This is a genomic window from Pseudoxanthomonas sp. CF125 (genome assembly GCF_900104085.1).
In the GTDB taxonomy this organism is placed as follows: Bacteria; Pseudomonadota; Gammaproteobacteria; order Xanthomonadales; family Xanthomonadaceae; genus Pseudoxanthomonas_A.
Map to the genome: position 1 here is coordinate 115,343 of NZ_FNLD01000003.1, position 57,158 is coordinate 172,500.

53 protein-coding genes (2 of these 53 running past the window's edge) are annotated in these 57,158 nt (G+C 62.1%); 20 read left to right on the top strand and 33 right to left on the bottom strand.

From position 1 onward, the window contains the following. Together BLR66_RS14040 and BLR66_RS19440 are read right to left on the bottom strand one after the other, a co-directional pair. Positions 1–646, bottom strand: partial view of a response regulator transcription factor gene (locus tag BLR66_RS14040; RefSeq protein WP_093288280.1) — the 5' portion only. The gene continues 20 nt to the left of window position 1, outside the view; only the first 646 of its 666 coding nucleotides appear in the window; its start codon is at positions 644–646; the stop codon falls past the left edge of the window. 143 nt (positions 647–789) lie between these two features. After that, on the bottom strand, positions 790–1,089 hold the full coding sequence (locus BLR66_RS19440) for a hypothetical protein (protein WP_255402617.1): 300 nt from the start codon (positions 1,087–1,089) through the stop codon (positions 790–792). Here BLR66_RS19440 and BLR66_RS14045 point away from each other — a divergent pair. The 7 genes from BLR66_RS14045 (at position 1,088) to BLR66_RS14075 (ending at position 9,045) form a co-directional block, all read left to right on the top strand. Next, positions 1,088–1,969, top strand: coding sequence for an SDR family oxidoreductase (locus BLR66_RS14045; protein ID WP_255402618.1), 882 nt, complete (start codon positions 1,088–1,090; stop codon positions 1,967–1,969). The two genes, BLR66_RS19440 and BLR66_RS14045, sit on opposite strands and share 2 nt — an antisense overlap. 102 nt (positions 1,970–2,071) lie before the next feature. After that, on the top strand, positions 2,072–3,439 hold the full coding sequence (locus BLR66_RS14050) for an NTP/NDP exchange transporter (RefSeq protein ID WP_218119653.1): 1,368 nt from the start codon (positions 2,072–2,074) through the stop codon (positions 3,437–3,439). A 111-nt stretch (positions 3,440–3,550) separates the two neighbouring features. Next, complete coding sequence (locus tag BLR66_RS14055; RefSeq protein ID WP_093289865.1) at positions 3,551–4,639, top strand: SDR family oxidoreductase; 1,089 nt, start codon at positions 3,551–3,553, stop codon at positions 4,637–4,639. A gap of 217 nt (positions 4,640–4,856) precedes the next feature. Next, positions 4,857–6,290 carry an NTP/NDP exchange transporter gene (locus BLR66_RS14060; protein ID WP_093288285.1) on the top strand — a complete coding sequence of 478 codons (1,434 nt, stop codon included), beginning with the start codon at positions 4,857–4,859 and terminating at the stop codon, positions 6,288–6,290. 259 nt (positions 6,291–6,549) lie between these two features. Beyond that, a complete protein-coding gene (locus BLR66_RS14065; protein WP_093289866.1) occupies positions 6,550–7,521 on the top strand; it encodes an AraC family transcriptional regulator in 972 nt (323 codons plus the stop codon). Positions 7,522–7,670: 149 nt separating this feature from the next. Continuing rightward, positions 7,671–8,648, top strand: coding sequence for an SDR family oxidoreductase (locus BLR66_RS14070; protein WP_093288287.1), 978 nt, complete (start codon positions 7,671–7,673; stop codon positions 8,646–8,648). Positions 8,649–8,685: 37 nt separating this feature from the next. Continuing rightward, positions 8,686–9,045, top strand: a complete 360-nt coding sequence (locus BLR66_RS14075) for a hypothetical protein (RefSeq protein ID WP_093288290.1) — start codon at positions 8,686–8,688, stop codon at positions 9,043–9,045. A gap of 72 nt (positions 9,046–9,117) precedes the next feature. On the opposite strand, the gene BLR66_RS14080 is transcribed toward BLR66_RS14075, so the two are convergent. Continuing rightward, positions 9,118–10,095 (bottom strand): AraC family transcriptional regulator, encoded by a 978-nt coding sequence (locus BLR66_RS14080; RefSeq protein WP_093288292.1) that lies wholly within the window; start codon positions 10,093–10,095, stop codon positions 9,118–9,120. A 94-nt stretch (positions 10,096–10,189) separates the two neighbouring features. Between BLR66_RS14080 and BLR66_RS14085 the strand changes: the two genes are divergently transcribed. From BLR66_RS14085 to BLR66_RS14090, 3 genes are all read left to right on the top strand, one after another. Further along, entirely contained in the window at positions 10,190–10,939 is a 750-nt protein-coding gene (locus BLR66_RS14085; RefSeq protein WP_093288295.1) for an SDR family oxidoreductase, read from the top strand. A gap of 427 nt (positions 10,940–11,366) precedes the next feature. Beyond that, positions 11,367–11,690 (top strand): hypothetical protein, encoded by a 324-nt coding sequence (locus tag BLR66_RS18990; RefSeq protein WP_143014652.1) that lies wholly within the window; start codon positions 11,367–11,369, stop codon positions 11,688–11,690. Positions 11,691–11,914: 224 nt separating this feature from the next. Continuing rightward, complete coding sequence (locus tag BLR66_RS14090) at positions 11,915–12,415, top strand: lipocalin-like domain-containing protein (RefSeq protein WP_093288298.1); 501 nt, start codon at positions 11,915–11,917, stop codon at positions 12,413–12,415. 448 nt (positions 12,416–12,863) lie between these two features. Here BLR66_RS14090 and BLR66_RS14095 read toward each other — a convergent pair whose 3' ends face one another. Further along, positions 12,864–13,634 (bottom strand): alpha/beta fold hydrolase, encoded by a 771-nt coding sequence (locus BLR66_RS14095; RefSeq protein WP_093288301.1) that lies wholly within the window; start codon positions 13,632–13,634, stop codon positions 12,864–12,866. 121 nt (positions 13,635–13,755) lie between these two features. Here BLR66_RS14095 and BLR66_RS14100 point away from each other — a divergent pair, with 121 nt between their 5' ends. Then, a complete protein-coding gene (locus BLR66_RS14100; RefSeq protein ID WP_093288304.1) occupies positions 13,756–14,613 on the top strand; it encodes an AraC family transcriptional regulator in 858 nt (285 codons plus the stop codon). A gap of 280 nt (positions 14,614–14,893) precedes the next feature. Here the strand turns inward: BLR66_RS14100 and BLR66_RS19245 are convergent, their stop codons facing one another. Both BLR66_RS19245 and BLR66_RS14110 read right to left on the bottom strand, forming a co-directional pair. After that, the gene (locus BLR66_RS19245; protein ID WP_093288306.1) at positions 14,894–15,604 is read right to left on the bottom strand and encodes a hypothetical protein; all 711 of its coding nucleotides are present in this window, start codon (positions 15,602–15,604) and stop codon (positions 14,894–14,896) included. A gap of 180 nt (positions 15,605–15,784) precedes the next feature. Continuing rightward, the gene (locus BLR66_RS14110) at positions 15,785–16,330 is read right to left on the bottom strand and encodes a DUF4189 domain-containing protein (RefSeq protein WP_093288309.1); all 546 of its coding nucleotides are present in this window, start codon (positions 16,328–16,330) and stop codon (positions 15,785–15,787) included. A gap of 680 nt (positions 16,331–17,010) precedes the next feature. Here BLR66_RS14110 and BLR66_RS14115 point away from each other — a divergent pair. The 4 genes from BLR66_RS14115 to BLR66_RS14130 all read left to right on the top strand — a co-directional run bounded on the left by BLR66_RS14115 (position 17,011) and on the right by BLR66_RS14130 (position 19,837). After that, entirely contained in the window at positions 17,011–17,466 is a 456-nt protein-coding gene (locus tag BLR66_RS14115) for a DoxX family protein (protein WP_176943890.1), read from the top strand. Between the two features lie 32 nt (positions 17,467–17,498). After that, a complete protein-coding gene (locus BLR66_RS14120; protein WP_093288314.1) occupies positions 17,499–18,602 on the top strand; it encodes a sensor histidine kinase in 1,104 nt (367 codons plus the stop codon). Then, a complete protein-coding gene (locus BLR66_RS14125) occupies positions 18,599–19,336 on the top strand; it encodes a LytR/AlgR family response regulator transcription factor (RefSeq protein WP_093288317.1) in 738 nt (245 codons plus the stop codon). Before BLR66_RS14120 ends, BLR66_RS14125 begins: the two co-directional genes overlap by 4 nt. Positions 19,337–19,465: 129 nt before the next feature. Beyond that, positions 19,466–19,837 carry a hypothetical protein gene (locus tag BLR66_RS14130; RefSeq protein ID WP_093288320.1) on the top strand — a complete coding sequence of 124 codons (372 nt, stop codon included), beginning with the start codon at positions 19,466–19,468 and terminating at the stop codon, positions 19,835–19,837. A gap of 384 nt (positions 19,838–20,221) precedes the next feature. On the opposite strand, the gene BLR66_RS14135 is transcribed toward BLR66_RS14130, so the two are convergent. The 13 genes from BLR66_RS14135 to BLR66_RS14195 all read right to left on the bottom strand — a co-directional run bounded on the left by BLR66_RS14135 (position 20,222) and on the right by BLR66_RS14195 (position 40,915). Further along, on the bottom strand, positions 20,222–22,582 hold the full coding sequence (locus BLR66_RS14135) for a glycoside hydrolase family 127 protein (RefSeq protein ID WP_093288323.1): 2,361 nt from the start codon (positions 22,580–22,582) through the stop codon (positions 20,222–20,224). A 99-nt stretch (positions 22,583–22,681) separates the two neighbouring features. Further along, the gene (locus tag BLR66_RS14140) at positions 22,682–25,612 is read right to left on the bottom strand and encodes a TonB-dependent receptor (RefSeq protein ID WP_255402622.1); all 2,931 of its coding nucleotides are present in this window, start codon (positions 25,610–25,612) and stop codon (positions 22,682–22,684) included. Between the two features lie 589 nt (positions 25,613–26,201). Next, positions 26,202–28,559 (bottom strand): Tat pathway signal protein, encoded by a 2,358-nt coding sequence (locus BLR66_RS14145; protein ID WP_093289868.1) that lies wholly within the window; start codon positions 28,557–28,559, stop codon positions 26,202–26,204. A 120-nt stretch (positions 28,560–28,679) separates the two neighbouring features. After that, positions 28,680–30,218 (bottom strand): DUF5597 domain-containing protein, encoded by a 1,539-nt coding sequence (locus BLR66_RS14150; protein ID WP_093289869.1) that lies wholly within the window; start codon positions 30,216–30,218, stop codon positions 28,680–28,682. Positions 30,219–30,268: 50 nt separating this feature from the next. Next, positions 30,269–31,684, bottom strand: a complete 1,416-nt coding sequence (locus tag BLR66_RS14155) for an amino acid permease (protein ID WP_093288326.1) — start codon at positions 31,682–31,684, stop codon at positions 30,269–30,271. 55 nt (positions 31,685–31,739) lie between these two features. After that, on the bottom strand, positions 31,740–33,470 hold the full coding sequence (locus BLR66_RS14160; protein WP_255402756.1) for a DUF885 domain-containing protein: 1,731 nt from the start codon (positions 33,468–33,470) through the stop codon (positions 31,740–31,742). A 133-nt stretch (positions 33,471–33,603) separates the two neighbouring features. Then, positions 33,604–34,812, bottom strand: coding sequence for a M24 family metallopeptidase (locus BLR66_RS14165; RefSeq protein ID WP_093288329.1), 1,209 nt, complete (start codon positions 34,810–34,812; stop codon positions 33,604–33,606). Further along, positions 34,809–36,407: an aldehyde dehydrogenase family protein gene (locus BLR66_RS14170; RefSeq protein WP_093288332.1), complete on the bottom strand. Its 1,599-nt coding sequence runs from the start codon at positions 36,405–36,407 to the stop codon at positions 34,809–34,811. Before BLR66_RS14170 ends, BLR66_RS14165 begins: the two co-directional genes overlap by 4 nt. A gap of 1 nt (position 36,408) precedes the next feature. Beyond that, positions 36,409–37,314 carry a dihydrodipicolinate synthase family protein gene (locus tag BLR66_RS14175; RefSeq protein WP_093288334.1) on the bottom strand — a complete coding sequence of 302 codons (906 nt, stop codon included), beginning with the start codon at positions 37,312–37,314 and terminating at the stop codon, positions 36,409–36,411. After that, the gene (locus tag BLR66_RS14180; RefSeq protein ID WP_093288337.1) at positions 37,311–38,621 is read right to left on the bottom strand and encodes an FAD-dependent oxidoreductase; all 1,311 of its coding nucleotides are present in this window, start codon (positions 38,619–38,621) and stop codon (positions 37,311–37,313) included. The genes BLR66_RS14175 and BLR66_RS14180 overlap by 4 nt, the downstream gene beginning before the upstream one ends. Continuing rightward, on the bottom strand, positions 38,614–38,865 hold the full coding sequence (locus tag BLR66_RS14185) for a (2Fe-2S)-binding protein (protein ID WP_093288340.1): 252 nt from the start codon (positions 38,863–38,865) through the stop codon (positions 38,614–38,616). Before BLR66_RS14185 ends, BLR66_RS14180 begins: the two co-directional genes overlap by 8 nt. Further along, on the bottom strand, positions 38,862–39,962 hold the full coding sequence (locus BLR66_RS14190) for an NAD(P)/FAD-dependent oxidoreductase (protein ID WP_093288343.1): 1,101 nt from the start codon (positions 39,960–39,962) through the stop codon (positions 38,862–38,864). Before BLR66_RS14190 ends, BLR66_RS14185 begins: the two co-directional genes overlap by 4 nt. Continuing rightward, the gene (locus BLR66_RS14195) at positions 39,959–40,915 is read right to left on the bottom strand and encodes a 4-hydroxyproline epimerase (RefSeq protein WP_093288346.1); all 957 of its coding nucleotides are present in this window, start codon (positions 40,913–40,915) and stop codon (positions 39,959–39,961) included. The genes BLR66_RS14190 and BLR66_RS14195 overlap by 4 nt, the downstream gene beginning before the upstream one ends. Positions 40,916–41,480: 565 nt before the next feature. Between BLR66_RS14195 and BLR66_RS14200 the strand changes: the two genes are divergently transcribed. Further along, positions 41,481–42,188 carry an AraC family transcriptional regulator gene (locus tag BLR66_RS14200; protein WP_093288349.1) on the top strand — a complete coding sequence of 236 codons (708 nt, stop codon included), beginning with the start codon at positions 41,481–41,483 and terminating at the stop codon, positions 42,186–42,188. Positions 42,189–42,696: 508 nt separating this feature from the next. On the opposite strand, the gene BLR66_RS14205 is transcribed toward BLR66_RS14200, so the two are convergent. The 11 genes from BLR66_RS14205 to BLR66_RS14255 all read right to left on the bottom strand — a co-directional run bounded on the left by BLR66_RS14205 (position 42,697) and on the right by BLR66_RS14255 (position 52,822). Then, positions 42,697–43,128 (bottom strand): ester cyclase, encoded by a 432-nt coding sequence (locus BLR66_RS14205; protein ID WP_176943891.1) that lies wholly within the window; start codon positions 43,126–43,128, stop codon positions 42,697–42,699. A 71-nt stretch (positions 43,129–43,199) separates the two neighbouring features. Further along, positions 43,200–44,153: a zinc-binding dehydrogenase gene (locus BLR66_RS14210; RefSeq protein WP_093288355.1), complete on the bottom strand. Its 954-nt coding sequence runs from the start codon at positions 44,151–44,153 to the stop codon at positions 43,200–43,202. 117 nt (positions 44,154–44,270) lie between these two features. After that, on the bottom strand, positions 44,271–44,726 hold the full coding sequence (locus BLR66_RS14215; RefSeq protein WP_093288358.1) for a DoxX family protein: 456 nt from the start codon (positions 44,724–44,726) through the stop codon (positions 44,271–44,273). A 53-nt stretch (positions 44,727–44,779) separates the two neighbouring features. Continuing rightward, positions 44,780–45,550 (bottom strand): SDR family NAD(P)-dependent oxidoreductase, encoded by a 771-nt coding sequence (locus tag BLR66_RS14220; RefSeq protein ID WP_093288361.1) that lies wholly within the window; start codon positions 45,548–45,550, stop codon positions 44,780–44,782. Further along, a complete protein-coding gene (locus BLR66_RS14225; RefSeq protein WP_093288363.1) occupies positions 45,547–46,101 on the bottom strand; it encodes an ester cyclase in 555 nt (184 codons plus the stop codon). The genes BLR66_RS14220 and BLR66_RS14225 overlap by 4 nt, the downstream gene beginning before the upstream one ends. 37 nt (positions 46,102–46,138) lie before the next feature. Next, positions 46,139–46,573 (bottom strand): ester cyclase, encoded by a 435-nt coding sequence (locus BLR66_RS14230; protein WP_093288366.1) that lies wholly within the window; start codon positions 46,571–46,573, stop codon positions 46,139–46,141. 75 nt (positions 46,574–46,648) lie between these two features. After that, on the bottom strand, positions 46,649–47,248 hold the full coding sequence (gene wrbA, locus BLR66_RS14235; protein WP_093288368.1) for an NAD(P)H:quinone oxidoreductase: 600 nt from the start codon (positions 47,246–47,248) through the stop codon (positions 46,649–46,651). Between the two features lie 80 nt (positions 47,249–47,328). After that, positions 47,329–47,991 carry a hydrolase gene (locus BLR66_RS14240; protein ID WP_093288371.1) on the bottom strand — a complete coding sequence of 221 codons (663 nt, stop codon included), beginning with the start codon at positions 47,989–47,991 and terminating at the stop codon, positions 47,329–47,331. A 149-nt stretch (positions 47,992–48,140) separates the two neighbouring features. Continuing rightward, on the bottom strand, positions 48,141–48,806 hold the full coding sequence (locus BLR66_RS14245) for a response regulator (RefSeq protein WP_093288374.1): 666 nt from the start codon (positions 48,804–48,806) through the stop codon (positions 48,141–48,143). Between the two features lie 40 nt (positions 48,807–48,846). Further along, positions 48,847–51,831: a sensor histidine kinase gene (locus BLR66_RS14250; protein ID WP_218119655.1), complete on the bottom strand. Its 2,985-nt coding sequence runs from the start codon at positions 51,829–51,831 to the stop codon at positions 48,847–48,849. Between the two features lie 103 nt (positions 51,832–51,934). After that, positions 51,935–52,822 carry a LysR family transcriptional regulator gene (locus BLR66_RS14255; protein WP_093288379.1) on the bottom strand — a complete coding sequence of 296 codons (888 nt, stop codon included), beginning with the start codon at positions 52,820–52,822 and terminating at the stop codon, positions 51,935–51,937. A gap of 95 nt (positions 52,823–52,917) precedes the next feature. Between BLR66_RS14255 and BLR66_RS14260 the strand changes: the two genes are divergently transcribed. Then, positions 52,918–53,778, top strand: a complete 861-nt coding sequence (locus BLR66_RS14260) for a pirin family protein (protein WP_218119656.1) — start codon at positions 52,918–52,920, stop codon at positions 53,776–53,778. Between the two features lie 67 nt (positions 53,779–53,845). Beyond that, on the top strand, positions 53,846–54,265 hold the full coding sequence (locus BLR66_RS14265; RefSeq protein WP_093288381.1) for a DoxX family protein: 420 nt from the start codon (positions 53,846–53,848) through the stop codon (positions 54,263–54,265). 123 nt (positions 54,266–54,388) lie between these two features. On the opposite strand, the gene BLR66_RS14270 is transcribed toward BLR66_RS14265, so the two are convergent. From BLR66_RS14270 to BLR66_RS14280, 3 genes are all read right to left on the bottom strand, one after another. Beyond that, positions 54,389–54,682, bottom strand: coding sequence for a DUF1330 domain-containing protein (locus tag BLR66_RS14270; RefSeq protein WP_093288384.1), 294 nt, complete (start codon positions 54,680–54,682; stop codon positions 54,389–54,391). Positions 54,683–54,703: 21 nt separating this feature from the next. Further along, the gene (locus tag BLR66_RS14275) at positions 54,704–55,042 is read right to left on the bottom strand and encodes an Atu4866 domain-containing protein (protein ID WP_093289872.1); all 339 of its coding nucleotides are present in this window, start codon (positions 55,040–55,042) and stop codon (positions 54,704–54,706) included. A gap of 80 nt (positions 55,043–55,122) precedes the next feature. Next, the gene (locus BLR66_RS14280) at positions 55,123–55,866 is read right to left on the bottom strand and encodes an SDR family oxidoreductase (RefSeq protein WP_093288387.1); all 744 of its coding nucleotides are present in this window, start codon (positions 55,864–55,866) and stop codon (positions 55,123–55,125) included. A 176-nt stretch (positions 55,867–56,042) separates the two neighbouring features. Here BLR66_RS14280 and BLR66_RS14285 point away from each other — a divergent pair, with 176 nt between their 5' ends. After that, positions 56,043–56,990: an AraC family transcriptional regulator gene (locus BLR66_RS14285; RefSeq protein ID WP_093288390.1), complete on the top strand. Its 948-nt coding sequence runs from the start codon at positions 56,043–56,045 to the stop codon at positions 56,988–56,990. A 29-nt stretch (positions 56,991–57,019) separates the two neighbouring features. After that, a protein-coding gene (locus tag BLR66_RS14290) for a helix-turn-helix domain-containing protein (protein WP_093288393.1) crosses the window boundary here: on the top strand, positions 57,020–57,158 show its 5' portion. 770 nt of this gene lie beyond the right edge of the window; 139 of the gene's 909 nt are visible here — the first part of the coding sequence; the start codon lies at positions 57,020–57,022; its stop codon lies beyond the right edge, outside the window.

The following is a 57,158-nucleotide window of genomic DNA, read 5'->3' on the forward strand; positions in this document are numbered from 1 at the left end:
GGTAGCCATAGCCAACCTCGGTTATTACCACTCCTTCTCCAAGCTTGCGCCTCAATTGATGTACATACACGGCAATCGTGTTACTGCCGATCTCCGCATCGTCGCCGTAGAGGCGATCCTGCAACTGGTCTCGGGTGAGCACCCGAGTGCGTGATTCGAACAGCGCTAGCAAGATGCGGAACTCGCTCACACTCAGACTCACGCGTCTGCCGCCGCGGGTCACCGTTTTCGCCGCAGGATCGATCTCGACGTCACGCCAATGAAGCAAACCCGTAACTCCGCCACGGCTGCGCCGCAGAACTGCGCGCAACCGAGCCAGCATCTCATCGCGCTGGAAGGGCTTGACGATGTAATCATCCGCCCCCGCATCCAAGCCGCGGACGCGGTCGCTCAGTTGGTCGCGCGCTGTGATGATCAGCACGGGTGTCGGGTCATAGCGGCCGCGCATCGTAGCCAGCACGTCCAAACCCGAGCCATGTGGTAGTCCGAGATCGAGCAACACTGCGACAAAGGCATGATCAACCAAGGCCGCTCGTGCAGATCCAACGTCTTCGCAATGGACCACGCGCCAGCCCTCTTGGCCAAGCGCTGCTTTGAGCGCCCGGCCGAGCATGAGGTCGTCTTCAACGAGGAGGATCGCGTCCATTGTGTGCGCTAGTGAGTTGGCCGGTGATTGTCAACCAGTGCCATTAATAACGGATTAAACCGGCTCTTGAAAAGCCAAGCGGTTCATCTGGCGTCGTAATCGTGGCCTGCGTGCGCCCTGATCAGACATCGGTGCCGAGTGTCTTAAACGCAAATTAATCCCTTCCGATAGAAAGTGCCGCACCGCCGCTCATTGCTCAGCGCGTGGGCCTTCCACCCAGTGAGGAAAACCATGGTCAGTTCAATAGCTTCTGCGACACTCTCTCGGCGCGCTCCAGCCTTGATTGCAATGGGAACTTCGGCCACGGGCTCAAACATGCGCCCAAAGCATTCGCGTTGGCGAGCCAGCATCGCGGTCTTTGGCTTGCTCTTGCTCACGGCATGCGCCTCGGGAAAATCGGTCGCGCAAGGCCAGCCTAAACCTGATTGGAGCTTGGCGGACATGCCTCCTCAGAACGGGCGGATTTTCCTCGTAACCGGTGGAACCAGCGGTATCGGATACGAAACCGCCAAAGCACTGGCGGGCGCAGGGGCGGTGGTAATCATCGCCGCGCGCCATCCCGAGCGTGGCCAGGAGGCGATCGCAAGCATCCGACAAGCGACGCCCAATGCCAATGTCCAGTTTGAAACTTTGGACTTGTCCGATCTCTCTTCGGTCCATGCACTGAGCACTCGCCTGACTGCATCACTGCCCCATCTCGACGGCCTGATCAACAACGCCGGCATCATGGAACCACCCGAGCGAGGCGTATCTAAAAACGGGTTAGAAATGCAGTTCGCCGTCAATTACCTAGGCCACTTTGCCCTGACCGCAGACCTGCTGCCACTTTTGCGAAAGGCAGATGAGCCACGGGTCGTCACCTTGTCCAGCATTGCCGCAGCGCGTGGCGCCCTGCACTTCGAAGACCTGCAATTTGAGCAGGCGTATAGTCCGGCCGACGCTTACAGCCAATCCAAGCTGGCTTGCCTCATGTTCGCGCGCGAACTGCAAGCCCGCAGCGACGCTGGTGGCTGGGGCATCAAGAGCATCGCATCCCATCCAGGAGTATCGCGGACTGAATTGCTGGCCAATCGCGACGGTTTTTCCGGCTTCGCCCGTCGCAACTTGTCGTTCCTGTTTCAGCCAGCTGCGCGCGGTGCATTGCCAACTCTCTATGCAGCCACTGCGCCCGATGCCTTGGGAGGGAGCTACTACGGCCCGACGGGCTTCATGGAAGTGCGCGGTCCACTCGGCTTGGCGGACGTGCCTGCCGCCGCAACGGAATCCCAGGCGTCCACCCGTTTATGGGAGATCAGCGAGAAGTTATCTGCTACCGAGTTCTAGACACGAGTTCACTGTTCCAACCGTGATTTACCCTCCACAACTCTGCTCTCCCACTGGGTAGCGGGTTGCACTGAGCCAGAATTTGTATTCACGAGGCGCAACGTGACACCTATCCCCCGCAAAACTGGTCCGCTACAAACATTGTTCAATCTTCGCCGCGAGGAACTCGGGCCTGTAGCGATCTCCGCGCTGTTCTTTTTCTGCGTGCTGACCGCACTGATGTTGCTGCGACCCGTTCGCGACGCGTTGGGCATGGAGCGCGGCATCGAAAGTATCCGGTGGTTGTTCATCGGGACCGCGGTAGTAACGCTGGCAGTCAACCCACTGTTTGGCTGGCTGGTTAGCCGCCTTCGGCGGCTGCAGTTCATCGGCGCGACCTATGGTTTCTTTGTGCTGAGCTTGGTGGGTTTTTGGGCCTTGTTGATGTTTGCCCCCGGCGCCGTGGGGCAACGCAGCGGACAAGTTTTCTTCGTCTGGTTCAGCGTGTTCAACCTCTTCGTCACCATGGTCTTTTGGGCTTTGCTGGCCGACCGCTTCACCAGCGATCAAGGCAAGCGATTTTTTGCCCTGATTTCCGTCGGTGGCACCCTCGGCGCAATCTTCGGCCCGTGGCTCACCTCTCAGCTGGCCGAGCCGCTGGGCACGCCCAGCCTGCTTTTGGTCGCAGGAGGATTTCTACTGCTGGCCCTGGCTGCCGCTTGGCTGCTCGTGCGCGTGGCACCGGATCGTGCCAATACCGATGCGCCCATCCCCGCCGCCCGATTTGCCAGTGAGGCCGAACGCATAGGCGGTAGTGCATGGGCAGGCCTGCGTGCAGTGCTCCGCTCGCGCTATTTGACCGGGATTGCGGGCTACATCCTGCTGATGACCGTGCTTGCGACCTTCATCTACTTCACTCGCCTGCAAATGGTCGCCGCCGTTTCCGACAGCATGGACACGCGCGCAGCGCTATTGGGTAGCATCGATATGTGGACGCAAGTGGCCGTGTTGGTGCTACAGCTCACGCTGACCGGAAAAATAATCAAGCGCTTTGGCCTGGGCATTGCGCTGGCCATTCTGCCGCTTGCTACCGCGATCGGCTTCATAGGGTTGGCGATCTACGGCTCATTCGTGGTGCTGGTCCTGTTGGAGGCAACCAACCGAGCCGTGCAGCGCGGCATCACCCGGCCCGCGCGAGAGGCGCTATTCACGGTGGTGAGCCGCGAGGATAAATACAAGGCAAAAGCCTTCGTGGATACCTTCATTTACCGCGTTGGCGATGTTGCCGGTGCGCAAACCGAAGGCCTGCTCGGACGGCTGGGGCTGGCAATGGGCGGGCTGGCCAGTGTGGTGCTGCCGCTGGCCTTGGTCTGGGCAACCTTGGGCCTTTGGCTGGGACGCACACAGGGTAAGCATGTCACAGCATTGCCAGCCGGCATCACCCACCGCGCAGGCAACAAAGCGGGCTACGAACCCGGCAATCGTCCGTAGCCAAGGCCTCCGTCTTTCTACACCCAACAGGCACGTCTGCAAAACCGACCGAATGCCATCCATCCAAGTGTTGTTGCAATCCCAGTCCCTTCCCCCACAAAGGTAAAGATGATGACTAACCCCACGGCTCCAAATATCCCTTCCCCGCGCATCCACGAATCCCACAAGGTGCGACCCGCTCATCCCGGATGGGGCAAGCGCTTAGCTGCCGTTGGCCTGCTCGCGAGTTGCGCATTTTACGTGGGCAGTGCCTTGGCGCAGAGCCAACCCAAGCCAGATTGGAGTTTGTCCGACATGCCCTCTCAGAAAGACCGCGTTTTCGTGATCACCGGCGGCACCAGCGGCATGGGCTATGAAGACGCCAAGGCGTTGGCTGCCGTGGGCGCCCAAGTTGTCATCGCCGCACGCAACCCCGAGCGTGGTCAAGAAGCGATTGATCGCATAAAGCAAGAAGTGCCCAAGGCCAAAGTGCAGTTTGAATCCGTAGACTTGTCCGACTTGTCTTCCGTGCGGGAACTAGGCCAACGTCTGCGCACGACGTTGCCGCGGGTGGATGGTCTGATCAACAACGCAGCCATCATGGCGCCACCCGAACGCGGCACTTCTCCGGATGGCTTGGAGATGCAGTTCGCCACCAACTATGCAGGGCACTTTGTTCTAACTGCCGAACTTTTGCCTTTGTTGCGTAAGAGTGAGTCCCCGCGCGTTGTAACACTTTCGAGCATTGCCGTTCACCAGGGCAGCCTTCATTTCGATGACCTGCAGTTCACCCAAAAATACGTGCCGATGGCCGCCTATGCTCAGTCCAAGCTGTCTTGCTTGATGTTTGCGTTTGAGCTGCAACGGCGCAGCGATGCGGCAGGCTGGGGAATCCGTAGTGTGGCCGCCCACCCCGGCGTGGCGGTAACTGAACTTGTTGCGCGAGGTCCCGGCTTGGACAGTGAACAGGGACGTCAGTGGTCCAGCAACCGCGAACACTTCCAGACCGCGGCCCAGGGAGCAATTCCTACGCTCTACGCTGCCACCGCTCAGGACGTGCAGGGCGGTGCCTACTACGGTCCGAAGGGCCCTCGTGAGATTGCCGGGCCGCTTGGGCTGGCGACGGTGCCTGCTGCCGCCCGTGATACTGCAGCGGCGGCCCGTCTCTGGACACTCACTGAAGAGACCACCAACACGCGTTTCCCGGCCTCTACCCGTTGATCGCGACACGCCTCTAACGTTTATCGGGTCGTCGATGCGGCCCTAGCCTCTAGGCGTTACGAAACCCGCACAGAAGCCACACGAGTCGCCGTTTGGCTCCTGTGCGGCTCCCCGGCCGCTCGTTTCTAGCCCTCGTGACTTGGGGCCATTGATGTGCGCACGCCTTCCAGCCGACTGAACGCCTCTGTGCTAGCGCGGGTGTGCCCAGGAATTACCCATGAGTCGCATCGAACTATCCACCTCGAGCCGCCGAGGCATCTGGGAGACCATGTTCGACCTTCGCCGCGACGAAGTTGGACCGGTTCTCATCGCGGCGCTTTTCTTCTTCTGTGTGCTGACGGCCCTGATGGTGCTCAGACCTGCACGGGACGCCTTGGGCATGGAGCGTGGAATAGAGAGCGTGCGTTGGTTGATTGGCATAACCGCTGTAGTAACGCTCGCAGCAAATCCGGTGTTCGGTTGGCTGGTCAGTCGTCTCAAGCGGTTGCAGGTGATTGCCGCGACTTACGGCTTCTTCGTGCTGAGTTTGATGGGATTCTGGGTACTAATTGAGTTTGCGCCTGGCACCCTCAGTCAAACCAGCAGCCTGGTGTTCTATGTTTGGTTCAACGTATTCAACCTGTTCGCCACCATGGTGTTCTGGGCGCTGCTGACCGACCGCTTCACCAGCGAGCAGGGCAGGCGCTTCTTCGCCCTGATCTCCATCGGCGGCACGCTAGGCGCCATCTTCGGGCCCTTGCTTACCTCCCAGCTCGCCCAGCCGCTGGGGACGCCTAGCCTGTTGTTGGTCGCCGCCGGCTTCCTGCTGTTGGCTTTATTGAGTGCATGTTGGCTGCTATGGGCCACGCCCGATCGCACAATCGACACCGTTGCCGCATGGTCGTTCTCAGAGGACTCCGATACGCGTATTGGCGGCAGCGCTTGGAGCGGTATTCGCTCGGTGTTCCGCTCTCCCTATCTCAGTGGCGTGGCCGGGTATGTGATGCTGATGGCCGTGATGGTGACCTTCGTTTACTTCACGCGCTTGCAGATGGTGGCGACCATGGCTGACGACACCGACGCGCGTGCGGCGATCATGGGCAATATCGACATGTGGACCCATGTCGCGGTGCTGGTATTGCAACTCACCCTGGCAGGACCAATCATCAAGCGGTTCGGCTTGAGCATCACACTGATGATCTTGCCCGTAACCACAGCGATTGGCTTTATTGGACTAGGCCTCTATGGCTCGATCGGCGTCCTGGTGCTGCTAGAGGCCGCTACCCGCGCAGTGCAGCGGGGCATTACCCAGCCCGCGCGCGAAGCGCTATTCACCGTGGTTAATCGCGAGGACAAATACAAGGCCAAGGCTTTCATCGACACTTTCGTATATCGCACGGGCGATGTCGTAGGCGCGCAGACCGAAGGTGCGTTGGGTCGGATTGGCTTGGCGATGGGCAGTTTGGTCAGCGTGGTTTTGCCGTTGGCGCTGGTCTGGACGGCTTTGGCGGTATGGCTGGGGCAGGCTCAAGCGCGTCGCGCGTCGCAATGGTCAAACCACTCTTCACCCAAAGTATCAAAAGTTGCGAATGACAAGAGCAATCCACTTACAGCGGACAAAGATGCGACTTTAACTGAGAACGGCGGGCTACCTTTACGAAAAGCCAGCTAGCTCAAGCCAGACATTGCATCAAGGACGTCGGATCCTCACTCATGCGAAGCCGTCCTGCCTATAAGCCAAGATGCTTCATACAGAAGGGCACTAACTGGTCGATAGATCCTATTATCTCGTCTATTGAACATCTGCATATTTGCCGGATCTACTCGGCTGATTTCATACCCCTCAAGCCATCAAGGATAGTCAGATGATAAATATTCCGGGTACAACAAGAATCTTGCCTTCTCCTACAGCCTTGGGCAGGATGGAGTCGATGAAAAACTCCCTATCCAAGTCCAAGTCTGGCGACGAACCTAGGCACGGCACCCCCGCCGCGCTGCTCGCGGCCGTAACGGATTTTGTCGAGTCTCAGGGCGGCGGCGAAGGGCACTTCCTCACGCCCATGGAAGGCGTTCACATCCTGCGCGCACTCCAAGAAATTATGCCCGTGCGTCACATCTACCGGCCTTCGCTTTGCGTGGTGGTCCAAGGCGCAAAGCAGATCTTCTTTGGCGATAGGGTCCTGGACTATCGCGAGATGGAATGCCTCATAGTGAGCATTGAATTGCCGGCAACCGGACGCATGATTGGAGCAACACCCGGCACTCCGTTTTTGGGCATTACGATCGAGTTCGATATAGCCATGCTGCGGGAAGTCATGCAGCAGTTGGCGGCCCCGCCCACACCGAATCCCGCGTCTAGTCCGTGCGTGTTCGTGGGCCAGGTTGACACGCCACTGGCAGATTGCATCGTGCGCCTGGCTAAGATGGCGCAAACGCCCGAAGCGGCTCCGATTCTCTATCCGTCCGTTATGCGAGAAATCTGCTACTGGCTTCTGACTGGCCCTTTTGGCAGCGAGATCGCCAAGCTTGCCTTGCCAGAAACGCATACCGAGCGCGTTGCTCAGGCCATTCGTCTTCTTCACGAGAACTTCAACCAGAATTTAAGCGTGAAGCAGCTTGCCGAAGCCGCGAGGATGAGCCCCTCTTCCTTTCACCAGCACTTTAGGGCCATCACAGCAATGACACCGGTGCAGTACCAGAAACAGCTGCGCTTGCTTGAGGCACGGCGCTTGATGGTTTTTGACGCGGCGAATGTTTCGGAAGCCGCTTACAAAGTCGGCTATGAAAGTGCATCCCAGTTCAGCCGGGAGTACGCGCGATCCTTTGGCGCGGCGCCAAAGCGAGACGTGACCAACTTCAAAGCCCTCCTCGCTTTCGGATCCAGGCAAGTCAGCGTCGCTTGAAGGTGTGTGGGCCGCCAGGCTGGGACGCATGTCAATCTGGCGCATTGGAGGATTAGGCAGATTTTCTCCGGTATCCGGCATGGAGCTTGGCCGCGCGATGGGTGATCGTCATGACAGCGCCGATTTCGGCTTCTCGAAAGGCAACTGCCATGACCCGCTGGACCACGGAAGACATCCCTCCCCAGTACGGTCGCACAGCCGTGGTCACCGGCACAGGCGGCCTTGGATACGAGGATGCGCTCGCCCTGACGCGTGCTGGCTGCGAGGTCATTATTGCCGGGCGCGATCCACGAAAAGGCGCCGATGCTGTCCGACGCATCCGCAGTGAAGTATCGCCGGCGAAGATTTCCTTCGAGCAACTTGATCTTGCCAGTCTTGCATCGGTTTCCGCCTTCGCTGAGCGCGTGGGTAAGCAGCAGAGCAAGCTCGACCTTCTCATCAACAACGCGGGCGTGATGGTGCCTCCGCAGCGGCAATTGACGTCCGATGGCTTTGAGCTGCAGTTGGGCACCAACTACCTCGGCCATTTCGCACTCACTTGTCATTTGCTGCCGTTACTTCGCAAGGGTGACGATCCACGCGTGATCTCCCTATCCAGTGTCGCCGCGCGCGACGGGGCGATCGACTTTGACGACCTGAATTCAGAACATGGCTATAAGGCCATGCCGGTCTATAGCCAGTCCAAGCTGGCTTGCTTGATGTTTGCCATCGAGCTGCAACGGAGAAGCGACGCTGCTGGCTGGGGCATCTCCAGTATTGCCGCCCATCCAGGCGTTTCCCGCACCGATCTTTTGCACAATGGACCGGGTCGCTGGAGCGCCTTCGGAATAGCTAGGTCCCTGCTTCCCTTTCTCTTTCAGCCTGCGGCCCAGGGTGCATTGCCGACCCTATTCTCCGCTACCTCACCCGAGGCAAAGGGTGGGGCTTACTACGGCCCCGATAAGTTAAGCGAGACGCGCGGCTTTCCCGCATCCGCGAAAATCCCTCCACAAGCGCTGGACAAGATTGCATCTGCTCGTTTGTGGCAGATTTCTCAGGTCCTCACCGATGTGGATTTCGGGTCTGAGGCAATCAAAGCGGCCGATTCTCGTGGGCAAGCAATAGGCCCAAGGTTAGCCGCGATATGAGGACCGGGACCGATCTCCGACTCATGCGAGGCCAGTAATGCACAAGTATCTTGTTTATGCGGCATACGGCTGGCTCACGCTGAGCGGGACACTTCATTTTGTGGTTGACGTCGTATCCCAACACCTGCGCGGGAAACGCACACCAGGCTTGGAGACCACGCTCTACTACGGTCTGAACTCTGCATTCTCATTGGGTCAGGTCGTCTTCGGTCTCTTGGGACTGTTCCTTGCCTGGCGCCATATCGACATCCTCAGCCAGGCACCCGTGCTGGGGTTGTCGTTGGTGGCGGGTATCGGATGGTTGGCGCTTACGTTCCTCTTCATGGGCTACTGGGAGCCCAAGCTCAATGTCAGTGTCTATTGCATCCTGATTCTCGCGGTCATCGTTACACGTTGAACTCGGCCGGTCTTTAAAGTGAAGGCAATAATCGAATCTAAGCGGACGTAAGAGCTGCCGCGAGACTGTTCCCTAGATGGCAAGTGATTGCGGGGCGAATTCCTCATCAGTTTTTGATAGAAGAGCATGACTCTGGCCATCCGCATGCGCCGCTGCAGTCTGTTCGCGAGCGTAGAGGGTTGGAGGTAGTCCGACATGGCGCGTGAAGGCGACGCTGAAGGCGCTCGCCGAGCTGTAACCAACGCGCTGGGCGATCTCGCCGACGCTCGCTTTTCCACGGCGAAGCAGGTCTTTGGCGAGCGCCATGCGCCAAGCTAGCAGATACTCCATCGGCGTTGCGCCTATCGCGCGTTGGAAACGCTCGAAAAACGCCGACCGCGAGAGTGCGGCTTCCTTTGCCAACTCGTCGACTGTCCACGCCCTTGCCGGCTGCGCGTGAATCGCCCGAATCGCAGCTGCGAGGCGCACGTCAGAAAGCCCCCTCACCAATCCTGGCGCCGCTCCCGTCCCGGTCGTGGATCGCAGGGCCTCGATGAGCAACACTTCCAATAGGCGCGAGAGCACGACATCACGCGCGGACCTGTTTTCGCGCGATTCATCGCCCACCAACTGTACAAGGGTCGCCAACCGCTCCTCACCGCGGACATGAATCAGTTGCGGCAACAACGAGACCAGCAATGTCGCGTCCGCTGAGCCGAAGCTGCAGTGCCCTGCCAAAAGTCGCAGATCGGCAGGACCTTCCTGCGCGCCGATCCTGAACATCCCTTGGCCCAAGGCGGTCGGAATCGAGTTCTCCACATCAGCCGGTGACTGAAGGCTGGACATGGCGACGCCGAAGGTCGCGGGAATGAGCACAAAGTCGCCGGTTTGCAGCACGATCGGCTCGCACCCATCGAGTGCGAGCCGACAAGCGCCCTCCAAGACGACGCAATAGAACGGCTGCCCTGCGTCCGAACGGCGTACCTGCCACGGACCCGCGCCGACCACGTACTTGGAGAATCGTGCGGCGGGCTGCAGCAACATGACGACCTCAGCTAGCGGATCAACCATGTCCGGACTCTCGCGAATGAGATATGGACTTCGGATTGTAGCAAGTACGGTTTCGGCTACGTATCGTGAAGCGATCCCCCACTAAGGAAGTCTCATGAAAACCGTCCTCATCACCGGCTGCTCCTCTGGCTTCGGCCTGGAAACCGCACGCTACTTTCTGGAGCGCGACTGGCAAGTGGTTGCCTCGATGCGTACGCCCCGAGAGGACGTGCTTCCGCCGTCCCCTCGGCTGCGGGTGCTGCAGCTTGACGTCACCGATGCGCAGAGCATCAGCAGAGCGATCAAGGCGGCAGGCCCCATTGATGTACTCGTAAACAATGCCGGTTTCGGCGCGCCCGCGCCTTTCGAGCTAACACGCATGGAGACGGTGCGTGAGCTATTCGAGACCAACACCTTTGGCACCATCGCGGTCACCCAAGCGGTGTTACCCCAGATGCGCGAGCGCAAGTCTGGCGTCATTGTGAATGTGACCTCGAGCGTTACTTTCAAGCCGCTGCCGTTGGTCGGGATCTATCGCGCGGCTAAAGCGGCGGTGAACGCGCTCACCGAGTCTCTAGCCGGTGAAGTCGAGGTGTTTGGCGTGCGCGTGCATATCGTGCTTCCGGGTTCCTCGAGCGAGACGAGCTTCCGTGACACTGCGCGGATCAACCTGCGCGGCATTGATGATGAGGTCTATGGCGAGTTCATGAGACAGACCATTGCCCGCATGCTCGAATCCGTGGGGCCGGGAACGCGCTCGAGAGATGTGGCCGAGGCTGTGTGGCTGGCGGCAACCGATGCATCGGCCCCGATGCGTATCCCCGCCGGCGCGGATGCAGAGCAGTGGGCCGCGGAAGCCCGCTGATCTCGCACCCGGCCGGTCTCAATGCTCCGGCCGGTCGACCGCTTCTGGCCGGAAGCGGACACTGGGGTCGCCAGTGGACCGGCCAACAACTTATGGTTCCTCCCACACTGGCCCCACCGAGCAAACGTCGTGCGCGTGCAGCCGATTTCTGGCTATTTCGATTTTTTATCGCTTTTGGAGGGGCATTAATCTTTTTTCTGCAATGCCCTAGCCAACCTGGCTTCTAAGGAACGCCAAGGCTAGCTGTGCCACTGCCGCTGCGTACGCATCGTCTTTCCACCGAAGGCAGCGGTGAGTCTTCGGTGGAGGCCGCTGAAGCTCGATCTAGAAGGGTCGTTAGCACTACTAATACTTTCTTAAACGTCTTTAACTAAGTTGGCCTTGAGCGATGGCACACCGCCAGCACCACAGGTTGAGGAAGAAAGACATGTCTAGCCCATTGCGCTCGCCGCTGCTGGCGTCCTTGTTAGTGATCTTGGCAACAGGATGCACCAGCATCCCCCGAAGCGGTATGCCGGTCTCGCAATTTTCCTCGCTTGACTGCGCGCAGATTGCCGATCAGTTGCAGCAGGCCCAAACCACCCAACAATCCGCAGCAGCAGCTAAGGGCAACGCCTGGAAAGCCGTGCTCCCGCCGTTGATTGGAGCGCGCTACATCCGAGCCTCAAGCCGAGAAACCGAAGCCGAAAGTCGCAAAGCTACGTTGCTCAGTGAACAGCAGTCCAAGCAATGCGCAGCAAGGTCGAGCTGACCTGAGCTCGCTATGACTGCATCTCAAGCCCCCTATCCGGCTAAAAATCTGATGCATAGCCGGACCTAGGGAATGCGGTTCTGCCTGACTGGCGGGAACCGAATGTCCGCTTTGGGTCGGGTCGCACTGGGTAGCACGGCGTTTGAGAATATCCGTCGTGCATTGACTGCCCGATTGGACGACTTGATAGTTTAAAAATCCCTAACCATGACGACAGACCGCATATGAAGTGTCTACTCGCATTTCTCCTTGTCGCCCCCCTCACCGCAGGAGCGAGTGAGCCGGTGCCCTCCCCTGCCAAGCCCAATCAAGTTGCCGGCACCTGGCGCATGGTCTCTGCCACAGTGGAAGCCGACGGCAAGACTGAGCAACCCTATAGTGAGCATCCCCAAGGCATGCTCGTTTTCACCGCCGACATGCATTTCGTCGAAGTGCTCACCAACCCCGACACCCCGCGTTTCAAGTCCGACACGCGAGGCGGCGGCAGCACTGAGGAGAACAAGCGTGCCATGGCATCTAGTATCGGTTTCTTCGGTACCTACACCGTAGACGAGCAAGGTCGTTTCACCGGAAACCGCATCGAGGGCGCAACATTTCCCAATTGGGTGGGTGCCGTTCGAACACAGAGGGAGCTACAGCTGAAAGTTGTAGGCGATCGGATGCATGAAACTTTCACCCGCCCCGATGGAGGGCAAGTCAGGGCTGAATTTTTGCGGGTGCGCTAGCGGCGTCGATATGGCGAACCCGAACGCGCTTAACCAGGGAATCAGCGGCCGCTTTCGGCCCAAAGCCGATGGTCGGAATACTTGGATTTCCTTGACCGCACGGTCAAAGCCAAGAATGTCGTGCTCGTCCACGGTGCATGGGCGGATGGCTCCAGTTTGTGGGAGCAACCATAAGTTGGTCGCCCATAGAAAGCAGAAGTTGGCCGGCCCGCTGGCGACCCATTTGATTCGACCCAGTGTCCGCTTCCAGCCAGGATCGGACATCGAGACTCGACAGATGGGACGCGCTCTACAACTCGGCTAGCGCGGTGGGCATTGGATCCTGCGCGTTTCTCTGATCGTCCCGCCGGCAAGATCAGGCCCGCTATTTCATAAGCTTTGAGTTGCTGGGCCGCTTCGACAAGCTGTCGGGGGTCGTTGCAACCCCCGGCAGCGATCCTTGCGTGGATTACTTCGCCGCTGCTCGTGCTGCTTCGACGATCACCTTGGCCACCGATTCCGGGTCGGAAACCATCGGCACGTGGCTGGTTTGCAGCTCCACGGTTGTCGCGCGAATCTTCTTGGCCAACGCACGCTGCGCACCCGGGTCGATCATGCGGTCCTGGGCGGCGACTATGTACCACGACGGCTTGGTGGTCCACGCGGCCACAGTGACGGGCTGTTCGAAGTTGGCGCCGCGCACTGCGCCCTGGGTGGCGTGGATCAGGTTGGCTTCCTCGGCGCTGACGTCCTGCGCGAAGTCGCGGGCGATCGCGTCGGCGGGAAGGGTCAGGTACCCGTCGGCGTCGGCGATGAAGTGAGCGAAGCCCGGTGGAGTCGGGAAGTCTTTGGTATCGACCACCGGCGCGGCATTGAGCGAGGGCGCGAATGCGGCGACGTAGACAAGGGCCTTGACCTTGTCGTGACCGCCGGCCTGGGTGATGACCGAGCCACCCCAGGAATGGCCGACCAGCACGACCGGGCCGGACTGCGCGTTGACGACGCGGTTGGTGAAGGTCACATCGTCTTCCAGCGAGGTCAGCGGGTTCTGCACCGCGACCGCGTTCAAGCCTTGGGCCTGGAGCAGTGGGATGACCTTGTTCCATGACGAGCCGTCGGCAAAGGCGCCATGGACCAGCACCACGGTCGGACGGGTGTCGGCGATCGGGGCGGGGGTGGCGGCCGAGGCCGTGCCCAGGCTGAGGGCGGCGGCGAGGGCCAGGGGGGCGAGGATGTTCATGCGGGTTCCTTGAGGATGGATTGACTGGGTTGGCCGGGTCGTTCCCGGTGAGGCCACTATCCTCGTTTCATTTGGCTTATGCGTACTGTAAAGTCCACATAACTTGTCAAGGAGTCCAAAAATGACTGACCGGCTTGCGGCTCTGCTGGGTCACTTCCCGGTGCGGGCGGCCATCTTGCATGCCGGCGCCCTGTGCGGCGCCCATGAAATACCGATGCGCCCAACTTTGGGCCAGTTGCACCTGGTCCGGCGCGGCACCGTGGTCGTGCACCACGCCGCCGGCAAGCCGATCACCCTCACCGAGCCCAGCCTGCTGCTGTATCCGCGGCCCTGCGCCCATCGCTTCGTGATCGACGACTCCGGGGGCGCGGAATTGGCCTGCGCCGACCTCGGCTTCGAAGGCGCGGCCGGACATCCGCTCGTGGCCGCGCTACCGGACTTCGTCTGCCTGCCGCTGGACCAACTGGGCAGTGCGCGCTCGTTGCTGGATCTGCTGTTTGAGGAGGCGTTCGACCAGCGCTGCGGCCGTGGCGAGGTGCTGGCGCGATTGTTCGAGCTGGTGCTGATCCAGGTGTTGCGGCATCAGATGGAAGGACAGCGGGGTCAGGCGGGATTGATGTCGGGGCTCGCGCATCCGCGCCTGCGCCGCGCGATCACCGCGATGCACGAACGGCCGCGGGAAGACTGGACGCTGGAGACACTGGCCGCGACGGCCGGCATGTCGCGCAGCTCGTTCGCGCAGACGTTTCGCAGCACCGTGGGCAGCACGCCCGGCGAGTACCTGCAGCGGTGGCGGATCTTGCTGGTGCAGAAGGGGCTGCGCAGCGGCAAACCCTTGAAGCTGCTGGTGGATGAAGTGGGCTACGCGACCGAGTCGGCCTTGTCGCGGGCGTTCAAGGCACAAGCGGGAGTTTCGCCCAGAGAGTGGAGAGGACGAGGGCCGGGGGCACCCTACGACCGGCTTGGACAAGTTGTATGACCGGAACTCTGCGGTCCGGTTGCAATACCGAACGCGCCCTCTAAGGGAAGCATAAGATGGCCGGCCCGCTTGCGACCATTTGAATCGACCTAATGTATTTGTCCCAGCTGCTTCGCCGTGAAGTCGGGCTGACGCCAGCCAATACCTCGACCACGCTTGAACACGACGAGCCGCAATATCCCGATAGGAGCCGCAAACCCGCCGAAGCCCCGGCGACCCTGAAATCCCGGTTTGTGCCCGCAGTAGTGCTGGCAAAATGAAAGCTCTATCCAATTGAGCGTTACTTTCCACACGCTCTAAGTTCACCAATAGACTTCGCGCCGTTGGTCCACTGAATGATCATCACCGCTTTTCCATCAAGTGTTAACTTGAATCTTTGCGTATCACGCATTCCCTCCAGTGCGGCTTTCAGGCCAGGTACGGCAAACGTAACCTCCCCGATATCTCTTGTCTTCCTGTAGTTGAACACCTCGACAGTTTGTACTGGCTCGTCGTCTTGCTGAAGATCTATTTTTATTTTCTTTACTTTCCGCGGTTTAGGCAGTCCTGCTCCTTGAAAAATCAGCCACGCCTCCTCCTTAGGTTGTTGGAACCCCATAATAGTGACCAGTCCGCCTTCCACTCCATTCTTCCCACTCGTATATTTTGCAAACGTTGCCGCGCATAAACCACCTTCGGGTGTGGAGGTCGAATCGACATGCCATAACCCCTTGGCAAGCTGCTCTCTTTCCTTCTCTTCTTCCTCCCGCTCCTCCTTTTCGAGGCGTTCCCACTCTGCCAGTTGCTCAGGAGTGTAGGTTGGGTAATTTTCGCGAACCCGATCGCTACCAATTGCATCAATTGCGGCGCGTTGATCTCGAAGCATGTCCCATCCGGTGTACTCATACGGAGGACTACATCCATTTCCGTTGAACACCATGCCGGTAGGGCAAGCGAGTGCCGTGATCGGCAGCGACGCGAAGATTAAAGCCAAAAGTGCGAGAGGTTTCATCTTCTTTTCCTATTCGATCCACTCGTGATTCTGATTGTTCTTACACATTGGCTCACTGCTTCTTGGGTAGATGGACTCTACCCATTGTGCATAACAGGTGCTTGCGTAATTGGAAGGCTGTTTAGCTGGCGCCGCCATCGCCCTGCTCAGAACAGCGACTCCGGCTGCAACAGCGCCGCCCTACGGTGGAACCGCTTCCTGGAAGCTGCAACCGCTGTGGTAGATCAGGCATTCCACTCCCGAGGCCTCATCGCAAAGTCTTGTGGCTTCTCTGATCGCAATCTTCTCATTGACTGCTGAAGCTGCTATGCCGTGCCCTCCGCCCCAGGCGTACGCGGCGCACTGGTTGTAGAAGGACAACTGGACCGAGCACTTCTCCGGTTGCTTGGCCACTTCCCTGCAATCGAGTACGGCGTCTTTCTCGGCAGCCGCCTTCGAGGCTCGGCCGTTCACCACCCCCAGTCCGCTTGCCCCTTCTTCAGAGGCGTAGGCGCCCCAACGGTCAGCCCAAACCATCTCGATCGGGCTCTGCTCCTCTTCCGCTGCTTCTCCCCCACCATAGCCAGGAATCGGGGCGCAACCAATGAAGTCGCGCGATCCGGTTTCGAACATCCCTGGCGGACAGCGGCCTTCTGCCAGGGCCATGATCGGAAGTCCCGTCAACGCGATCGCCGCCAGTAAAAGGACGGCTGCCCGGCGAGCGCGGCGGTTTGCCAGTTCCATCATTTCGGTATTCCGAATTGCCAACGTATCTCGTATCGCGACGCCAACACATCGCCCCTACTTGCGCCCACTTTGTTTTGGATTATGGACACAGGGTAAAGGCCGAATGTCTGGCGAATGGCTCACTTCGAACGTTTGAGGCGAGTCACCTGATGGTCGCAGGCCCACCTCGGCTGGACCCTATCGCCACAGATGGCGGGGCATTGATCGCGCTCATGAAGTAAGCACTGACCCGCGGCCCTCATCAATGCCTTACGGTCGCGGCTCGGCGACTCATTGGTTCGTGTAGTGGATTCCGGCGGAAAACTGACGGGGAGTATGAAGCCATAAGGCATCCTCACCAGTAGATGAGTGGGATGAACGGCACATGGACGCGTGCATAGCGCACGCTTAGACCTCAGCAGATCTGGGGTCGGACCCGCCGACGCCAGAAGATTGGCTCGGTCAAAGTGTTGACCGTCCGCTTCTGGCCGAAAGCGGTGGAGCGACGGCTTGTCGATCCATGGGAATTGGGACCCGAGGGTGTCCACCGTTAAGGGTGCTCATGCCATGCAAGCATTTACGCAGATCACGGTTCTCGGTGTCGTCTGAACATGCCGCGATGCCGCTCGTCCCTGGCGGCTTCGAAATTGGCAATAAACCTGAAAACTAGAATGTGACATCCAACGTCAACCGGCATGCATGTGGCCGCATCCTCCTTCTGGTATGCAATCTGCCTACTACGCGGCACCGTTGCATTGATTTTCATGGCTCATGCTGCGGTTCGGCTGGTGAACGGTAGCGTGCCACGGTTCGCCGATTTCCTCGAAAGCAGGGGATTTCCACATGGCACGACGTGGGTGCTGGCCATTTCCATCTGCGAGATCGTCGGCGGCCTATTGCTGGCATCCGGCGTGGGGGTCAAATGGGTATGCGCTCTGCTTTCCTGCATCGTGGTCACCGGTATCGTGCTGATCCATGCGCAGCAGGGATGGTTCGTGGGCGAGCATGGCACCGGCGGCATGGAGTTCAGCATATTGCTGTGTGCCGCGTTGCTGGTAATCGGCTGCACCGACCCCACGCATTGGCCGCATTCGCGGTCCGTGCTAGCTTGGTCGCGCGGCAGGACGCTGGTTAGAGGCGCCAAGCCACCCGCCTGAGCCGAATTCCTGCCTGCTTCTCGCAACTGACTATGTTCAAACGCATTCCGTCCGTTTTCTGGATTGTCCTGCTGTGGTGGACGGCGTATGCGCTGATCTTCGCCATCCAGGTAGTCTGGATGGGAGAACAACAAGGCAGGCCGATTTCCTGGCAGGAAGCGCTGCAGTTCAGCTTTGGCGGCTGGATGACCTGGGTGCCACTCAGCCTGGCCCTTTACTGGTTGGTGAAGCGCCACCCAATCGAGCGGGGCCGCAGCCTGCGGTCCATTTCGATTCTGATGGCCAGCGCACTGGCGGTAGTGCTATTGCGGGCTGCTTACGTCTACCTCACCAATCCCGTCTTTGCGTGGTACGGCGACCAGCCCCTGCCTGGATTTGGCAGCGTGCTGACTACGGCCTTCATCAACGGCTTCATGCTGGCCTGGCTGGTGATCGGCATCGCGCACGCGATGGTTTTTTACCAGCGCAGCCATGAGCGTGGTCAGAAAGTGGCGGAACTGGAAACCAGTCTCACCAGAACCCAGCTGGAGGCCTTGCGCGCGCAGCTCAACCCGCACTTCCTTTTCAATGCGCTCAATTCGGTCGCGGAAATGGTGCATCGCGATGCAGAGTTGGCCGATCGCATGCTGGTTTCCCTGGCCGCATTGCTGCGCGATAGTCTGTCCCCAGAACAGGACCAGCTGCGCCCACTGCGCGAAGAGCTTGCGCTAGTGGAGCACTATCTGATGATCGAGAAGATTCGGTTGAGCGAACGCTTGCAGGTGGTCTGGGACATTCGACCTGATTGCCTTGAGGTTCCCATACCGGCCTTGATCTTGCAGCCGCTAGTTGAGAACGCGATCGTGCACGGAATAGCCCGCAGACGCTCACCGGGGATCCTGCGTGTGCGAGGAAGGTTCCGAGATGACCGACTGTCGCTGGAAGTGGAGAACAGCATCGCATCCGGGAATACGATCGCCTCCGGCACGGGAATCGGCCTGCAAAGCACCCGTAGCCGCCTGCAGTTGCTGTATGGCGATCATGCCTGCCTTGTCCTGGAGAGGACAGAGGCGGGCGATCATCTGGTACGGCTTGATATTCCCGCGACCTCCGCAGCACGATCCAATGCATCGGTGTCCAGGGAGTCAGCCGAATGAACGAACTTCGTGCCGCGATCATCGATGACGAGCCTTTGGCCCGTGCACGACTGCGGCGATTACTGGCGAAAGTGGGTGGCAGTACGATCAGGGTTGTGGCGGAATGCGTCGATACCGATGAACTGTTGGCGACGGCAGCGAACTGCGCCATCGATGTATTGTTCCTGGACATTGAGATGCCAGGCGGCAACGGATTCGGCGCACTCGCGCGATGGCAGGGACCGCATCCCCTGGTGGTGTTCGTCACCGCCTATGCGCAACATGGCGTCCGCGCCTTCGACGCCCGCGCCACCGACTACCTGATGAAGCCGGTTTCTGCAGAACGCCTGCGCGACACCCTGGAACGCGTGCGACATGCCGCAGCGCACGTATCGCCCGCAACGGAAGCGCCATCGGGAAAACGCCTCCCGCTGTCTATCGGACAACGCACACACCTGGTGCCGATCTTGCAGATCGATCTGGTTCTCGCCCATGGCAACTATCTGGAGGTCCATGCCGCGGGCGCCACTTACATGATCCGGAACACGTTGGCCGACTTCCAGGCAAAGCTGGAGCCGGAGAACTTCGTCCGTCTGCATCGTTCCGCCATCGTGCGTATCGCCGCGATCCGCGAGATCAAGCCCGTGGGATCGGGACGATTCCGAATCGGGTTGCATGGTGGACGCCACCTTCACTCGGGTCGCCACTTCCGCGACCAGGTGCATGCATTGCTCGGGTTGGATAACACACCGTAGCACTGGCGTACTTGCAGGTCACTGGTGTGCTGCCCGACGACTGCAACGTGATGTTTGTCCCAGCAGGCATGTCGACTGGCCCTGCAGCCGGTGTGATGGCGCCTCACCCACAAGCGCACGGAGTCACGCATGACCGGCAAGAAGAACGCATTGATCCCACTCCTGGCAGTTTCATCGCTGGTCGTCTCTCTACTGTCGGGCTGCGCGTCGTTTGCGGTGAGCGATGACGCGCTGGTCCAACGCACCGGTTTCGCCCTTGGCCTGGAGCCGGCACAGTTCACCATCTCCAATCGCATGGATGAAGGCACCACGACCCGCTACCAGGTCAAGACTACTGCAGGACGCCAATACAACTGTTTTGTGGGTGGTTCCGTTTCGGTGCTGGGGAAGTCGGTTTCCGAAGCGATCTGCACGGAAATGGGCAAGGATGGTGCGCAGACTCCCAAGAACAAGAATGATGGCAATTGCAATGCCTTACTGAAGGCAGCCGGAAAATGCTGACCTCTCTTTTTCGCCACCATTGGTCCGCTTGCTCTAGCTATCGATCAGGCAACCGGTCGTGGAGTGCTTGAGAGTCCGCTTCTTACGATCCTGGATGGAAATGGCAGCACTATTTGGGGAAGCTCATTTCGTCTAACAAGACCAATCGATCCCCATTCGCTTTTGGTTAAGAGCGAGGGTTCGGAAGCATCCGATTCTGATTGGCGTTCACCATGGTTGCTCCAACATGCAACTGTGGGAGGAACCATAAGTTGGCCGCCCATAGAAAGCATAAGTTGGCCGGCCTGCTGGCGATCCGCGCAAGGGCTTAGCCCACACCCATAAGCGGCCGCTCAATCCTGCGTTCGGCCCGGTTGCAACGAAACGGCTGACCGTATCGCAGCCTCATGCATCCGTGCCGGCCAAGAGCCAGCAGCCGAACACTGGGCCGGCGCTGAAGCCGGTTTCCGGCTCGATGCGCACGCGCAAGATCTTTCCTTTCGTCGTGGCGGCAGGCAACGGGTAGTCGGCATCGACGAAACGGATGCCGCGGTCGCCGTCCAGCACTTCGTCGGCCACCGGATATCCGTTGGCGAGGATGCGGAAGCGTCGCCGATGCTCGCCTCCCCAGTAGCGCAACCGCAGTTTCAATGGGCCGGGCCGGCTTTGCAGATCGAATTCGACGAATCCTCCGCTGCGCGCATCGCGTCCTTTCCGTCGCCGGTACTCGACGCTGTAGGACAGCTCGCTGCGCAGTGCATGCGCCTTTTCCGAAGCATCTTCGCCCAGTTCGATCCGATCGGCCGCGTCGGCATCCATCTGCGCCATGGCCTTGGCCTCGGCCGCTTGCCTCGTTTGTTCTTCCCGCCACGCCTGTGGAGCGAGGCGTTCGAAATAGACCGCGCTGCGTCGGTCGTGCTGTGCATAAAACGGCGCGAAAGCCAACGGTCCCGGATGCACCACCCCGGTCGCCAGATAGCGCCCGGCGACGTCCTGCGGTGCGAATCCCGCCAGGACATCGCCTTCGGCCACCAACACCGGATCGACTCGTGTCCCATAGGGTTCTTCCGTAGAACCCAGATCGGCCGCCATCACCAACGGGCCGCGCATCACCGACACAACCTCCGGATCGTCGCTCGGTTCCAGGCGCAACGGCATCGGCAATTCCAGGGTCAGCATGTCGCCTGCGCGCCAGCGACGGCGCAGGCGCGCGTAGCCGTCGGCCAATTCTGCGCGGACGGGCTTGCCGTTGAGCGTAAGTCGCCACGACTGCGCCCAGCCGGGGATCCGCAGCGCAATGCGCTGCGCCGCTTCCGGTGCCGCCGTTATGCGCAGGCGGGCCTCGCTACCCAAAGGCAGGTCGCTGTCCAGCTCCAGCTGCAGGCCGGAAGGGTCGTCGTCCAGGCTCGAAGGAATATAGAGATTGACGAACAAGGTTTCGTCCTCGTCGTCGCGCCAATAGATCGAATCGCCGAACTGGGCATGGCTCTCCATCCCGGAACCGACGCAGCACCAGAAATCGTCGAACGGAGTGGAGAACTCGCGCTTGGCTCCGGCCATCAGCGGCATCATGTAGGCGAACATGCCGGTGCCCGGATGCTGCTGCGCCATGATGTGGTTCAGCAAGGTGCGTTCGTAGTAGTCGAAATAGGCGGCCCGTGGCGTCCAGCGATACAGGTGCCGGGTCAGCTTCAGCATGTTGTAGCTGTTGCAGTGTTCGCAGGTCTGTTCGGTGACGAACTTGGAGATCGTATCCGGCGCCTGGAAGTATTCGCGGTCGGCGTTGCCGCCGATCACATAGGTATGGTGCGCGGTGACCGTAAGCCAGAAGAAGCGCGCAGCCGCCGAGGGCTCTGGATCGCCGGTCAGTTCGAACTGGCGGGCCATGCCGATCAGTTTCGGAATCTGTGTGTTGGCGTGCAGCCGGTCGAGTTTGTCCTGCTGCGCGGCCAGCGGGTCCATGACCTCGCGGTGGCGCAGGCGTTCGGCCAACCGGAGCCAGCGCGGGTCGCCGGTGCGGCCATAGAGTTCGGCGAAGGATTCGTTGAGCCCACCGAACTCGCACGACAGCACCCGCTGCATCTGCGCATCGTCCAGTTGCGCGAACACCGCATCGAGGTAATTGCCCAAACGCACCGCCACCTCGAGCGCCTGCGCATTACCGCAATGCACGTGCGCATCCAGCAGGCCCGCAAACAGCTTATGCCAGGTATACAGCGGCGCCCAACTTCCATTCAGGCTGAAGGGCTGGGTTTCGACCCTACCCTGCCTGAGGTCATCGAAGACCGCGCGCCCGCTTTCGATCTTTCCATCGCGGTTCTTGCGGGTGAAACCGGCCACATAACCATCGGCGGCTTGTGCCTGGCACAACGCCAGTTCGGCGACGATGTAATCCGCACGCGACAGGCATTCGGTGTCGCCGGTCTGCGCATGCATCAGCGATAGCGCGCTGAGATAGTGCCCGAGCGTATGCCCGGCAATGGTATCCGCTTCCCAGCCGCCATAGACGGGTGCCTTCGGCTCCAGCCCGGCGTACTGGCGGAAATTGTGCAGCAGGCGATCCGGCTCCAACTGCAGCATGTAGCGCCGGTTGGTTTGCAGCGAATCCAGGAACATCGACCGTTTCAACCGTACGTTGCGTAGCGGGACCGCCCGCGCCCGCTGCGGTACGGATGCCGCCGCTTCGAGCGGGAAGCCGACGAAGCCGGCCGCCGACGCCATGGCGCTCCAGGCGAGGAAACGCCGTCTCGAAAGGCTGATGCTCATGCAGTGAATCCTCGTTTTCCTGCTGACAGTGGCAGAAACGCGTGGCAGCGGCAAAACGCGAGCCGCCCAAGCGAACGGGCGGCCTGCGTCGGCGGTGGGTCAGAACGTTACCGTGACCCGTGCCCACCAGTAGCGGCCGAGCACATCGTAGGTGGTCACGTCGGTATTACCGTTGTTGGCGTTATTGTTGTAGAACAAGGGCGGCTGTTTGTCGCCCAGATTGTCCACGCCCACATCGACGCGGGTATGCCAGTCGCTGAAGTCGTAGCCACCCTGCAGATTATGGTACGCATACGAGCCGATCCCGCGTTCGACCGCCGGCAGCGCCGAATCGGCGGAGAGATTCTGCCTTGCGTCGGTGCTGCCGATCGAGGTGTGCCCCACGTAGCGTATACGCCAGGCGGCGCTCCACGGCCCCTGCTTCCAGGTCAACGTACCCAGCGCGCGGATACGCGGGAAATTGCCATAGGAATAGGTGTACTTGCCCGCGCTGTGGATCACCACGGTGCCCGGGTCGGTGGGATCGGGATTAATGTCGTAACGCGCCACATAGGTGCCGTTGAGGCTTGCGTTGAAGCTGCCCCAGCGCGTATCGGGCAGACGATAGTTCGCGCCGAAATCCACGCCCTTTGTCCACAACTGGCCCAGGTTCACCGTCGGCTCGCCGATGTAGTAGATGGTGCCGTTGCCGTTGCGGTGGATCAGAGGGCAGAACGCGCTGGCGGAATTGGCGTAGCACTGGTTGAGCACGGTCTGCGCCGATACCGTGGCGATGGTGTCCACCAGATTGATACGCCATACATCGGCGCTCAGCGAAAGTCCTTCCAGCCACTTCGGATCGTAGACCACGCCGAAATCGTAGGACTTGCCGGTTTCTGGCTTGAGGCCGTCGTAGCCGGCCACCAATGCGCCGGAAGTGCGTCCGGAAACCTGTGGATCGGCCTGCTGGTAGCTGCCATCCGTCGGCACGTTGACGCAAGCTACGTCATTGCCACCGGTGTAACCGTTGCAGGGATCGATGGCCGAAGCCGCATCGCCACCGATGCCGGCGTACAGCTCGTTGATGTTGGGCGCGCGGAATACCTCCGACACCGTGCCGCGCAGCAGCAGGTTTTCGATCGGTCGCCATTCCAGCGCCAGTTTGCTGTTGGTGGTGCTGCCCACCGAATCGTAATCGGAGAAACGGCTGCCGATGGACAGGTTCAGCGCGTGCGCGAAAGGTTTGTCGGCCAGCAACGGAATCAGGGTTTCGGCATAGGCTTCCTTCACATTGAAACTGCCGTTCAGCACCGTGGTGCAGAACTCGACGACGCCGCACAGACCTTCCAGATCGGCCACGGCCAAATCGTCGGTCTTGGTCGAGGTGCTTTCCTTGCGATAGGACAAGCCGACCGCGAGATTGACCGTCCCGGCGGGAAGATCGAACAGATTGCCGTTGGCGTTGGCTTCGAACTGCTTGACCGTGTAAGTGCTGGTGCTGATCGGATTGACGACCATCGCTTTCAGCGCCTCAACGGTGGCCGGATCGTTGGTGTTGAAGATATCGATCGGAGTGCAGCCGGCGATGACCGCGCCGGCGGCGCCGCACTTGACCACTCCATCGCTGTCTAGGAACGAGGGCCCGACCGCCTGATTGAACGCAGCGTAATTCAGGAAACCGTTGTTGATCGACTTCTGCCGGACCTGGCCATAGTTGAAATTGGCGTCCCACTGCCAGGAGCTGTCGCCGAAACCACCGCGCAGGCCGGCGTTGGTCTGCAGATTGTAGGTGTTGTACTCGTACTGGCGGTTGCCCAGCGAAACCAACCGCGTATTGAAAGTGTTGTAGGTGGTGCCAGTGGCCCGATCGGCGCCGAAATTGATGCCGAAGGGATTGTAGTAGCTGTTCTCCGACACCAGGAAATTGTCGCCGATGGCGAAGATCGGCACCGGCGCGATGATCGATGCCGAATGGGTCTTGGTGAAATAGGCGTTGCCGTAGGCTTCGAGGTTGTCGGTCAGGCGGAAGCTGCCCAGCACGAAGGCGTTGGTGCGCTCCTGCGGCGTCTGCAGCAGATTGAAGGGCTGGTAGTTGAAGGAATCCGCCGTGGCGTCGTAGCAGTGATAGTCGCCCTGGTCGGTAGGGCCGCTGCCGGTGGCCGAATCGAGGGTGACGCGCGAGCAACCCGCGCTGGCGGCCAGGGCCGCGGCTTCGGCGGAACCGTCGTTGAAGCTGATCGTCCCGAAGGGGGTCGCCGAAGAACCTTGTCTGACCGCCTCGCCATTGACCAGATTCAGCGCATCCTTGGAGAACGCGCGTTGCGCTGCCGATACTTCGTCGATCTTGTGGTAGGACACGCCACCGACCACGCTGGCCCGATCCCAGGCATGCCCGGCAGTGAGCGAATAGTTGCGCCGGCTGCCATCGCCGCGCGAAGTCTGGCCGAAATCGGCGCTGGCCTGCACGCCTTCGAAGCGGTCGCGCAGAATGAAATTGACCACGCCGCCGATGGCATCGGAGCCGTAGACGGCAGATGCGCCGTCGCCCAGCACTTCGACGCGCTCGACCATAGCGGCCGGAATGCTGTTGATATCGTTGTAGGCCAGACGTACGCCATTGACCAGCACCAAGGTGCGCTTCTCGCCCAGGCCGCGCAGCGAGACCGCGGACGCGCCAGTGCCGCCGCCGTTGTTGACGTTGGGGTTGGTGGCGTTGCCGGCGATCGCAGGCAACTCCTGGATCAGATCGCCCAGCGTCGCCTTGCCGGTGGCTTCGATGGCTTCGCGGCCGATGGTGGTAACCGGATTGGCGGTCTCCGTGTCGACGCGACGGATGCGGGAGCCGGTGACGGTGACGCTGTCGAGAGTGGTGGCGTCGTTAGCGCTCTCCGCAGTCTGCGTTTCCTGCGCCTGCGCCGAGCAGGTGGCGGCTAGTATCAGTGCGACGGCAATGGCCCGGACCAACGGTGCACGGGGGCGCGGAATGGCCAGGAACGGTGTCTCGCGATGACGACAGCGGGAAGGAGAAAGCATTACTTCGGCGGATCGCATGGGTGTCTCCTCAGACGGATTCGGTGGGGCGATAGGATTCGTGGGGTAAAAAGCGCCCGTGCCGGCTTGCGCCAACGCAAGAAGCGCCTGGATTCGCCGCGTCTCTACCGGTGACGGCAGCGGCGCGAAAACCTTTCCCGTCTGCTTGCCGAGCACTCGTGCGCGGCCGAACGGGTACTGCCTGATTCGCCGGTGGAGAAGATGCAGCGCAACGAATCGCTCCGTGCGCTTCCCTGGGGCGTCGCCGGCCGCATCCGGCGCTATCGCCGGTGCCACCGTCCACCAAAATGCATTTGTTTTTCTGCGTCACCTCCGACTTTGTTCAGACGCGCGGTTCGCTGAACGGAAACGCGACATGGTGTTCACCGCGTGCCATGTCCGCACGTCACGCATGCGTCATGGATCCGGCTTACCCTCATCCTGCATGCACAATGACCAATGCGTCTTGTCGCAATTGTCGTTTTCGGGTGCGGAATACAGCATGTTTCTGTCCGCTGCCAGCATTGCGGGGCGCAGAACTTCCCAGCGGATCGGCCGCTCTCAATGCTGCGGCGGGGCGTTGCGAAAACCTCTCCACGCGCAGATTCGTTCAGACATAGGTGGCCTGCACCGCCACGCGCGTTCCAGCGCGCCCCGCGATGCGCAGTGCGTCACTATTTCTTCCGGCTAGCGCCGCTTCCTTGCCGTCCACCGTGGCTCCGAGCAGGCGCTTTCCCGCTGGCAAGCGCAAACTGAGCCAGATGCTATCGGGCGCGCCGGATGGCAGGTCGACATGGCCTTCGATGCGCTGAACCTGCGCATTGGCGCGCAACTGGAAACCGACTTTTCCCCAGCGTGTGGGCGCAGCGGAAATACCGATGGTCTCGCCGCTTCCCAGCCATTCGCGCGGTAACGCCCGCGCCAGAAACAACTGCTCGCCGGCACTGTCTTCGAATACCAGCATCCAGCGCAGCAGCAGCGGAATGGTCGACTGCGCCGGCATGCAGAACAGCGGCATGCCGCCGGTGATGCCGCTCACCTCGCCCGCCGTCCAACCGCCGCGCGTGTGTACGTGATAGCGGTGTGCGTACAGGAACAGCAGGTATTCCTCGATCCGGTCCAGGCGCAGTAATTGCTGCGCATAGCCGTAGGAAATGAAACCGAGCAGGTCGCGCGCGTCCTTGCTCGGCGGCGCGATGTTGGCGACCACACCCAGGCTGGTGCCGCCGTGACCGCGTACGCAGTCGATCACCAAGTTCGCCAGATCGTCGGGCAACACATCGGCCTGCAACAGTTCGGCATAGGCGCGGTGCGGCCATCCCTGCTCACTGGGATTTTCCTGCAGCAGCGACTGGCGGAACGTCAGCTTCACGCCCGGCAGCGGGCCGATGTAAGGCGGCTTCAGATCGCGACGGACATTGGCACGCAGCGTGCGCTCGGTCTGCGCAGTCAGGCGTTGCGACCGCTGGTTCCAACGCCGCGCGGTCGCCGGTGCGTCCGCGCCGCCGATATGCGTCCACACCGGCGCGATATCGGCCAAGCCGCGCGCGGCCAACGCGCTGTTGGCGTAGTAGGGCTTCCACCACAGCGTGGGATCGGGGAACAGGCAGGCGTCGGATTCGTTCCAGCCGTGGATCAGGCCATGGCCCGGCGCATCGGATGGCAGCGCCAGGCTCTGGTCGTGCAATTCTTCCAGGATTTGCGCGGTGGCTTCTATCTTGCCGCGATGCTTGCGCAACAGCGGCGCATCGCCGGTGTAGTGCAGATAGCGCGCCATCAGCGACAGGATCAGGCCGAACTGCCCGGTCTCCGGCCCGCGCATGTTGGGCATGCCGTCGGGCTGCACGAAATCGGTGAAGTAGCCGTCCAGTACCGCCGCGGCCTGGTCGAAGCGGCCCCACTCCAGATTGGCGTACAGCGAACTGGTGAAGGTGTCCTGGAACCCGTCGTACTCGTTACCGTAATAGTCGCGATCCACCGCGCCGTACTTGGGATAAGTACCGCCAGGACGCACTACCAGTTCACGGGCAAAAGCGAAGCGCGCCATGTCGTTCCAGCTCGGATCCGGCAGACTGGCTTCGACGGTGCCGGCAAGCAGGTCCTGCCAGTAACCTGCGAACGCCAGCAGCCCGCGATAGAAATCCTCGGCCGTCGCCCCCCCGCGCCGCGGCAGATAGTCGGGATAGCTGTGCGTGTACACCGTCTTCAGCGCCTTGCCGTTCTCCACCAGCACGGTGCGGTGCCAGGTCTGGACGATGAAACGATCCTCAGCGCGTACGTCGGCGAATATCAACAGGTCGTAGTGGCGGTTGGCCGACACCGGCATCACCTTGTGCACCGCCGGCATCCAGCCGCCCAACAGTCCTTCATGCCTGCGCTTGATCAGCGCGACTTCGCCCAACTCGGCGAAGGCATGCTCCGGCCGCCAGGTGCGGCTACGGCCATTGGGCAGGATGGGCATGGTATCGATGGCTTCGCGCGTGCCGACGAAGGTGGTCCATGGCCAACGTCCATCGTGATCCTTGGGATCCAACAGCGATGCCGGCGGCGGTGCGGCATCGCGGACCTCCTCCACCGACGGATCGCCGTTCCGCAACAAGTGGTTGGCCAGCAGGTCGGCGTCGGCCAGCGCCACGTCGGCGAGTTTCATGCCGAAATACGGCGGCTTGTCGCTGGGAAACGCCGCTTCCGTGCGCTTGCCCAGGGTCACCATGCCATCGGCGCAGACGAAACTGATCGCACCGTCCGGCGTACGCAGATCCTCGTACACGGTCCAATCGGCGCCTTCCTCGCGGAACGCGCAGAGACGAGTGTGGCCTAGCAGCGCGCCTTCCGCCAAAGGCCGCAGCACGGGCTTGGGCAGCTTCGCAATTGCAGCGGACGCCGCTACGCTATCGGCAGAGAAGCCGACCCCGGCTACTGCGGTAGTAGCGGTCAATCCATGCTGCAGAAACCGTCTTCTGTCCACTTCCACGCTCCCGAACTTCCATCCGATATCCGGCCATGCTGCGGCAAGCACCTGGCAGTGTCTTGTTCGCTACCTGGCGCATACGTGCGGAATTCCGCACAGCTAAAAAAAGACATTGGATCAGTAAGTGCCCACGGTGACCTTCAGCACGTACGGATCGCGAGCGCGGAAATTGAGCCCGTAATCCGTCTCATCGCCGTTCAACCAGCGCACGGTCTGCCATTTCCCGTCCACGTAGCGGCCCTGCTCGACCTTCAGCAATTGCCCGTATCTGCCGTCGGCAGCGTCGCGCTGGAATTCCACTCGTCCCTGGAATCCGGTAACCAGGAACACCTCGGGTTCCAGTTGGACCACCAGCACGCGACCGGCGTGGTCGGACGTGCCCGGCAGGATCGCCGGCGCATCGCCCCACATCGGCGCGCCGAACGAAACGCGGGCCTGCCAGGGACCGAAGCGCAGGTCTTGCTGCGGAGTACCCGGCTTTTCCACCGCCGCCTGCAAGCGTCCTTCGAACGCGGCGCTGGCCAACATCCTCTGCATCGGCGTCAGCAACCCGAAGGCGGCGGCGTACGCTTCGGTCGCCGCGCGGTTCTCCGGCGTGTCTTCGTTGCCATCGATGCCGAACACCGAGAAGCCCAATCCACCTTTTTCCAACACATAGAAGTGATACGGCGCGGTTGCGGCCTCGAAACCGGTTTCCGAAACCCAGGCCGGGTTGTCCGGCCGCGCGTATTGGTCGACGACCTTGGTGTACTCGTTGTAGTCGCTGGTGTAGATGTCGGTGCCGATGAAGTCGATCGACGGCGTGACCGCGCGCCACAGATCGAACACGTTCCAGGTCGCGCCGCCGCTGGGATAATCCAAGCCCGGGTGGATCTTGCCCTTGTAGCGCAACCATGTGTTCACATAGAGCGGCAACGGATATTCGGCCTTGCCGGCGGCTGCCACCTGTTCGATGTAGACAGCGTTGGCATAGGCGCTGAACGCCTCGGCGGCGCCGGGGCCGAAGACTTCGGTCCAGGTACCGGCAGGCTTGGACAGCGCGCGGGCGACTGCTTCGGGTACTTGTTCGCGGAATGCGCGCTCGCCGGCTTCGCCATGGTCGCGCACGGTGCCGATCGCACCCGGCTCGTTCTGCACCTGTACTAGGATGACGGTGTAGGTACCCTCGTCCACCTTGCGCAGATGGCGCATCAACGCGGCGAAAGCGTGGCTGTCGGCGTCCCGGTTGGCCTGCGCGTGCGGCGAGAGAACATCCACCGGTGCGCCGTTGGCATCGAGCATGCGCGGATACGTTGCGCGGTCTCGCTTGATCCAGTCCGGTACGTAATGCATCTGGCCGTTCTTCCAGGTGCCGAACCACAGCAACGCAAGGCGCAGGCCGCGCGCACGCGCCTGCGCGATCAACGCATCGACGTTGGTGTAGTCGTAGCGGCCGGGCTCCGGCTCGAACTGTTCCCAGTACACCGGCGCTTCCACCGTGTTGGCGTGCAGCGCCTCCGCCTGCTCCAGCGCCTGCGGCAGCACTTGCGGCCATGCGCTTGAGTTGTGCAGTTGCGCCGCCATGATGCTGTACGGCGCGCCGTCGACGAACAAGGCGTGGCGCCCGTTTTCGCTGACATAGCGCGGCATCTCGCGCGTGGCCGCATGCGCGGCCATGCTCAGCAACAAGCTCAGCGTTGCCGCCAGCCAGGCAGCGCAGCGCCGCCTCACGTCACCGGCTCCGGCCGCCCGGCAAGCTTGCTGTGGCGGATGCCATAGGCGAAATAGACCACGCAGCCGATGCCCAGCCAGATCAGGAAGCGCTCATAGGTGATCGTCGGCAGGCCCCAGATCAGCCATGCGGAAAAGCCGATGCCGATCAGCGGCACCAATGGCACCAGCGGGGTACGGAACGGCCGCTGCAACTCGGGCCGCTTCCAGCGCAGCACCATCACTGAAGAGCAGATCACGATGAAGGCGCCAAGTACGCCGATGTTGACCAGCTTGGCCAGTTCGTCCAGCGGGAAGAAGCCAGCGGCGACCGCGGTGACCAGGCCGATCAGCACGGTGGTGCGATGCGGCGTGCGCCAAGTCGGATGCACTTTGGCGAACCAACCCGGCAGCAGACCGTCGCGCGACAGGGCGAACCAGATCCGCGCCCCGGCCAGCAGGTTGGCGAAGATCACGCTGGTGATGCCGCAGATCGACGCCAGCGAGATGGCGATCATCACCTTGGGTTGGCCGATGGCGGTGAAGGCATGGGCCACCGGCGCGTCGTTGTCGAGCGTGGTGTACGGCACGATCCCGGTCAGCACCAGGCAGATGGCGAAATACAGGATCATCGCGATGCTCAGCGACAGGATCACCGCACGAGGCAGATCGCGCTGCGGATTGATCGCTTCCTCGGCGGCGGTAGTCATCATCTCGTAGCCGAACACGGCGAAGAAAACCACCGCCGCACCCGTGACCACGCCGTGCATGCCGAACGGCATGAAGGGATGCCAGCGCGCCGGATCGACGAAGGCGACGCCGGCCGCCACGATCAGTACCGCCGCGCCGATCTTGATCGCTACGATCAGCATATTGAAACGCGCGCCCCACTCCATCCGCATCGCCAACAAGGCGGTGATCAGCACCGAGATCAACACTGCCGGCAGATTGATGAAGCGGCCGGGCGCCGTGCCGTAGGCGCCTTGCGCCCATAGGGGCAAGTGCACGCCGCCGGCGTCGAGCAGCGCCTGCACATAGCCCGACCAACCCACCGCCACCACCGCCGCGATCAGCGCGAATTCCAGCAACAGATCCCAACCGATCATCCAACCGGCAAACTCGCCCAGCACCGCGTAGCCGTAGGTATAGGCACTTCCGCTGACCGGAATCAGCCCAGCGAATTCGGCGTAGCACAGTGCCGCCGCCGCACTGGCGATGCCGGCGATCAGGAACGACAGCACCACCGCCGGTCCGGCCTGGGTCGCGGCGACGGTACCGGTCAGCACGAAGATGCCGACGCCGATGATTCCGCCCAGACCGATCGCGGTCAGCTGCCATAACCCGAGTACGCGGCGCAACTCTCCTCGGCTCCGCACTTCGGTCTGCATCGTCTCCACGGATTTCCGGCGGATCATGTCGTTCAGCAAGCCCATAGCGTTCTCTCTCGGTTAGGCCGTCCTGGCGGTGGAAATGCGGTGTGCCTGAAATCTATTTCTTGTCCTTCTCCGGCCAGGGCGACTTGCCGCCTTCGGCGATGAAGCGATCGATGCGCTGTTCGAGCACCGGCAACGGCACCGAACCCTGGGCCAGTACCGCATCGTGGAAGTTGCGCAGGTCGAACTTGCCGCCAAGCGCCCGCTCGGCTTTTTCACGCAGCCGCAGAATGGTCAGTTCGCCCAGGTAATAGGACAGCGCTTGTCCGGGCCAGGCGATGTAGCGGTCCACTTCGGTGGTGACCTCGTGCTCGCTCAACGCGGTGTTGTCGCGCAGGAACGCCAGCGCCTGTTCGCGACTCCAGCCGAGGTGGTGCACGCCGGTGTCGATCACCAGCCGCGCCGCGCGCCACATTTGATAGGTCAGGTAGCCGAAACGGTCGTAGGGCGTGTCGTACATGCCCATTTCGATGCCCAGGTATTCGGAGTACAGCGCCCAGCCCTCGCCGTACGCGGAGATGTAGGCGTAGCGGCGGAAATCAGGCATCGCGTCCTGCTCCGCGGCCAGCGACATCTGCAGCGAATGCCCAGGCGAGGATTCATGCAGGGTCAGCGCGGTGAGGTTGTAAAGCGGCCGCGACGGCAGATTGTAGGTGTTGACCAGGTAGGTGGTCGGCCCGCCACGACCGCCGGTGTAGAACGGCGCCAGGTCGGGCGGCACCGGCTCGATCGCGAAGCGCTGACGCGGCAGACGGCCGACGTACTCGCCGATCTTTCCGTCCACGCGCTTGGCGATCCAGGCGGCGCGCATCAACAGTTCTTCGCCGGTCTTCGGATAGAACTTCGGATCGGTGCGCAGATAATGCAGGAAATCGGCGAAGTCGCCCTTGAAGCCGACCTGCGCGATCACCTCATCCATTTCCGCGCGCAACCGGGCCACTTCCTTCAGTCCCAGCGCATGGATTTCGTCCGCGCTCATGTCCAGCGTGGTGAATTCGCGGATCTGCGCCTGGTAGTAGGCTTCGCCGTCGGGCATGGACCGGGCCGCCAGGCTAGTGCGCGCCTGCGGGGTGTATTCCTGGCGGATGAAGGCCAGCAGCTTGGAATAGGCAGGGACCACCTTGGTTTCGATCGTTTGCAACGCTTGTTCGCGCAATTGCGCCTGTTCGGTGGCGGAAATTACAGACGGCATCCGCTTGAACGGTGTGTAGAACAGGTTGGCTTCGCCCTTGGCGTCGATCACTTCGGCGATGGACTGATCGCGCCCTTTAAGCGTCACTTGCGGCACGCTGAAACCGCGCGCCAGGCCGGCGCGCATGTTGTCGATCTGTTCGTCGAAATAGCGCGGAATGTCGGCCAGCTGCGCCAGATAGGATCGATAGCTTTCGGCGTCGCGCAGCGGCTTGCGTGCCGTGAAACCCAGGTTGGTCCAGAAAGCGCTGTCGCTGTTGAACGGCATTTCCCAGGCGTGGAACCGTTGCTGGCCGAGCAGCACTTCTATCTGGTTGCGATAGACCTGATGGTTCACCTGTTCCTGCTCCGAGAGCGCCGAAAGCGGAATGGCATCGAGTTGCCGCAGTACGTCCTGCCAGTAACGCGTACGCTCGGCCTGGGTAGCAGGATCTACTTTCGGCAGGTGGTCTGCCGTCTTTCCCTCGCTGTCTTCGTCGTCGGCGCCGGCGAACTGCGTTTGCCGCCAGTCCCATTCGCGCTCGTACAGCGTCTTGAAGCGCTCGGCTGGGGCCGCAGAGGATGCGGCGGCCGCGACATTGCCGCCCATCGTCATGCCTGCGAGCAAGACAAAGCCGAGCAAGAGCCTGTTCATGAGAATGCCCCGCTGGTTTTCGTCGCGTTCAGTGCGATGCGTGAACAGAGAGAGAATCGACTTCATCGCACGCGCTCCAGGAAGCATCACAAGATCAAAGGAATGGCCGGTCGATCGCCGGCGACGGCGGGGTGAACCACGCCGCGCCGTCTTCGGTCACATGGAAGTGATCTTCCAGGCGCACACCAAAACGGCCCGGCACGACGATCATCGGCTCGTTGCTGCAGCACATACCCGGCATCAATAGCGTCGTATTGCCGCGCACCAGGTACGGCGTTTCGTGGATGCTCATACCACAACCGTGACCGGTGCGATGAGGCAAGCCCGGCAATCGGTAGTCCGGACCCAGGCCAGCGCGTTCGAGCACATCGCGTGCGGCGCGGTCCACCGAATCGCAGGTAACGCCGGGCCGCACGGCGGCGAACGCCGCCTGTTGCGCGGCCTGCTCCAGGTTCCATATCCGCTGCTGGTCGGCATCGGCGCGGCCGAAGATCCAGGTCCGGGTGATGTCGGAGTGGTAGCCCTGTACGGTGCAGCCGGTGTCGATCAACACCAGCTCGCCTTCGCGCAGATGCTGTACACCGGGGATGCCGTGCGGAAAAGCGGTGGCATGGCCGAACTGGACGATGCAGAAGGTGGAACCGTTGTCGGCGCCGAGCGCACGATGCGCGGTGTCGATGAAGCGCACCAGCTCGTCGGTGCCGATGCCTTCGCGCGCCAGTCCCGCAGCCAGGCGATGCACGTGCAGACTCATGTCGCAGGCCTGCTGCATCAGCGCCAGTTCGGCCGGAGATTTGCGCATGCGGCAGCCATCGACGATGGCGCTCGCATCGACGACATTGGACGCGCCGAGATGGCCGCCCAGACCGACGGAAATCACGAAAGCCGCCCCTGGATCCAGCGCCAGCGTGCGCGCGCCGCGCTCGCGCATGGTTTGCGCCACCAGCGCGTACGGGTCCTCATGTTCTTCCCACAACCGCTTCTCGACCGGAATCTTCAGCACCGCGTCGAGCGATCCTTCCTCGAACGCCGGGCAGATCAGCACCGGATCGCCGGACTGCGTCAGCAGCATCGCCACCAGCCGCTCGCTGGCGCCCCAGGGCACGCCGGCGAAATAGCGCAGCGATGCGCCGGCGCCGATCAGCAGCGCGTCCGCATTCTGCGCGCGCAACAGACCGCGTGCCTGTTCCAGTCGCCGCTGGTATTCGGCGGACTGGATTGGCGGCGCACGATCCGGCCAGGGCGCGAGCTGCGCCATCGCTTGCTCCCGCGTCAGGCCGCCGATCTGCGCGGGGCCGCTCATGGCGCACGTTCCACGTCGTCGATGCTCCAACGGTCGTCGATCAGACGCTGCACCCGACCGGGATTGCGATCGCGCAACTCGAACGGCAACAGCGCATCGGGCACGCCGTCGTAGCTGTGCAGCGCGGCGAAGCGGCGGATCGCCGCCGGCATGCCGACCGAGGTGAAACCCGGATGGCCGGTGCTGGGGAAAGGACCGCCATGGTTCATCGCCGCGCTGACCGCCACGCCGGTCGGCATTTTGCTGGCGATCAGCCGACCCACGCGCGGACGCAATGCGGCGGCGATCGTCATCCAGGCCGCGTCGTCGCCGCCATCGGCGGCGCGATAGAGCGTGCCGGTTAGATTGCCTTCGAACGCGCGGGCCAGCACGGCCATTTCTTCGATTCCGGCCGCGCGCACCAGCAGGCTGACCGGTCCGAAGGCTTCGGTCTGCAAGGCCTGCGGATTGGCCAGGAAGGTCGCGGCATCCACCTTCAGCAATGTCGGCGAATAGCGGTAGCCAGGGCCTTCGGCCGCAGCGCCGCCGGCCAGAACCTGCGCGCCGGCTTCGCGCAACGCCCCTACGCCGCGCTGCAGATGATCGAGTACGCCTTGCGAAAACAGCACGCTGGGCGGCGCTGCGGCGAAATGCGCGCTGACTGCGGCGACGAAGGCATCGCCTGCCGCGCCTTCCGGCACGATCACGATGCCGGGATTGGTGCAGAACTGGCCGCTGCCGAGCGTGCAGGAAGCGAAGAATTCCTGCGCCAGCGCTTCGCTGCGCTCGGCCAGGGCGCCCGGCAACAGGAACACCGGGTTGACGCTGGACAATTCTGCGTAACACAACACGCCGGCACGATCCGCCGCGGCCTTCAGCGCGAGTCCGCCAGCGCGGCTGCCGGTGAAACCGATCGCACCCAGCCGCGCGTCGGCAGCCAGCGCCAATCCCAGCGTGTTGTCGAAGTGGTAGAGCATCTGCACCGCCGCGGCCGGCAGGCCCGCGCCGATCAGCGCCGCATGCGCGAGTTGCGCCAGACGCCGACTGGTGGCCGGGTGCGAGGGATGCGCCTTGGCGATCACCGGATTGCGCGCGGCGATGGCCGAGGCGAAATCGCTGCCGGCGATGGCGTTGAAGGCGAAGGGGAAATTGTTCGGTCCGAAGATCAGCACCGGCTTGGACAGCGGCGCCAGATGCGAACGCAGGCCGGCGCCGGTATCGATCACCGGCTGGGTCCAGGCATATCCGCGCACGGCCTTGGCCGCCAGACGCAACTGGCCGCTGGTGCGGGGCAATTCGTTGCCGCGCAGACGCGTCGGCGCCGGCAATGCGGTTTCGGCGTTGGCCAGCGCCACCAGCGTATCGGCATCGGCATCGATGGCGTCGGCGTAGGCGTCGAGAAAGGCGGCGATGCGCTCCGGTTCTGCGGCTGCGAGTTCATCGGCCACTGCCGCCGCGGCGGCCAACGCGGCTTCCACGTCGGTCGCGCCACAGATCGGAAACGAGGGACCGATCTCCTGGCCGGTGGAGGGATCGCGTGCGCGGAAAGCGCCGAGCGATTCCCGCGCCGGCTGCCACTGGCCCGCGATCAACAACGGTTCGGCGACGACGCTCATCTCAGCGCCACGGGTGGGTTGCGATGGCGCGGTCGATGACCTTCAAGGCCTCTTCGCGCTCGGCGCCTTCCAACACCAGCCGCGGCGCACGTACGCGTTCGCTGCCCAGGTCGACCTTTTCCTGCACCAGCTTGATGAGCTGCACGAACTTGGGCACGGTATCCAGGCGCAACAACGGCAGGAACCAGTCGTAGAGTTTCTTCGCCGCCGGATAACCGCCATCGCGCGCCAGTTCGAACAGTTGCACCGATTCCTTCGGATAGGCGTTGACCAGGCCCGCGATCCAGCCTACCGCGCCCATGCTGAGGCCCTCGACGATGGCGTCGTCCATGCCGACCAGCAGCGCCAGGTGGTCGCCGGTGAGTTCGCGGATCGCGGCGAAGCGGCGCACGTCGGCGGAAGATTCCTTGACCGCCTGCAGGTTCGGGAACTCGGCGGCGAGCTCAGCGATCTGCGCAGGGTTGAAATCGGTCTTGTAGGCGACCGGATTGTTGTAAAGAATCGTCGGCAGGTCGGTGGCGGCGATCACTGAGCGCACGTGTGCGCCCATCTCGCGCCAGTCGCTGGAGTACACGTACGGCGGCAATACCATCAGGCCGCCGACGCCGATTTCCTTGGCGGCTTTCGCCAGGCGCACGGCCTCGTCGGTGGACAGTGCGGCGATGCCCGGCACCACCGGCGCGCGGCCGTCCAGCGCTTTCACCAGCGTCTTCAGTATTTCCAGCTTGTCGTCGAAGCTGAGCGTGGCCGCTTCGCCCAGCGAACCCAAGGGCACGATGGCGGTGCAGCCGGCATCGATCAGCGCCTGCGCGTGATCGGCGAGGAACGCGTGATCGATCCGGCCGTCGGCTGTGAACGGAGTGGTGATGGCCGGCAGGACGCCGCGCCAAAAGGAAGCATTGCTCATGGAAGTACACCTTGCGAGTCGATGGAAAAAGATTCGGCCAGCGTTGCCAGCCGTATGGGAAACAGCGGCGGCCGGCGGCCGTCGTCAGGGTTGTCGCTTTGGGGAAACCAGCCCAACTCCACTAGCGCCGCGCCACAGATACGGCCTTGGCACGCGCCCATACCGCAACGCGTGGCGAGCTTGGCTTCGCGCAGGCTGGTGAAGCCCTGCAGCGCCGATAGCGGTACGTCTTCACAGCGACAGATCAGCGTTTCCTCAGCGGCCAGCGCATGCACGCGCGGCCGCAGGGCGAAGCTCTGGCGCAGCCGTTCGGCGAAAGCGCGCGCATGCCGGCGGTGCGATTGCAGCGCGGCGGCTGCGACGCTGGCGCCGACCGCATGATGGCCGGCCATTTCGCCTTCGATCAGAGCGGTATCGCGGCCGCCGATGCCGCAGGCCTCGCCCGCCGCATAGACGTGTTCGACGCTGGTGCGCAGCGATTCGTCCACCGCCACCTGCGCGTGCGCACCGCTGCGTTGCAGTTGGCAGCCCAGTAACTGCGCCAGCTCCACATTCGGCACCAGACCATAGCCCACCGCCAAGTGATCGCATTCGATCCGCTCAACCCCATGTGGGCCTTCTATTTCTGCCATGCGCAGCCGATCCTCACCGAATGCGGCACGCACCAAGGTTCCGGTGCGGTAAGGAATTCCAAGCAGACGGGCGCGCAGCGTCAGCGCCTGCGCGGCCTTGCCCGGCCAGCGCACCAGGCTTGCGGCGAAACCCTGCACCGCACGTTGCGGTGCTTGTTCGAGAATCCCAAGCACGTGCGCGCCATGCGCGCGCAAGGTCGCCGCCGCTGCCAACAGCAACGGTCCGCTGCCAGCGACCAGTGCGCGCTTGCCGGTCATCGGCCAGCCCTGCTTGGCCAGCGCCTGCGCACCGCCGGCGCCAGTCACGCCCGGCAAGGTCCAACCAGGGAACGGCAACAACAGCTCGCGCGCTCCGGTAGCCAGCACCAATGCGCCGTAAGAAAGCCGGCGCGCGCCCTGCGGGCTATCGACCAGCAGGCTTCGCTCCTGCGCCATCAGCACCTGGGTCTGCGCCAGGAATTCGATCCTGTCCGACAACGAGTCGATCACCTTGCGCGCGGCGCGCGGCAGCGGCGATGCGATGTCATGACGCCATACCTGGCCGCCGGGGCGCGCCTGCGCATCGATCAACCCCACCCGCGCGCCATGGCTCGCCGCCGTGTGCGCCGCGGCGAGACCTGCCGGGCCTGCGCCTGCGATCAACACGTCGTAGTGTTCGCCTGCGCGCTCAGCCATCGGTGCGCACCCGCATGCCTTCGCGCGCCGGAATCATGCAGGCGCGCAACTGCCCCACTCCATCGATATCGACCCGGCATTCGAAACACACACCCATTCCGCACAGTGGCGCACGCGGCTGACCGCTGGGCGAGCGATGGAAATACAGGGTCGCCTGGGCGATGGCAGCGGCCACGTTACTGCCGCTACGCACCTCTACCGCTTGCCCGTCGATCTGCAGACGGATGATCGCCGGATCGCTCATATCGCCACCCGCGCGGGCGCGTACGGCGCCGGGTCGATAGCTGCGGTGCGACCGAGGATCAGATCCATCAGCAAGCGCGCGCTACCCAACGCCGTGGTCACGCCCAGGCCTTCATGGCCGGCCGCGACCCAGAGATCGCTACGCTGCGGTGCCGCACCTAGGTAAGGCCGACCATCCGGCGTGGCGGGACGCAGACCGGTCCAGACGCGGATCGCCTGCAGATCGCGCAGTACCGGCAGGAATTCGAAGGCGCGTTCCAGCATGCGCCGCAGCAGCGCGCCCGACACGGTGCGGTCGGTCGCATCGAATTCGCGCGAAGAACCGATCAACAGCTGCCCGGTCGGACGTGGTTGCACATTGAACGCCACACTGCTGCCCGCGTCGCCGTGCGCGCTGTCGGCATAGCCCAGTTCCAGCAGCTGATGCCGCACCAATGCCGGGTAGCGATCGGTGATGACCAGTTGTCCCTTGCGTGGCCGCATCGGCAATTCGGGCAGCAATTCCGGTAGCGCGCAGCCGGTAGTCACCAGCACCGGACCGGACAGGCCGCTGCCGTCATCCAGGCGTACGCCATCGGCGGTCAGGGCCAGCGCGCGCCGGCCGGCGTACAAATGCGCGCCTTGGGCGCAAGCGCGTTCGACCAGATATCGCGCCATCCGCGGCGGATAGACCACTGCTTCGGCCGGCGCCAGCAGGCCTCCGGACAGGCCGGGCGCGAGTTGCGGTTCGAGCCGGTACAACTCCTGCGCATCGACTATCCGCGCCTGCAGGCCTGCTGCCGCCAGACGCGCGATCTTGGCCGGGACACATTCCATCTCGCTCGGCTCTCGCGCCACCCATAAGGTGCCGCAGCGGTTGAACTCGGCTTCGGGGAGATTTGAATAGGTTTCCCACAGCCGCAGCGAATACGCCGACAACGCCAGCTCGGCCGGATCGTCGTCCATCGCTACCAGATGACCCATCGCCGCGGCGGTAGAACCACCGCCGATCGGGCCGGGTTCGATGATCGCCACGCGCAGGCCTTCCCCGGCCGCCGCTTCGGCACAGGCCGCGCCGACGATGCCGGCACCGATCACGACCAGGTCGTAAGCCTTCATTCCGGTTCCGATTCCCCGGGGCGAATGCCCCAGGCGAACGGGTCGTCTTCCTCGATCAGCAATTGCGAACGAGCGGTTATATAGGCCTGGCCGGCGATGCGTGGCGCTATCCCGCGCGCGGTCGCCGTGTAGGTGCCTTCGAAAACGCTGCCGAGGATGCCTTCCTGCCGCCACACCCGCCCTTCGGCGAGTTTGCCGTCGGCGGCCAGGCAGGCGAGCTTGGCGCTGGTGCCGGTGCCGCAAGGCGAACGGTCGTAGGCCAGTCCGGGGCACAGCACGAAGTTGCGGCCATCGGCGTCGGGCGTGGGCGAAGGGCCGTTGATCTCGACATGATCGATCTCTCCTTCATCGGCGCCGGCGATGCCCGCGGCCTCCAGGGCTTGGCGGATCGCTTCGGTGTAGGCGGTCAGTTCGCGCTGCCGCTCGAGCAGTAGCGGCACCGGCGATTGATCGGTGATGAAGAACCAGTTGCCGCCCCAGGCGATATCGCCGCGCACCGTGCCGTAGCCCTGGACGTCGACGACGACATCGGCCGCATGCCGGTAGCTTTCCACATTGGCGACGGAAACGTGCCCGTCTTCGCGCAGTTCTACGCCGACCGTGCCCACCGGCGTTTCGATACGATGCGCGCCCGGCCCGATACGGCCCAGTTCGGCCAAAGTGCGGACCACACCGATGGTGCCGTGTCCGCACATGCCGAGATAGCCGACATTGTTGAAGAAGATCACGCCGGTGCAGGCTTCCGGATCGTCCGCTGGCAGCAACAGCGCGCCGACCATGGTGTCCGACCCGCGCGGCTCGCAGGCGATGGCGCTGCGCCAATGGTCGAAATCCTCGGCGAACCGGCGTCTGCGTTCGGCCAACGTACCGGCCCCGAGATCGGGGAATCCTGAGACGACCGCGCGGGTGGGCTCCCCGCCGGTGTGCGAATCGATTACGTCAATGCTGAGCATGGGCCATGCTCACATTCGGCCGCGGCCACGGGCTAGCAACGAATATCGCGAACATATGCGGAAATCCGCATAATTCCCAACTGCGAAAAGCCCGCCCTGAAACGGCTGAATCCTGCCGCGACGCCCCATCGCTGGCGGAGCGCGGCCTTAGCGGGAAGCGTCGGATGAAGAGCGGGCCATGCCCATAGCACGCGCCAAACAGAGGAATCGTAGGCGTTTTCCGGCCCATATGGCAGACGGTTCCGCCATGCACGACCTCCCAAACGGCGCCTAAACATGCGGCGACCGCCGATACAGTCCCCGGTTCATCTCCGGCCCGCGCGACCGCAATGCGCTACGCCATCGCCAACCGGCACTGCGGAAGACGGCAGACATGCGGACGGCGGGCTACCCCGTATGCTCCTATACCCGACGCAGCCGTTGTGCTAACTAGGAACGGTATTCCGTTCCGGACCATTGCCCCGATGGCGCCGTGCGCCATCCGCTATCCAGCGCATCGAAATCGCGACTTGGACCGATGCGGCAAGCGACGGAAGACCGCAGATTCCCGCAGGAGACCCGACCGATGGACACCATGATTTCCGCCGACGAGATGCAAGTCCTGTTCGATGCGTTGCCGGACGTGGTTTTCTTCGTCAAGGACAACGAGAGCCGCTACACCCACCTCAATCTGACCCTGGTGCAGCGCCTAGGCCGCAAGCATCGCAGCGAGGTGATCGGTAAATCCACGGTGGAAGTCTTCCCGCTGCCGCTGGGCGGCAACTACCTGATGCAGGACCGCCGTGTGCTGCACGGCGAGGTGATAGAGAACCAGCTCGAAGTGCACCTTTTTCCCAACCGCACTCCCGGCTGGTGCCTGACTTTCAAGCGGCCGCTGTGCCGCCAGGACGAAGTGGTCGGCGTGGTCGGAATTTCGCGCGACCTGGGGCAACCCGACAGCCGGCATTCCGCCTACGAGCGCCTCAACCTGGCATTGACGTACATGCAAGCGCACCATGGCGAGAACCTGCGCATAAAGACGTTGGCCGATCTGGCCGGTGTGTCGGTAGCGCAGCTGGAGCGCCACTTTCGGCGAGTTTTCCAACTAACACCGCAGCAGTTGCTGACCAAGATGCGCATCGAATCGGCGATGCGTCTGTTGCAGGACGACAAGAGCATCGCGGCGATCGGTCAGCTCTGCGGTTTCGCCGACCAGAGCGCGTTCGCCCGCCAATTCAAAGCCACCGTCGGCATGACGCCGCGCGATTTCCGCACGCTTGCCAGACAACCCTGAGCGATGCCGATCGGACTCCCTCAGCTCGAGCGGGCTATCGCAAAGAGGGCTGCTGTCTCGATAGTGCTCGCACGTAGGATCATCGTAGACCTTGAGAAGAGCCCGCGTCACACCGGAGCCCAAGGCTTTCAATCCTTCACTTGATCGCTTTAGTCGGACTGATGCGAGCACATAGTTAAGGCCTTGAAAGTCGTCACGTCACGGCAGGAAAACATTGTAGATAGACGGACCTTCGCTAGGCTCCTAGGCTCCTAGGCTCAGACCTTGGCTATCAAGCGGCCAACTTGTCCTTTCCAGGCAAATATGAGTTGGCCGCTTCGGCAGCTTTCGGCCAGTAGCAGCCATTCAACATTATCGAGATCGGTCCGGTAAACAGCGCGGCTCCAGGTGCGCAAGTCTGCTCCGTGCGATGGTGCTCTCTACGACAACAGAAATCGCAAACCGACACCTGGCTCGGTGGCGATCCAGCGGTCCGGTCACAGTCATAACGCATGCTCCAACGAGGAAATCAGTCATGAGAAGGTGGATCACTGGGAAGAACGCCTAGCTGCCGAAGGCCCGTCATCCAGTCCTCCGAATGCCACGTATGGACGATCCTCCCGTCCTTGAACTCGTGGATATCGATCGCCTGGATGGAGAGCTTTCCTTTTCGGGCAGGAAAGCCGAGGAAGGGATGAATGTGCGTGCCAGTGATGTGTGAGCGCACGACCACTTTGTTTCCCTCCTGAATCATGTCCTGGACTTCAATGTAGAAATCCGGGAACACGGTGGTCAGGGAAACAAGCAGCTTCATGGCGGTTTGCTTGCCGCCGCGTTCGGCCGAGGGCGTCTCGTACCAGTCGTCGGCCAAGACAGTGCCAAGCAGATCGGGATCGTGCTTGCTGAAGGCTTCGTACCAAATGGCCGCCCGCTGCCGGTTGTCGCTTTCGTGTGCGCTCACCGACCCACCAACCGTCAATACTGCGAGCGCCAGAGCAAACCGGCTTACGAGAGATCCGCGTCGCATGGCCGTCACGGAACCAGGACCATGGGGCCGAACTTTCGACGTGCAGCGATATCGGCATGCGCGACCGCAGCGTCCTTCAAGCGATACACCATCGCCCTGTAGCTGCCGAACGTACCAGCCCGATACGCTGCGAACACGTCATCGGTGGCGCTCAGGACTCTGCCTTGCAGGTGCTGCGCCATGGGTCCGCCAACGACCCGAACGTCGCGCTTAGAAAGCGCCGTAGGGTCCACTTCTGGTGCGCCAGAAGCAGCGCCAATCGTTGCAATTGTTCCGCCGTCGCGCACGGACGCTGCCGATACGGCAAAGGTGGCCTTGCCGACAAACTCGTACACCGCGTCGACGCCCTCGGGGACGAGTTCCCGTATCTGCTCAGCGAACGATGGGTCAGTCGACAGCAAGGGGTAATCCACCGAGCTGCGAATCGCCGCCAACTTGTCCTGCGAACCGGTGGTTCCAATGACACGCGCACCCAGCGCCCGCGCCCAACGCGCTACCAGCAGGCCGACGTTGCTAGAGGCGCCCTGGACCAGGACAGTATCGCCGGCACGCAGCTTGTAGAAGCCATTCAGCGCGGCCCAAGCGGTCAGGCCTTTCGTAAGAATCGTGGCGGCCTCCAGCGAGGTCACGTCCTGAGGAATCGCGACCAGATCGGCCGTGTTGATCAGGCGAACTTCTGCGTAGCTGCCAGGCGAAAGAAAATACGCCACGCGGTCGCCGACCTGGACGTCATCCACGCCGGGGCCAATCTCTTCGACCACACCCGCGCCTTCAACGCCGGTCACACCCGGCAGAGGCATTGGGAAAATGCCCTGCCGAAAAGCTGTGTCGATGAAATTGACACCGATGGCGTCGTGGCGCAGTCGGACTTGTCCCGCTTGGGGACGGCCCACCAGTTCGTCCTCGGGAATCAGAACTTCGGGGCCGCCGTACTGGTGAAATCGAATCGTGGTGGTCATTGCGTTGCTCGTGTGGGACTGGGCGAAAAAGGAATGGATGCAGGCTAGGCCTCGACCTGACTACGCAAAAGCCCATATTTCTCGATGCCTCCCATCGCTTGCGTCGATAGGTGTTGCTTACGCAATCGCCGGCTTGATGCTGGTAGCCCGGCGAAACTTCGCATCTACGCTGAGTGCGCCCGGTCCGAAGGCGACGATTTGCAAGAAGCCACCGGCCATCGTCAGGTTCTTGAAGAAGTGGATGAACTGGTTCTGGTCACCGAATGCCGCGTGGAAGCTCACGGCCGTGGCGATGCAAAACAGCGCAAGCACGGTGGCGACAAGCCGGGTCCGATAGCCCACCACAAGGGCGGCACCGCCGACGACTTCGATGACGATGGCAATGACGAGAGCCACGTGAGGCAGCGGGAGACCGACCGAAGCGATGTAACCGGCGGTCGCTTCGGCATTGGCTATCTTGCCGACACCGGAGATCAGGAAGATCGCCGCCATCAGTAGTCGGCCCAGCAGGCCAAGCAACGAAGCAAAGCCGGCTGAGTCGGCGGCACGATCGGTAATGGACAAGGTAGCCATAGCAGTTCTCCGTAAGGTTGGGCACGCTGCGCGCTCACGCGCGCAGCCGGCGGTTACAGCACTGACAGCAATCCACCATCAACAAGCAGCGGGATACCCGTCACGTAGCTCGACATGTCCGAGCCGAGCCACACCACGGCGTCGGCGATCTCCGAGGGCTTGCCCAGGCGACGCAGCGGCGTTCGCTGCCGGAATCCCTCGGAGGCTTCCGCGACGCCGGGCGTGTTGCGCAGCAGCGCTGTATCGATGGTTCCGGGGCAGACGGAGTTGACCCGAATGCCGGACGGCCCTAGTGCATCGGCCATGGCCTTGGCCATCAACACCACGCCGCCCTTGCTTGTGGAATAGGCGACCGTCATGCCCGCGCCCGCGATACCGCCCATGCTGGCCATCAACACGATGCTTCCGGGCCTGGAATGCGCCTGCATCTGGCGCGCGGCTGCCTGGGCACAGAACAGGACGCCGTCCAGGTTGACCGACATGAGGCGGCGATAATCGTCTTCCGCGACATCAGCACCGTCCGAGCGCAGAGTGATGCCGGCATTGCAGACCATGACGTCCACGCCGCCGAACTCCTCGGTCGAAGCAACCAGAGCATCGACCTCGTCGCGCTTGCTGACGTTGGTGCGCACAAACCGGGTCGCTACTCCGAGGGCTTCGATCTCGCTCGTCGTGGTCGCCCCGCCTTCGCGAGGGATCTCCACGACGTCGGATACGATAACGGCCTTGGCACCATGCTGGGCGGCCCCAATTGCGATCGCGCGTCCAATGCCGCTGGCGGCGCCGGTAACCACGACCACTTTTCCCGACAGTAGATCGCTCATTTCTTCTCACCTTCCTTCGGATCCAGATCCTTCTGGAAAGACTGGAAGGCGGACTCTTTAGGCTTGGCCGTCAACTGCGACTGGAAGGTCGCAAAGTCGGCGACCTCCCAGTGCTCAGCCAGCTTTCCGCCTTCAATGCGATAGATCTGGAAGGCACGGAAGTCCACTTTGTTGCCCGTCGCCTTCAATCCACCGAAGTCGTGCAGTTGCGTGCCAGAGACACGATTCATCACGGCGACGCGGTCGTCCTCAGCAACGATTTGCTCGATCGTCCAGGTGAAGTCGGGAAAGCTGGCCTTCAGGCCTTCGAGGTAGCTGCGGATGACATGGATGCCGGGCGTCTGTCCTTCGAGGCGGTCGCCGTAGTCGGCCGTAACGATCTCGTCCAGATGGCTGAAGTCGGCACGATTGAAGGCATCGAAGTAGCGGCGCACTACGGCCTTGTTGGCTTCGATGTCGGTGTCGGGCTGCTTTGCCAGGACCGACTGGAAGGCCGCCGGCATGAGAAGAGCTATGAAGGCCAGGCGAATAAAGAACGTGGGGGTTTTCATGGAGAGCGTTTCCTTAGTCTTCTATGGCGCAACGGGGTTAGGAAACCGGCGGCAGGCCGCCAAGCTGCTGCATCAGCGAGAACAGATTCGCTACGCCCCAGTGATCGGTGATCTTTCCGTCGCGGACGCGCATCGCATCGACGGTTTCGAACTGGATTTTTCGCCCGGTGGGAGCGATGCCGAAGAGTGGGCCTTGATGCGTGCCGTGGTAGGTCTTGAAGGTAGTGACCACGTCGCCGTCCACCGTCTGCCAATGAATGACCGGGTTGAAGTCGGGGAACGCTTCGCGGAGCCGATGGTAGAGGACGCGAACGCCGTCCTTGTCGGGCGTCGTACCCGGTTGAGGGGTGTGGTCGACGAAGTCGTCGGCGAACAGCTTTTCGAACAGGGCGAAGTCGCCCTGCCCCTGCACCTGCTCGGTGTTCGTGCGGACAATGGTCTTGGCCGATTCAGAGGCTGTGTTGCTGGTCATGGCTAACTCCAAGGAAAAGGGGCCATCGACGGACGCTCAATGAGCGGAGGTCGGGTCCGCGCCGGCCCAGAGTGGTTAATCGAACAGCTTGGCCGCGGTACGCGCGACCAGTTCGCCCTGATGGCGGGCACCTGCTAGGTCGATTTCGGTGGGCTGCCGGGAGCCGTCACCGCCAGCAACCGTGGTGGCGCCATAGGGGGCGCCCCCGACAATCTCATCGACGCTCATCTGTCCTTGGTGGCTGTAGGGAAGCCCGACGATCGTCATGCCGAAATGGAGCAGATTGGTGATGATCGAGAATAGTGTGGCTTCTTGTCCGCCATGCTGCGTCGCCGTCGAAGTGAAGGCGGCGCCGACTTTTCCATTGAGTGCACCACGCGCCCACAGGCCGCCGGTTTGATCAAGGAAAGCGGCCATCTGCGAGGTGAGTCGACCGTAACGGGTGCCGCTTCCGATCACAATGGCGTCGTAGTCCTCGAGCTCTGCAACGGTGGCAATCGGTGCCTGCTGATCGAGCTTGTAGAAACTCTTGCGCGCGATCTCTTCCGGCACCGTTTCCGGAACACGGCGGATTTCTACCGTTGCTCCGGCGTTGCGCGCGCCCTCCGCGACCGCCTCGGCCATCTTTTCGATGTGCCCATAAGAGGAGTAGTACAAAACCAGGACCTTGGCCACGAGAGCCTCCGAATATGATTTTCCGCAAGGGCGCCGACGGGGCGCGCACTGCGTCCCGTCGTACGATCAGAAGTAGGGCGTCAGACGCCGGGGCCGGATTTTCCGGCGAGCAGTTGGAACTCCCACGCCAGGTTCGTAGCGGTCGCGCCGCCATGCTCGAGCAGAGCCGGGATCAACTTCGCCGCCGATTCTTCGCGCGCCCAATCGCGCTGTAGCTCCGACGCAAAAACGATCCAGGTCATGGGGACTGCACCGGCCTGGATCATGCGTGCGATGCCCATTTCGTGAGCCTCGACGCTCGTACCGCCGGAAGCGTCGGTCACGAAGTACACCTCGTAGCCGTCGCCAAGCGCATGGATTACCGGGAATGCCAAGCACACTTCAGTCCACAGGGCAGCGATCACGACCTTCTTTCGACCAGTGCGCTTCACCCATTCAACGCACGCCGGGTCTTCCCAGGTGTTTATCGTGGTTCGGTTGATCGGCTTCTGCTCGGGAAAGACATCCAGTAGCGGCTTAACGATGTATCCGCCTCGATCCTCCACGACGCTGGTGAGCAATGTGGGCACATCAAAGACCTTCGCTGCCTTGGCGAGGGCAACCACGTTGTTCATCAGCAGAGCGGCGTCGATATTCTTGACTCCGCTGAACTGGAATGGCTGATGGTCAATCAGCAAAAGCACGCAGTTGTCAGGAGTGATGAGGGCTTCCTTGCCGACCTTGCCTGTTGTGGGATTGCTCATACATGCCCTCGTTTGTTTAGTGAGTGAGGGTTACGTTACGGTGCAAACCCAGCGACCGAAATCCGCCTTAGGCGTAGATTGTTCTTACGTCTTTTGGTTAGTTGCTAACCAATGCGATACATGATGCATTGGAACTCGCGTAGCGGGACTCAATCGAGATGAATGATGCCGCGCTTGAGCGCGATCACAACCGCTTCAGTTCGGTCCTGTGCTTGAAGCTTGCTTAGCACATGGAGAACATGGACCTTCACAGTCGCCTCTGTTCTGTGAATTTGTGCGGCGATCTCTTTGTTTCGAAGCCCGGTGGCCATCAATTGGAGGATTTCCAGTTCTCGGTCGGTGAGTTCGACACGCGGAACGTATTCGGCCAATCGGCGCGCCACGGCATCCGGCAGTATCCAGCCCTGGCGCCAGACAGCGCGTATCGCATCGGCGACTTCATTGCGAAGTACGTCCTTAAGAAGGTAACCGCGTGCGCCGGCCTCCAAGGCTCGGTGGATATCGGTATCCCCCTGGAACGTTGTAAGCGCAATGATCCGCGCCGTGGGGAACTCCTCGACGATCTTCGCGATGGCCTCCACGCCACCCATGACGGGCATGCTCAAATCCATCAAGGTCACGTCGGGCTGGTGGGTCCGATAAGCCTCCAGAGCCGATGCGCCATCGCCTGCTTCGGCCACCAGTTCCAGGTCTGGGTGCAGCGCCAGGACAGCAGCGAGACCATCCCGGTAAATAGGATGATCGTCTACCGCCAGCACGCGAATCCGCCGGGGCTCTTCGTTGACGGCCAGCGGCTGCTTTTTGATGACGGACATGGTTCGATGCTGCTCCTGTAGGGCTCCGCCGACAATCCACCTATTGGCTAATCTTTGCAGTCCGCGCGCGCAATCTGCGTACCCGGGTCGCAATTCCCGGAATCCATCGCAGCCAGCGCCAACGAGGCACCCGCAGACGCACTTCGGTCCCAGTGCCAAGTTGGCTGTCCAGTGCAACGCAACCACCAATGCATTTGGCCCGCTCACGGATACCCTGGAGCCCCCAGTGCCCTAGGCGTTTCGCCACCACAGCCGCATCAAACCCGCGTCCATCGTCGCGCACGGTGATGCGTAAGCTGCTCGGCAGGTATTCAAGCTGAATGACGACGGTGGCGGCTTGCGCATGTTTGCGCACGTTGACGAGGATTTCTTCCACGATCGAACGGATCTGCCTCCTGACGTCTGCGGCGAACTCGTACGTCACACCGGGCGCACAGACGACATTCACTACGGTATCGGTGTCGGCGAGAATGCGGTGGGCGCTGACGTGAATGGAGGCGGCCAAGTCGTCTGCTTCGGTCGGCAACCGAATATCCCAAACCACCTTGCGTGCGTCGGTCAGCGTACGATCCACCAAATTCAGGATGCGATCCAGGCTCGCTCTCTCCGGGGACTGCGCGACTAACTGCTGGTCGACGGCGTGCAATTGCAACGCAATGCCACCGAACCCTTGCAACAACGAATCGTGGATATCCCGGGCAAGACGATTTCGCTCATCAAGGATGGCCGCGCCGCGAATGCGAAGGGCTGCACGGTGGTACATCCACAGCACGAGCGTCAGGGTGAGGATCACTAAGGCGATAAACCATGCCTTGAGGTAGAACGGCGCCAGCACCCGGAGCGTGATGTGGGATTCCTGGGGGGACCACTGCCCGCGTACGTCACGGGCCGATACGCGAAATCGGTAGGTGCCAGGGGCCAAACGCGTGTATGACGCTACGCGCTGCGTGCCGGCGTCGATCCAGTCGGGATCAAACCCATCCAAGCGGTATCGGAAACGCACATCGGGGCCGTGCGACAGGTCTACCCCTGTGTAGCGGATATCTATGCGACGCGTTGCCGGCTCAATCACCAATTTGTCCAGATCCGTGTGCCGCACGCCATCGGTGGCGACCTCATCGATGTAGACCTTCGGCGCCGCGCCCACGGGGCGGGCCCTAGCGGGATCGACCGAGACGATGCCATGTCCCATGGCGAACCACAGCTTTCCGCTTGGCTCCTGATAGGACGAGGGATGGGGCCAGGCCGCGGGATCACCTCCCGGCAAACCGTCCAGAGACTTGAAGCTACCCACATCCACCAAACCAGCAAGCTTGCCATCGGCTACCGCGATCAGTTCTGCAACCCGGATGCGAGTGAGGCCGCCTAGCTGTCCCAACCAGAGTCTACCCGCGTCATCCACTTCGGCCGCGCCTACCCAACTTTCCGGCAATCCCTCCTTGACAGCGACAGTACAGATACGGCCGCCACCGACACGAACGAGCCCCTCATCCGAACCCACCCACACGGTGCCTTTGGGTGCTTCGAACAGGACGTTTGGCCTGATGCCGGTTTGTTGCGGCGTGGGCCACGGCACGAACGTCTCATCGCCTACCGGATTGATGCGGGTGACGCCTGTCAGGCTCGCGATCCATATCGCGCCGCTGGAGTCTTTGAACAGCCGGAAGATGAAGTCGTCTTTTTGCTTGACGGGTTCAAGCCGTCCATCGTGGCCGCGAAAGAGCCCTCGCCAGGTTGCTATCCACAAAGTGCCTGCCGGGTCTTCGAGCAGATCGGTGACAGGAGGTAGCCCTTCGTAGCTTAGCTCTGCGGGCTGTCCAGCGGCAAAGCGCGACACATCGCCGTTGGGGCGCCCCACCCATACGCCTCCTTGCCGCGCTGGCGCCATTGAAAGCACCAACTCAGCGGGGCTATCACTCACCCGTTGGAACGACGATCCTGCGGAGGCGATATGGCCGTAAAACAAGCCGCCAGTCGGAGGCGTTAACCACACACCACCGTCCGCGTCACGGAGCATGCCGCCTGGCATGTCGCTGGGCAGACCGGTGCGCGCAGTGAACGCTTCCACCTCCAACGGTCGGAATCGACTTAGGCCATCGCGGGTGGCCACCCATATGTTGCCCTGCTGGTCGGGCAAGATGTCGATGACCCGGTCGTCCGATAGGCCATCGGCACGCGTGACTGACCGGAAATGTTTGCCGTCGAACCAATGAAGGCCCGCACCATAGGAACCTACCCACAAGGTTCCTTTGGCATCTTCGGCCATGGCTGCTACCGCGCCGAATCCCTTCGTGGCCGGCAGTGGAAAATGCTGGATCTGCCCATCTTTCCATCGGGCAATGGCCGTTTGAGTGCCAAACCAGATCGACCCGTCGCGAGCCGCATACACGCGACTCGGGTTCCGCATATCAGCGCCCTTGGGCAGAGCAATCCGGGTCAGCTGCCCGCCATGTATACGGTAGACAGCGCCTTCTCCAGCCGCGATCCAGATGTCACCGTTGTTATCCACCGTCATGCTGCTGCCTGAATAGCTCACCAGCGTTCCGCGAAGTTCGCGCTGATGGCCACTTCGATCAATGACAAAGACCCGGCCACTTCGCGTCACGGCCCACAAGCGATCCTCAGGATCAACGGCCGCTGCATTGATGATGTCGGCCTTAAACGATTCGTTGGTGGCGACTAGTTGGACCTGATCGCCCGCTATGCGGAAGAGTCCGCTGCCACTGCCGACCCACAGACCACCCTCGCGGTCTTGCGCAAGCGGAATGGTGATTATCCGTGTGCGCCCGCGTAATGCAGGGGAATTGTCCGCGGTGAAGGCCTTGAACCGCACGCCATCGAACCGCACCAGACCCGACTGCGAAGACAGCCACAGATATCCATCGTGGGTCTGCACGAGGTTGGAGGTGAATGCCAGCCTCACCTCTTCCTGCGAGCGCCAGGTGTCGATCTTGTAACGATCAAAGACAACCGAAGCCTGTTGCGCGGCAACGCGGTACGGAAGCGTAGCCAGAAGCAACGTCATCAGTAGGAAGTAGCGAAGCGACCATTTCCCATTGCAACCACTCATTCTTAAAACCTTACAACCCGGCCGTCCGTCGCTTGGCCTGAATACGAATGCATTTCCATCAGTGCCTCAGCGCCTCAATGAAGGCACGTCCTACCGGACCGGGCGGCGCGTCTTTTCGATACACCGCTTGCATTTCCAAGCTGGCACGCGCCTTGGCGTTGGCGTGCGTACGGATTTCCACCAATTGCCCCTGATCCAGCTCCTCTTGGACCATGTGCACAGGCATATGTCCCCAACCGAACCCAGCACGCAAAAAGGCGTGTTTGGCGCCCAAATCAGCCAGCCGCCAAGTCAGTGGCGATACGACACCAAAGTTGCGTCCTGACGACAATGGCGTGCGGTCCGTCAGCACCAATTGGACATGCTTGCTCAGCTCTGCGTTTGAGAGCGGCTTTCGCGCTTTTGCCAGAGGATGCTGAGGCGATACCACAGTGGCGAACGGCACTAGCACCAACGACTCTGCCACCAGTTCATCAGGTACCGTAGGGAGCGATCCGATCACGCCGATGCGACAGGAGCCGTCCAGGACCGGCTGAACGACACCGCCCAGCGCTTCTACGTAGAGCCGCAACGGCGTCGTTGGGAAGAGTTCTCGACACTGGCCTACTGCATGTGTGATGGCCGGCATGGGATACATCACATCCATTGCCGCAGACAGTTCTGGCTCCAGTCCTTCGCGAATGGAACGGGCTCGCGCCTTGAAATCATCCATGTGATCAGCCACGGCACGCGCATCGCGCAGTAGTGACTGCCCTTCCTCGGTCAGCTGCGGATAGCGTCCGCTGCGCTCGAACAAGGAAACACCTAACTGCGCTTCTAGATTCGCAAGCGTGTGGCTGACGACCGATTGAGCACGCCGCAACTTCCGGCCCGCTGCGGAAAAACTCCCTTGCTCTGCGGCTGCAATAAAGGTGCGGATTTGGTCCAGCGTGACACCGTCGAGCATATATCAATCCTGTAGATGGATATTATCTAAAAATATAGGCTATCAAGATACATCCAGCAAATTTATCGTGGCCGCACTTCCACAGAGATGCCGCCGTGACCCGTTTATCTCGCAAGCACGTACAGCCCGAAACACTGACCCCTGCGCGCCGCATTGTCTTTCAAGGACGTGGCACAACCCGGGGCCCCATTACTCGTCTGGTCAACCCTTCTGACCTAGGCCAACTGATCAAGCCGTTCGTCTTCCTGGACCGCGGCGCACTGCCGCCGACCGGCGACACCTTCTTCGGCATTCATCCGCATTCGGGCATCGCGACGCTGACGATTGCGCTCAGCGGTGGCTTGCAGTACGAAGATACGACCGGTCAGTCCGGGCAGGTGCCCGCAGGCGGCCTGGAATGGATGAAGGCCGGCGCTGGTGCGTGGCATGACGGCCGCGTCTATACCGCCGAACCGCTGAAGTTCTTTCAACTGTGGCTGGCCTTGCCGGCGGAGTTGGAAAACTCGCCGGCCGAAGGGCAGTACATCCCGCCCGAGCAGGTCGAAAGCGATGGGCCGGTCACGGTCGTCCTGGGTCGATATGGCCAAGCGCGCAGTCCCATCCGCGCCCCTGACAACATCAATTACTTCCTTGTGCGCCTTCAAGACGGTGAAACATGGCGTTACCAACCGCCGCAAGGACACACCGTCGGTTGGATCGCGGTCGACGAAGGCGTGGCCAAAACGCCGGAACCCGTTGCCGCCGGCGAGATTGCGGTATTCGACGAGTCCGACGACGCGCTTGAGTTCACCGCGCAAGGGCCGACCTCATTCGTGATCGGCACTGCCATCAAGCATCCGCATGACCTGGTCACGGGCTACTACTCGGTTCACACCAACGAGGATGCGTTGGAGCGGGGCGAGGCTGAGATCAAACGCATTGGCACGATCCTTCGCGCAGCTGGACGTCTTCGTTAGACCCTGCGCGCATTCCTAGCAGAACCCACCGCTTCATTTCCCCACCTACCACATCAGGAGAACTCCCATGTCCACCATCGTTTCCACCACCTCCACTACTTCCAGCTTCGCCCGCAATGGCGCCGAATTTGTCGGCCGCGTTCTTCTCGTCGTTCTCTTCCTCATGTCCGGCCTGGGCAAGATCAACGCCTACGACGCGACCACTGGTTATATGGCCTCGATGGGCGTCCCGGGCGTCGCGCTGCCTGCGGTGATTGCCCTGGAAGTGCTGGGCGCCGTCGCCATCATCCTCGGCTTCAAGACCCGCATCGTCGCCGCATTGCTGGCCGGCTTCACCTTGGTCACGGGCCTGGTCTTCCACAACAACTTCGCCGACCAGATGCAGATGATCATGTTCTTGAAGAACGTCTCCCTCACCGGCGCCTTTCTGATGCTCGTGGCCAACGGCGCAGGCGCTTTCAGCATCGACGCCAAGTCCGCGAAGTGATTCCACCCATCCTAGGATGGCGTCGGCAGGCTGCCGACGCCACATGACAGAATGATCTGAATATAGATATCCCTGAATGCCGCTAGCGGCCCAATGCAATCAGTCGCATCCTGGTCAGTGATTTCACTGCTCGAAGCCGTGGAACGCGACCAGCCGCGCATGCGAGTTCGACCGCCGCAGGTCCGCCAACGGTGCGTACTCGTCCGATTGCAATAGGCGGTCGATGGCCTGCATGTTCGGGAACTCCAGCAGCAACAGGCTGCGCGGCACCCAGTCGCCTTCGTAGACGTAGGGCTTCGGGTCCAGGCCCACCGGCGCACCGCCGTACTTCTTCACCAGTTCCAGCGCGTCACGCCGGTAGCTCTCGATGTTGCCGGCGTTGAACACCTGCATGTCGACGATCAGATAAGCGCTCATTTCGTTCTCCTGGGGTCTGGGTCAATCTTCGCGGTACAGGACCATGCCGGCGTGGTAGAGCACGCCGTCCACGAACTCGCCGTCGGCGGTGAAGCCGGTGTCATCGACGTAGTCGATGTGGTTGCCGGTGATGGTGTAGCTGCCCCGGTAGGCGCTCTGCTTGCGGCCGCGGGCTTCGTCGTAGCGGCCGTTGGGCAGCAGTTCGTGGCGGATGTAGCCATCGGCCGTGACCCACATGCCGGCATAGGGATGGGTTTTCATGACGGGTGTCTCCTGGTTGGGATCGGACGCGTTCGCGACCGACACGGCTGTAGCAAGAGGGGCTTCGCCGGCGACAGGAGCCGCGAAGGCGAGGACCATGGCGGGGATGCGGAATCGGTTGAAGCTCATGGCGGTTTCCGGATGGCGGCGCGGGACCGGAATCCCGTGCCGCAGAGGATTCAACCGCCGGTGCCGGCCAGCGGGCGCACGATGATTTCGTTGACGTCCACATCTTCCGGTTGCTCGACGGCGTAGGCGATCGCACGGGCGATGGCGTCGGCCTTCAAAGCGATGCGGCGGTACTCGGCCATGGCATCGCGCGCGACCGGATCGCTGATATGGTCGGCCAGTTCGGTTTCGACCACGCCCGGCGAAATGGTCGTGGCGCGTACGACATTGCTTTCCTGGCGCAGACCGTCGGTGATGGCCCAGACCGCGTACTTGGTGGCGCAGTAGACGGCGCCGGTCGGCACCACCACGTGCGCGCCGATGGAAGCGACGTTGACGATGTGGCCGCGGCCCCGGGCTTCCATGCCGGGCAGCACCGCGGCGATCCCATACAGCACGCCGCGGATGTTGACGTCGATCATCTGATTCCACTCATTCGTCTTGAGCGCGTTGAGCGGCGACAGCGGCATCACCCCGGCGTTGTTCACCAGCACGTCCACGGGGCCGAAGACCTGGGCGGCGTAGTCGGTGAAGGCCTGGAAGTCGGCAGCGTCGGTGACGTCCAGGGCGCGGTAGTCGGCTTGGCCGCCCTGGGTACGCAGTTCCTCGACAAGCTTCTGCAAGCGGTCGGTGCGACGGGCGCCGAGCAGGACGCGATGGCCCAGGCCGACCAGGCGGCGGGCGGTAGCTTCACCGATGCCGCTGCTGGCGCCGGTGATCAGGATGACTTTGCTGGGATACGGAAGGGTGCTCATGACGGTCTCCGGAGTTGCCCAACCGGTGTGGTTGGTAGGGAGGCCATGTTCCGGGCCGGGGCCTTTTCCGCGAAGACCGGATCGTCTACTGGTCTTGCCTATTTCTATCCGTACCCATGCGAGATACCCGAAACGGTGCTTGAATAGCACCTGTTCCTATTCTGCGGAGCCTGCGCATGCCCAGCACCCACCTTCCCATTCCGCCCCGGAGCGAGCCCCGGCGGCGCACGGCCGAATTGATTTCGCGGCTGTGTCCGACCGAGGGCTTCACCATGACGCCGCTGGACGGCGTGATGGCGATGCGCTCCAACGGCCCGCTGAAGCGCATGCCCACACTGTACGAACCGAGCATTTGCATCGTCGCCCAGGGCCGCAAACGCGGCTTTCACGGCGGCAAGACTTATGTCTACGACGCCCAGCATTTCCTGGCGCTGGCCGTGCCACTGCCCTTCGAATCCGAAACCGAAGCCAGCCCCGAGGAACCCATGCTCGGCCTGGCCCTGCGCGTGGATCCCACGCTGACAGCCGAGCTGGCGCTGGCCGTGGACGAAGCCGAGGGCCTCGCCGCGCACAAACCGATGACCATGATGGCCACGCCGATGGACGAGGGCCTGTGCGACGCCACCATGCGCCTATGCGAGGCACTGAATTCGCCGCTGGAGTCGCGCCTGCTGGCGCCTGCGATCTATCGCGAAATCACCTATCGCGTGCTGACCAGCGAACAAGGGGGCTCGCTACGCGCCGCGCTCACCCAGGGCGGCCAGTTCGGCCGCATCGCCAAAGCGCTGAGGCGCATCCACGCGCAGTACGAGCGCAACCTGGACGTGACCACCTTGGCCAGCGAAGCGAACATGAGCGTCCCCGCCTTCCACAACCACTTCAAAGCGGTCACGCACACCTCGCCGATCCAGTACATCAAGTCGATCCGACTGCATCAGGCTAGGCTGCTGATGATCCGCAGCGGCCATACCGCAGCCAGCGCGGCGGTGCGCGTGGGCTATGAAAGCGCATCGCAATTCAGCCGCGAGTTCCGGCGCCTGTTCGGCAACTCGCCGGCCGAAGAGGCCAAGCGCCTGCAGAAAGTGCTGTCGCTTTCGCAGCCGCTTTCATTCGCCAAGACCTAAGCTGCAGATCTGCCGTTCCGGAGGACGCGATGGAAGGTTCGGAACACACCTCGGCCGAATCGCTGGCGCGCCATGTCGGTGGCGCCTTGATGGCGACCGGCAGCGACCATGCCTGGAAAGACCTGCTGGTGCAGGTTTTCGCGCACAGACCGGTCGAGCCGGGCCTAC

Excerpts from the sequence above, each read along its gene's own strand:
- BLR66_RS14045 (WP_255402618.1), top strand. The coding sequence starts at position 1,088 with ATGCCTCCTCAGAACGGGCGGATTTTCCTCGTAACCGGTGGAACCAGC.
- BLR66_RS19440 (WP_255402617.1), bottom strand. The coding sequence starts at position 1,089 with ATGTCCGCCAAGCTCCAATCAGGTTTAGGCTGGCCTTGCGCGACCGAT.
- BLR66_RS14055 (WP_093289865.1), top strand. The coding sequence starts at position 3,551 with ATGACTAACCCCACGGCTCCAAATATCCCTTCCCCGCGCATCCACGAA.
- BLR66_RS14060 (WP_093288285.1), top strand. The coding sequence starts at position 4,857 with ATGAGTCGCATCGAACTATCCACCTCGAGCCGCCGAGGCATCTGGGAG.
- BLR66_RS14065 (WP_093289866.1), top strand. The coding sequence starts at position 6,550 with ATGAAAAACTCCCTATCCAAGTCCAAGTCTGGCGACGAACCTAGGCAC.
- BLR66_RS14070 (WP_093288287.1), top strand. The coding sequence starts at position 7,671 with ATGACCCGCTGGACCACGGAAGACATCCCTCCCCAGTACGGTCGCACA.
- BLR66_RS14075 (WP_093288290.1), top strand. The coding sequence starts at position 8,686 with ATGCACAAGTATCTTGTTTATGCGGCATACGGCTGGCTCACGCTGAGC.
- BLR66_RS14080 (WP_093288292.1), bottom strand. The coding sequence starts at position 10,095 with ATGGTTGATCCGCTAGCTGAGGTCGTCATGTTGCTGCAGCCCGCCGCA.
- BLR66_RS14085 (WP_093288295.1), top strand. The coding sequence starts at position 10,190 with ATGAAAACCGTCCTCATCACCGGCTGCTCCTCTGGCTTCGGCCTGGAA.
- BLR66_RS18990 (WP_143014652.1), top strand. The coding sequence starts at position 11,367 with ATGTCTAGCCCATTGCGCTCGCCGCTGCTGGCGTCCTTGTTAGTGATC.
- BLR66_RS14090 (WP_093288298.1), top strand. The coding sequence starts at position 11,915 with ATGAAGTGTCTACTCGCATTTCTCCTTGTCGCCCCCCTCACCGCAGGA.
- BLR66_RS14095 (WP_093288301.1), bottom strand. The coding sequence starts at position 13,634 with ATGAACATCCTCGCCCCCCTGGCCCTCGCCGCCGCCCTCAGCCTGGGC.
- BLR66_RS14100 (WP_093288304.1), top strand. The coding sequence starts at position 13,756 with ATGACTGACCGGCTTGCGGCTCTGCTGGGTCACTTCCCGGTGCGGGCG.
- BLR66_RS19245 (WP_093288306.1), bottom strand. The coding sequence starts at position 15,604 with ATGAAACCTCTCGCACTTTTGGCTTTAATCTTCGCGTCGCTGCCGATC.
- BLR66_RS14110 (WP_093288309.1), bottom strand. The coding sequence starts at position 16,330 with ATGATGGAACTGGCAAACCGCCGCGCTCGCCGGGCAGCCGTCCTTTTA.
- BLR66_RS14120 (WP_093288314.1), top strand. The coding sequence starts at position 17,499 with ATGTTCAAACGCATTCCGTCCGTTTTCTGGATTGTCCTGCTGTGGTGG.
- BLR66_RS14125 (WP_093288317.1), top strand. The coding sequence starts at position 18,599 with ATGAACGAACTTCGTGCCGCGATCATCGATGACGAGCCTTTGGCCCGT.
- BLR66_RS14130 (WP_093288320.1), top strand. The coding sequence starts at position 19,466 with ATGACCGGCAAGAAGAACGCATTGATCCCACTCCTGGCAGTTTCATCG.
- BLR66_RS14135 (WP_093288323.1), bottom strand. The coding sequence starts at position 22,582 with ATGAGCATCAGCCTTTCGAGACGGCGTTTCCTCGCCTGGAGCGCCATG.
- BLR66_RS14140 (WP_255402622.1), bottom strand. The coding sequence starts at position 25,612 with ATGCGATCCGCCGAAGTAATGCTTTCTCCTTCCCGCTGTCGTCATCGC.
- BLR66_RS14150 (WP_093289869.1), bottom strand. The coding sequence starts at position 30,218 with ATGGCCGCGCATGCGGCCACGCGCGAGATGCCGCGCTATGTCAGCGAA.
- BLR66_RS14155 (WP_093288326.1), bottom strand. The coding sequence starts at position 31,684 with ATGGGCTTGCTGAACGACATGATCCGCCGGAAATCCGTGGAGACGATG.
- BLR66_RS14160 (WP_255402756.1), bottom strand. The coding sequence starts at position 33,470 with ATGACGATGGGCGGCAATGTCGCGGCCGCCGCATCCTCTGCGGCCCCA.
- BLR66_RS14165 (WP_093288329.1), bottom strand. The coding sequence starts at position 34,812 with ATGAGCGGCCCCGCGCAGATCGGCGGCCTGACGCGGGAGCAAGCGATG.
- BLR66_RS14170 (WP_093288332.1), bottom strand. The coding sequence starts at position 36,407 with ATGAGCGTCGTCGCCGAACCGTTGTTGATCGCGGGCCAGTGGCAGCCG.
- BLR66_RS14175 (WP_093288334.1), bottom strand. The coding sequence starts at position 37,314 with ATGAGCAATGCTTCCTTTTGGCGCGGCGTCCTGCCGGCCATCACCACT.
- BLR66_RS14180 (WP_093288337.1), bottom strand. The coding sequence starts at position 38,621 with ATGGCTGAGCGCGCAGGCGAACACTACGACGTGTTGATCGCAGGCGCA.
- BLR66_RS14185 (WP_093288340.1), bottom strand. The coding sequence starts at position 38,865 with ATGAGCGATCCGGCGATCATCCGTCTGCAGATCGACGGGCAAGCGGTA.
- BLR66_RS14190 (WP_093288343.1), bottom strand. The coding sequence starts at position 39,962 with ATGAAGGCTTACGACCTGGTCGTGATCGGTGCCGGCATCGTCGGCGCG.
- BLR66_RS14195 (WP_093288346.1), bottom strand. The coding sequence starts at position 40,915 with ATGCTCAGCATTGACGTAATCGATTCGCACACCGGCGGGGAGCCCACC.
- BLR66_RS14200 (WP_093288349.1), top strand. The coding sequence starts at position 41,481 with ATGGACACCATGATTTCCGCCGACGAGATGCAAGTCCTGTTCGATGCG.
- BLR66_RS14210 (WP_093288355.1), bottom strand. The coding sequence starts at position 44,153 with ATGACCACCACGATTCGATTTCACCAGTACGGCGGCCCCGAAGTTCTG.
- BLR66_RS14215 (WP_093288358.1), bottom strand. The coding sequence starts at position 44,726 with ATGGCTACCTTGTCCATTACCGATCGTGCCGCCGACTCAGCCGGCTTT.
- BLR66_RS14220 (WP_093288361.1), bottom strand. The coding sequence starts at position 45,550 with ATGAGCGATCTACTGTCGGGAAAAGTGGTCGTGGTTACCGGCGCCGCC.
- BLR66_RS14225 (WP_093288363.1), bottom strand. The coding sequence starts at position 46,101 with ATGAAAACCCCCACGTTCTTTATTCGCCTGGCCTTCATAGCTCTTCTC.
- BLR66_RS14230 (WP_093288366.1), bottom strand. The coding sequence starts at position 46,573 with ATGACCAGCAACACAGCCTCTGAATCGGCCAAGACCATTGTCCGCACG.
- BLR66_RS14240 (WP_093288371.1), bottom strand. The coding sequence starts at position 47,991 with ATGAGCAATCCCACAACAGGCAAGGTCGGCAAGGAAGCCCTCATCACT.
- BLR66_RS14245 (WP_093288374.1), bottom strand. The coding sequence starts at position 48,806 with ATGTCCGTCATCAAAAAGCAGCCGCTGGCCGTCAACGAAGAGCCCCGG.
- BLR66_RS14250 (WP_218119655.1), bottom strand. The coding sequence starts at position 51,831 with ATGACGTTGCTTCTGGCTACGCTTCCGTACCGCGTTGCCGCGCAACAG.
- BLR66_RS14255 (WP_093288379.1), bottom strand. The coding sequence starts at position 52,822 with ATGCTCGACGGTGTCACGCTGGACCAAATCCGCACCTTTATTGCAGCC.
- BLR66_RS14265 (WP_093288381.1), top strand. The coding sequence starts at position 53,846 with ATGTCCACCATCGTTTCCACCACCTCCACTACTTCCAGCTTCGCCCGC.
- BLR66_RS14270 (WP_093288384.1), bottom strand. The coding sequence starts at position 54,682 with ATGAGCGCTTATCTGATCGTCGACATGCAGGTGTTCAACGCCGGCAAC.
- BLR66_RS14275 (WP_093289872.1), bottom strand. The coding sequence starts at position 55,042 with ATGGTCCTCGCCTTCGCGGCTCCTGTCGCCGGCGAAGCCCCTCTTGCT.
- BLR66_RS14280 (WP_093288387.1), bottom strand. The coding sequence starts at position 55,866 with ATGAGCACCCTTCCGTATCCCAGCAAAGTCATCCTGATCACCGGCGCC.
- BLR66_RS14285 (WP_093288390.1), top strand. The coding sequence starts at position 56,043 with ATGCCCAGCACCCACCTTCCCATTCCGCCCCGGAGCGAGCCCCGGCGG.